This is a genomic window from Enterobacter sp. LU1, from assembly GCF_008271405.2.
Lineage (GTDB): Bacteria > Pseudomonadota > Gammaproteobacteria > Enterobacterales > Enterobacteriaceae > Enterobacter > Enterobacter hormaechei_C.
The window spans coordinates 629,558-685,858 of the sequence record NZ_CP043438.2 but is presented as its reverse complement, the minus strand read 5'-3'; the positions used below and the strand labels follow the sequence as shown (position 1 = coordinate 685,858).

58 protein-coding genes, 3 tRNA genes and 1 other annotated feature (2 of these 62 only partly in view) are annotated in these 56,301 nt (G+C 55.6%); of the genes, 27 read left to right on the top strand and 34 right to left on the bottom strand.

Features of this window, described 5'->3' with window-relative positions; genetic code table 11:
* On the bottom strand, window positions 1-452 hold the 5' end (the start) of the coding sequence (gene tal / locus FZF21_RS03295) for a transaldolase (RefSeq protein WP_047737176.1). 502 nt of this gene lie to the left of the window's left edge; 452 of the gene's 954 nt are visible here — the first part of the coding sequence; the start codon lies at window positions 450-452; the stop codon falls past the left edge of the window.
* A gap of 262 nt (window positions 453-714) precedes the next feature.
* On the opposite strand from tal, the gene FZF21_RS03290 reads away from it, so the two are divergent.
* Together FZF21_RS03290 and yaaA are read left to right on the top strand one after the other, a co-directional pair.
* Window positions 715-2,148 (top strand): sodium:alanine symporter family protein, encoded by a 1,434-nt coding sequence (locus FZF21_RS03290; RefSeq protein ID WP_017383821.1) that lies wholly within the window; start codon window positions 715-717, stop codon window positions 2,146-2,148.
* 66 nt (window positions 2,149-2,214) lie between these two features.
* Window positions 2,215-2,988 carry a peroxide stress protein YaaA gene (gene yaaA, locus FZF21_RS03285; RefSeq protein ID WP_149121074.1) on the top strand — a complete coding sequence of 258 codons (774 nt, stop codon included), beginning with the start codon at window positions 2,215-2,217 and terminating at the stop codon, window positions 2,986-2,988.
* A gap of 32 nt (window positions 2,989-3,020) precedes the next feature.
* Here the strand turns inward: yaaA and FZF21_RS03280 are convergent, their stop codons facing one another.
* The 7 genes from FZF21_RS03280 to yjjY form a co-directional block, all read right to left on the bottom strand.
* Window positions 3,021-3,308: a DUF2502 domain-containing protein gene (locus tag FZF21_RS03280; RefSeq protein WP_015572627.1), complete on the bottom strand. Its 288-nt coding sequence runs from the start codon at window positions 3,306-3,308 to the stop codon at window positions 3,021-3,023.
* 248 nt (window positions 3,309-3,556) lie between these two features.
* On the bottom strand, window positions 3,557-4,843 hold the full coding sequence (gene thrC, locus FZF21_RS03275; RefSeq protein ID WP_015572626.1) for a threonine synthase: 1,287 nt from the start codon (window positions 4,841-4,843) through the stop codon (window positions 3,557-3,559).
* A 3-nt stretch (window positions 4,844-4,846) separates the two neighbouring features.
* Complete coding sequence (thrB, locus tag FZF21_RS03270) at window positions 4,847-5,776, bottom strand: homoserine kinase (protein WP_015572625.1); 930 nt, start codon at window positions 5,774-5,776, stop codon at window positions 4,847-4,849.
* 1 nt (window position 5,777) lies between these two features.
* A complete protein-coding gene (gene thrA / locus FZF21_RS03265) occupies window positions 5,778-8,240 on the bottom strand; it encodes a bifunctional aspartate kinase/homoserine dehydrogenase I (protein WP_032647186.1) in 2,463 nt (820 codons plus the stop codon).
* A gap of 24 nt (window positions 8,241-8,264) precedes the next feature.
* Window positions 8,265-8,382, bottom strand: a sequence feature (Thr leader region).
* Window positions 8,321-8,389, bottom strand: a complete 69-nt coding sequence (gene thrL, locus FZF21_RS03260; protein WP_015572623.1) for a thr operon leader peptide — start codon at window positions 8,387-8,389, stop codon at window positions 8,321-8,323. Its footprint overlaps the feature before it by 62 nt.
* A gap of 211 nt (window positions 8,390-8,600) precedes the next feature.
* Complete coding sequence (locus FZF21_RS03255) at window positions 8,601-9,287, bottom strand: tRNA/rRNA methyltransferase (protein ID WP_023295898.1); 687 nt, start codon at window positions 9,285-9,287, stop codon at window positions 8,601-8,603.
* A 399-nt stretch (window positions 9,288-9,686) separates the two neighbouring features.
* Window positions 9,687-9,827, bottom strand: a complete 141-nt coding sequence (gene yjjY, locus FZF21_RS03250; protein WP_001541509.1) for a protein YjjY — start codon at window positions 9,825-9,827, stop codon at window positions 9,687-9,689.
* 95 nt (window positions 9,828-9,922) lie between these two features.
* On the opposite strand from yjjY, the gene arcA reads away from it, so the two are divergent.
* Complete coding sequence (gene arcA / locus FZF21_RS03245) at window positions 9,923-10,639, top strand: two-component system response regulator ArcA (protein ID WP_003856501.1); 717 nt, start codon at window positions 9,923-9,925, stop codon at window positions 10,637-10,639.
* Between the two features lie 48 nt (window positions 10,640-10,687).
* On the opposite strand, the gene creA is transcribed toward arcA, so the two are convergent.
* Entirely contained in the window at window positions 10,688-11,158 is a 471-nt protein-coding gene (creA, locus tag FZF21_RS03240) for a protein CreA (protein WP_032103047.1), read from the bottom strand.
* Window positions 11,159-11,372: 214 nt separating this feature from the next.
* Between creA and robA the strand changes: the two genes are divergently transcribed.
* Window positions 11,373-12,242: an MDR efflux pump AcrAB transcriptional activator RobA gene (robA, locus tag FZF21_RS03235; RefSeq protein ID WP_015572620.1), complete on the top strand. Its 870-nt coding sequence runs from the start codon at window positions 11,373-11,375 to the stop codon at window positions 12,240-12,242.
* On the opposite strand, the gene gpmB is transcribed toward robA, so the two are convergent.
* Entirely contained in the window at window positions 12,239-12,886 is a 648-nt protein-coding gene (gene gpmB, locus FZF21_RS03230; protein ID WP_006810187.1) for a 2,3-diphosphoglycerate-dependent phosphoglycerate mutase GpmB, read from the bottom strand. The genes robA and gpmB overlap by 4 nt on opposite strands.
* A 48-nt stretch (window positions 12,887-12,934) precedes the next feature.
* Here gpmB and yjjX point away from each other — a divergent pair, with 48 nt between their 5' ends.
* Window positions 12,935-13,450 carry an inosine/xanthosine triphosphatase gene (gene yjjX / locus FZF21_RS03225; protein WP_015572619.1) on the top strand — a complete coding sequence of 172 codons (516 nt, stop codon included), beginning with the start codon at window positions 12,935-12,937 and terminating at the stop codon, window positions 13,448-13,450.
* Between the two features lie 27 nt (window positions 13,451-13,477).
* Here the strand turns inward: yjjX and trpR are convergent, their stop codons facing one another.
* Both trpR and sltY read right to left on the bottom strand, forming a co-directional pair.
* Window positions 13,478-13,807, bottom strand: a complete 330-nt coding sequence (gene trpR / locus FZF21_RS03220; protein ID WP_003856511.1) for a trp operon repressor — start codon at window positions 13,805-13,807, stop codon at window positions 13,478-13,480.
* A 55-nt stretch (window positions 13,808-13,862) separates the two neighbouring features.
* Complete coding sequence (gene sltY, locus FZF21_RS03215; protein ID WP_047737180.1) at window positions 13,863-15,800, bottom strand: murein transglycosylase; 1,938 nt, start codon at window positions 15,798-15,800, stop codon at window positions 13,863-13,865.
* A gap of 226 nt (window positions 15,801-16,026) precedes the next feature.
* On the opposite strand from sltY, the gene ettA reads away from it, so the two are divergent.
* The gene (gene ettA / locus FZF21_RS03210) at window positions 16,027-17,694 is read left to right on the top strand and encodes an energy-dependent translational throttle protein EttA (RefSeq protein WP_006810191.1); all 1,668 of its coding nucleotides are present in this window, start codon (window positions 16,027-16,029) and stop codon (window positions 17,692-17,694) included.
* Window positions 17,695-17,822: 128 nt separating this feature from the next.
* On the opposite strand, the gene FZF21_RS03205 is transcribed toward ettA, so the two are convergent.
* Window positions 17,823-18,722 carry a LysR family transcriptional regulator gene (locus tag FZF21_RS03205; protein WP_017383827.1) on the bottom strand — a complete coding sequence of 300 codons (900 nt, stop codon included), beginning with the start codon at window positions 18,720-18,722 and terminating at the stop codon, window positions 17,823-17,825.
* 108 nt (window positions 18,723-18,830) lie between these two features.
* Between FZF21_RS03205 and FZF21_RS03200 the strand changes: the two genes are divergently transcribed.
* A complete protein-coding gene (locus FZF21_RS03200; protein WP_064489911.1) occupies window positions 18,831-19,832 on the top strand; it encodes a zinc-binding alcohol dehydrogenase family protein in 1,002 nt (333 codons plus the stop codon).
* An 85-nt stretch (window positions 19,833-19,917) separates the two neighbouring features.
* Here the strand turns inward: FZF21_RS03200 and nadR are convergent, their stop codons facing one another.
* The 3 genes from nadR to serB form a co-directional block, all read right to left on the bottom strand.
* Window positions 19,918-21,150 (bottom strand): multifunctional transcriptional regulator/nicotinamide-nucleotide adenylyltransferase/ribosylnicotinamide kinase NadR, encoded by a 1,233-nt coding sequence (gene nadR, locus FZF21_RS03195; protein ID WP_015572616.1) that lies wholly within the window; start codon window positions 21,148-21,150, stop codon window positions 19,918-19,920.
* Between the two features lie 35 nt (window positions 21,151-21,185).
* Window positions 21,186-22,571 (bottom strand): DNA repair protein RadA, encoded by a 1,386-nt coding sequence (gene radA / locus FZF21_RS03190; RefSeq protein ID WP_017383829.1) that lies wholly within the window; start codon window positions 22,569-22,571, stop codon window positions 21,186-21,188.
* A 75-nt stretch (window positions 22,572-22,646) separates the two neighbouring features.
* Complete coding sequence (gene serB, locus FZF21_RS03185; RefSeq protein WP_003856524.1) at window positions 22,647-23,615, bottom strand: phosphoserine phosphatase; 969 nt, start codon at window positions 23,613-23,615, stop codon at window positions 22,647-22,649.
* A 117-nt stretch (window positions 23,616-23,732) separates the two neighbouring features.
* Here serB and FZF21_RS03180 point away from each other — a divergent pair, with 117 nt between their 5' ends.
* Together FZF21_RS03180 and lplA are read left to right on the top strand one after the other, a co-directional pair.
* A complete protein-coding gene (locus tag FZF21_RS03180; protein ID WP_015572615.1) occupies window positions 23,733-24,377 on the top strand; it encodes a YtjB family periplasmic protein in 645 nt (214 codons plus the stop codon).
* A gap of 39 nt (window positions 24,378-24,416) precedes the next feature.
* Window positions 24,417-25,433, top strand: a complete 1,017-nt coding sequence (gene lplA, locus FZF21_RS03175) for a lipoate--protein ligase LplA (RefSeq protein WP_015572614.1) — start codon at window positions 24,417-24,419, stop codon at window positions 25,431-25,433.
* An 85-nt stretch (window positions 25,434-25,518) separates the two neighbouring features.
* On the opposite strand, the gene deoD is transcribed toward lplA, so the two are convergent.
* From deoD to deoC, 4 genes are all read right to left on the bottom strand, one after another.
* Window positions 25,519-26,238 carry a purine-nucleoside phosphorylase gene (deoD, locus tag FZF21_RS03170; protein WP_003856538.1) on the bottom strand — a complete coding sequence of 240 codons (720 nt, stop codon included), beginning with the start codon at window positions 26,236-26,238 and terminating at the stop codon, window positions 25,519-25,521.
* Between the two features lie 125 nt (window positions 26,239-26,363).
* Window positions 26,364-27,587 carry a phosphopentomutase gene (gene deoB / locus FZF21_RS03165; protein WP_003856540.1) on the bottom strand — a complete coding sequence of 408 codons (1,224 nt, stop codon included), beginning with the start codon at window positions 27,585-27,587 and terminating at the stop codon, window positions 26,364-26,366.
* Window positions 27,588-27,640: 53 nt separating this feature from the next.
* Window positions 27,641-28,963: a thymidine phosphorylase gene (gene deoA / locus FZF21_RS03160; protein ID WP_017383831.1), complete on the bottom strand. Its 1,323-nt coding sequence runs from the start codon at window positions 28,961-28,963 to the stop codon at window positions 27,641-27,643.
* A gap of 99 nt (window positions 28,964-29,062) precedes the next feature.
* Window positions 29,063-29,842: a deoxyribose-phosphate aldolase gene (deoC, locus tag FZF21_RS03155; protein WP_023303054.1), complete on the bottom strand. Its 780-nt coding sequence runs from the start codon at window positions 29,840-29,842 to the stop codon at window positions 29,063-29,065.
* 262 nt (window positions 29,843-30,104) lie between these two features.
* Here deoC and FZF21_RS03150 point away from each other — a divergent pair, with 262 nt between their 5' ends.
* The gene (locus FZF21_RS03150) at window positions 30,105-31,640 is read left to right on the top strand and encodes a YjjI family glycine radical enzyme (protein WP_063863094.1); all 1,536 of its coding nucleotides are present in this window, start codon (window positions 30,105-30,107) and stop codon (window positions 31,638-31,640) included.
* A complete protein-coding gene (locus FZF21_RS03145; RefSeq protein WP_017694551.1) occupies window positions 31,615-32,475 on the top strand; it encodes a YjjW family glycine radical enzyme activase in 861 nt (286 codons plus the stop codon). Before FZF21_RS03150 ends, FZF21_RS03145 begins: the two co-directional genes overlap by 26 nt.
* Here the strand turns inward: FZF21_RS03145 and FZF21_RS03140 are convergent.
* From FZF21_RS03140 to FZF21_RS03105, 8 genes are all read right to left on the bottom strand, one after another.
* A complete protein-coding gene (locus FZF21_RS03140; RefSeq protein WP_032652508.1) occupies window positions 32,470-33,252 on the bottom strand; it encodes a TatD family hydrolase in 783 nt (260 codons plus the stop codon). The two genes, FZF21_RS03145 and FZF21_RS03140, sit on opposite strands and share 6 nt — an antisense overlap.
* Window positions 33,249-34,301, bottom strand: a complete 1,053-nt coding sequence (locus FZF21_RS03135; RefSeq protein ID WP_003856550.1) for a patatin family protein — start codon at window positions 34,299-34,301, stop codon at window positions 33,249-33,251. The genes FZF21_RS03140 and FZF21_RS03135 overlap by 4 nt, the downstream gene beginning before the upstream one ends.
* Before the next feature lie 122 nt (window positions 34,302-34,423).
* A complete protein-coding gene (locus FZF21_RS03130; protein WP_003856556.1) occupies window positions 34,424-34,585 on the bottom strand; it encodes a DUF1328 domain-containing protein in 162 nt (53 codons plus the stop codon).
* Between the two features lie 125 nt (window positions 34,586-34,710).
* Window positions 34,711-35,328: a molecular chaperone OsmY gene (osmY, locus tag FZF21_RS03125; RefSeq protein WP_048220383.1), complete on the bottom strand. Its 618-nt coding sequence runs from the start codon at window positions 35,326-35,328 to the stop codon at window positions 34,711-34,713.
* A gap of 303 nt (window positions 35,329-35,631) precedes the next feature.
* On the bottom strand, window positions 35,632-37,221 hold the full coding sequence (prfC, locus tag FZF21_RS03120) for a peptide chain release factor 3 (RefSeq protein ID WP_006810210.1): 1,590 nt from the start codon (window positions 37,219-37,221) through the stop codon (window positions 35,632-35,634).
* Window positions 37,222-37,313: 92 nt separating this feature from the next.
* Window positions 37,314-37,991: a pyrimidine 5'-nucleotidase gene (gene yjjG, locus FZF21_RS03115; RefSeq protein WP_017383835.1), complete on the bottom strand. Its 678-nt coding sequence runs from the start codon at window positions 37,989-37,991 to the stop codon at window positions 37,314-37,316.
* Window positions 37,992-38,010: 19 nt separating this feature from the next.
* Complete coding sequence (gene rimI / locus FZF21_RS03110; RefSeq protein WP_003856565.1) at window positions 38,011-38,454, bottom strand: ribosomal protein S18-alanine N-acetyltransferase; 444 nt, start codon at window positions 38,452-38,454, stop codon at window positions 38,011-38,013.
* Entirely contained in the window at window positions 38,423-38,836 is a 414-nt protein-coding gene (locus tag FZF21_RS03105; protein WP_149121075.1) for a DNA polymerase III subunit psi, read from the bottom strand. Before FZF21_RS03105 ends, rimI begins: the two co-directional genes overlap by 32 nt.
* Window positions 38,837-38,938: 102 nt before the next feature.
* Between FZF21_RS03105 and rsmC the strand changes: the two genes are divergently transcribed.
* The 4 genes from rsmC to FZF21_RS03085 all read left to right on the top strand — a co-directional run bounded on the left by rsmC (window position 38,939) and on the right by FZF21_RS03085 (window position 40,431).
* Window positions 38,939-39,967 (top strand): 16S rRNA (guanine(1207)-N(2))-methyltransferase RsmC, encoded by a 1,029-nt coding sequence (gene rsmC / locus FZF21_RS03100; RefSeq protein ID WP_032103054.1) that lies wholly within the window; start codon window positions 38,939-38,941, stop codon window positions 39,965-39,967.
* Between the two features lie 144 nt (window positions 39,968-40,111).
* A tRNA-Leu gene (locus FZF21_RS03095) sits at window positions 40,112-40,198 on the top strand.
* 28 nt (window positions 40,199-40,226) lie between these two features.
* Window positions 40,227-40,312 (top strand) — tRNA-Leu (locus tag FZF21_RS03090).
* A gap of 32 nt (window positions 40,313-40,344) precedes the next feature.
* Window positions 40,345-40,431, top strand: a tRNA-Leu gene (locus FZF21_RS03085).
* A gap of 42 nt (window positions 40,432-40,473) precedes the next feature.
* On the opposite strand, the gene FZF21_RS03080 is transcribed toward FZF21_RS03085, so the two are convergent.
* Window positions 40,474-40,743 (bottom strand): DUF1435 domain-containing protein, encoded by a 270-nt coding sequence (locus FZF21_RS03080; RefSeq protein WP_026080652.1) that lies wholly within the window; start codon window positions 40,741-40,743, stop codon window positions 40,474-40,476.
* Between the two features lie 216 nt (window positions 40,744-40,959).
* Here FZF21_RS03080 and FZF21_RS03075 point away from each other — a divergent pair, with 216 nt between their 5' ends.
* Window positions 40,960-42,024: a GGDEF domain-containing protein gene (locus tag FZF21_RS03075; RefSeq protein ID WP_149121076.1), complete on the top strand. Its 1,065-nt coding sequence runs from the start codon at window positions 40,960-40,962 to the stop codon at window positions 42,022-42,024.
* A gap of 95 nt (window positions 42,025-42,119) precedes the next feature.
* Window positions 42,120-42,908, top strand: a complete 789-nt coding sequence (fhuF, locus tag FZF21_RS03070; RefSeq protein WP_047737201.1) for a siderophore-iron reductase FhuF — start codon at window positions 42,120-42,122, stop codon at window positions 42,906-42,908.
* 77 nt (window positions 42,909-42,985) lie between these two features.
* Here fhuF and FZF21_RS03065 read toward each other — a convergent pair whose 3' ends face one another.
* Window positions 42,986-44,332, bottom strand: a complete 1,347-nt coding sequence (locus FZF21_RS03065; protein ID WP_003856571.1) for a PTS cellobiose transporter subunit IIC — start codon at window positions 44,330-44,332, stop codon at window positions 42,986-42,988.
* Between the two features lie 328 nt (window positions 44,333-44,660).
* On the opposite strand from FZF21_RS03065, the gene FZF21_RS03060 reads away from it, so the two are divergent.
* Window positions 44,661-45,119 carry a YbaK/EbsC family protein gene (locus FZF21_RS03060; protein ID WP_003856572.1) on the top strand — a complete coding sequence of 153 codons (459 nt, stop codon included), beginning with the start codon at window positions 44,661-44,663 and terminating at the stop codon, window positions 45,117-45,119.
* Window positions 45,120-45,156: 37 nt separating this feature from the next.
* Here FZF21_RS03060 and bglJ read toward each other — a convergent pair whose 3' ends face one another.
* Window positions 45,157-45,792 (bottom strand): DNA-binding transcriptional activator BglJ, encoded by a 636-nt coding sequence (gene bglJ / locus FZF21_RS03055; RefSeq protein ID WP_096204487.1) that lies wholly within the window; start codon window positions 45,790-45,792, stop codon window positions 45,157-45,159.
* Window positions 45,789-46,526, bottom strand: a complete 738-nt coding sequence (locus tag FZF21_RS03050) for a LuxR C-terminal-related transcriptional regulator (protein WP_017383841.1) — start codon at window positions 46,524-46,526, stop codon at window positions 45,789-45,791. Before FZF21_RS03050 ends, bglJ begins: the two co-directional genes overlap by 4 nt.
* Window positions 46,527-46,915: 389 nt before the next feature.
* Here FZF21_RS03050 and FZF21_RS03045 point away from each other — a divergent pair, with 389 nt between their 5' ends.
* The 9 genes from FZF21_RS03045 to FZF21_RS03005 all read left to right on the top strand — a co-directional run bounded on the left by FZF21_RS03045 (window position 46,916) and on the right by FZF21_RS03005 (window position 54,209).
* Window positions 46,916-47,692 (top strand): threonine/serine exporter family protein, encoded by a 777-nt coding sequence (locus FZF21_RS03045; protein ID WP_017383842.1) that lies wholly within the window; start codon window positions 46,916-46,918, stop codon window positions 47,690-47,692.
* On the top strand, window positions 47,683-48,156 hold the full coding sequence (locus FZF21_RS03040; protein ID WP_015572605.1) for a threonine/serine exporter: 474 nt from the start codon (window positions 47,683-47,685) through the stop codon (window positions 48,154-48,156). Before FZF21_RS03045 ends, FZF21_RS03040 begins: the two co-directional genes overlap by 10 nt.
* A gap of 44 nt (window positions 48,157-48,200) precedes the next feature.
* Window positions 48,201-48,653 carry a MarR family transcriptional regulator gene (locus FZF21_RS03035; protein WP_045338421.1) on the top strand — a complete coding sequence of 151 codons (453 nt, stop codon included), beginning with the start codon at window positions 48,201-48,203 and terminating at the stop codon, window positions 48,651-48,653.
* Window positions 48,654-48,737: 84 nt separating this feature from the next.
* Window positions 48,738-49,166 carry an organic hydroperoxide resistance protein gene (locus FZF21_RS03030; RefSeq protein WP_047737207.1) on the top strand — a complete coding sequence of 143 codons (429 nt, stop codon included), beginning with the start codon at window positions 48,738-48,740 and terminating at the stop codon, window positions 49,164-49,166.
* 124 nt (window positions 49,167-49,290) lie between these two features.
* Window positions 49,291-49,836 (top strand): primosomal protein DnaT, encoded by a 546-nt coding sequence (gene dnaT / locus FZF21_RS03025; protein WP_003856579.1) that lies wholly within the window; start codon window positions 49,291-49,293, stop codon window positions 49,834-49,836.
* Complete coding sequence (dnaC, locus tag FZF21_RS03020; protein WP_003856580.1) at window positions 49,833-50,570, top strand: DNA replication protein DnaC; 738 nt, start codon at window positions 49,833-49,835, stop codon at window positions 50,568-50,570. The genes dnaT and dnaC overlap by 4 nt, the downstream gene beginning before the upstream one ends.
* A gap of 84 nt (window positions 50,571-50,654) precedes the next feature.
* On the top strand, window positions 50,655-51,137 hold the full coding sequence (locus tag FZF21_RS03015) for a DUF2501 domain-containing protein (protein WP_015572603.1): 483 nt from the start codon (window positions 50,655-50,657) through the stop codon (window positions 51,135-51,137).
* 271 nt (window positions 51,138-51,408) lie between these two features.
* On the top strand, window positions 51,409-53,700 hold the full coding sequence (opgB, locus tag FZF21_RS03010; protein WP_047737211.1) for a phosphatidylglycerol--membrane-oligosaccharide glycerophosphotransferase: 2,292 nt from the start codon (window positions 51,409-51,411) through the stop codon (window positions 53,698-53,700).
* On the top strand, window positions 53,700-54,209 hold the full coding sequence (locus FZF21_RS03005) for a GNAT family N-acetyltransferase (protein WP_023295882.1): 510 nt from the start codon (window positions 53,700-53,702) through the stop codon (window positions 54,207-54,209). Before opgB ends, FZF21_RS03005 begins: the two co-directional genes overlap by 1 nt.
* A 138-nt stretch (window positions 54,210-54,347) precedes the next feature.
* Here the strand turns inward: FZF21_RS03005 and tsr are convergent, their stop codons facing one another.
* Both tsr and hpaR read right to left on the bottom strand, forming a co-directional pair.
* On the bottom strand, window positions 54,348-56,012 hold the full coding sequence (gene tsr, locus FZF21_RS03000) for a methyl-accepting chemotaxis protein (RefSeq protein ID WP_017383845.1): 1,665 nt from the start codon (window positions 56,010-56,012) through the stop codon (window positions 54,348-54,350).
* 83 nt (window positions 56,013-56,095) lie between these two features.
* Window positions 56,096-56,301, bottom strand: partial view of a homoprotocatechuate degradation operon regulator HpaR gene (hpaR, locus tag FZF21_RS02995; RefSeq protein WP_017383846.1) — the 3' end only. 235 nt of this gene lie beyond the right edge of the window; only the last 206 of its 441 coding nucleotides appear in the window; its start codon lies off the right edge, out of view; it ends in the stop codon at window positions 56,096-56,098.

Here is a 56,301-nt window from a genome sequence, read left to right as displayed (position 1 = left end):
ATGCCTTCTTTTTCCAGCTGCTCAGCAGCGCGGATGCCCTGCCAGGTAGACGCCAGTTTGATCAGGATACGGTCATTGCTGATGCCCGCATCGTTGTACAGTTTGATCAGGCGTTTTGCTTTTGCGATAGACGCTTCGGTGTCGTAGGACAGGCGAGCATCAACTTCGGTAGAGATACGGCCAGGAACGAGCTTCAGGATTTCCAGACCGATGTTCACTGCCAGTTTGTCAGTGGCATCCACAACCTGCTGCGCGCGGTCATTGCTCTGTGCTTTCGCCCAGGTCACTGCGTCGTCAATCAGTTTGCGATACTCAGGGATCTGCGCGGCGTTAAGGATCAGAGAAGGGTTGGTTGTGGCATCCTGCGGCTGGTACAGCTTCATTGCCGCGATATCTCCGGTGTCAGCGACGACAGTGGTGAACTGACGAAGGGAGGTCAATTTATCCGTCATGATAGTGTTTCTCTTTTAACGTGCCCTGGATAATTCACACTACCGACAGCTTGCCAGCAGCGGAAAAATGACAGGTTTACTTGTTAGGGGGATGTAACCGGTCTGCCCTGATGATAACACGAGTGAGAGGCAGCGCAACCGCAGACAGTGCGCTTAGGCAGAGTATGATAAACTCAGAATATTAACAGGCTGCTAAGTAACAGCATGCACAATCAGTGGTAGCGCTTACATATTCACTTTGGCATCAACAAGAGGGACGTTAGTGCCTGATTTCTTTTTCTTTATCAACGAAGTCCTCTGGGGTTCGATCATGATATACCTGCTTTCAGGAGCAGGTATCTGGTTTACGTGGCGCAGCGGTCTGATTCAGTTTCGCTATATCCGCAAATTTGGCAGAAGTCTGAAAAACAGCGTCACCCCACAGCCGGGCGGCCTGACCTCGTTTCAGGCGCTCTGTACCAGCCTGGCCGCGCGCGTCGGCAGCGGTAACCTGGCCGGTGTCGCGCTGGCGATCGGCGCGGGCGGTCCGGGCGCGGTATTCTGGATGTGGGTGACGGCGATTATCGGTATGGCCACCTCCTTTGCTGAATGCTCGCTTGCGCAACTCTACAAAGAAAAAGACGGCAAAGGTCAGTTTCGCGGCGGTCCCGCCTGGTATATGGCTCGCGGGCTGGGAATGCGCTGGATGGGCGTTCTGTTCTCGATCTTTTTGCTGATTGCCTATGGCCTTATTTTCAATACCGTTCAGGCAAATTCCGTCGCCCACGCGCTGCGCTTTGCCTTCAATTGTCCGGAGTGGCTGACAGGCGGCGCGCTTGCCCTTCTCACCCTGCTGACCATTGTGACCGGGCTCAAAGGGGTTGCCCGCCTGATGCAGTGGCTGGTTCCGCTGATGGCGCTGCTGTGGGTGTCCACCAGCCTGATGGTATGCGCGATACATATCGATGAGGTGCCGAACGTCATCGTCACCATTTTCCAAAGCGCGTTCGGCTGGCGCGAAGCGGCTTCCGGCGCGCTGGGTTACACCCTTAGCCAGGCACTCACTGCGGGTTTTCAGCGGGGTATGTTCTCCAACGAAGCGGGAATGGGCTCCACGCCGAATGCCGCCGCAGCGGCCGCATCCTGGCCTCCGCATCCCGCCGCGCAGGGCATTGTACAGATGATTGGCGTCTTCACAGACACCATTGTTATCTGCTCCGCCAGCGCGATGATAATGCTGCTGGCCGGTGCCGCTGAACAACCGTCCGGTAGTACGGCAGGCATTCATTGGGTACAACAGGCGCTGGTCTCCCTCGTCGGCGGCTGGGGCGCGGGCCTTGTCGCACTTGTCGTGGGACTTTTTGCCTTTAGTTCCATTGCGGTGAACTATATCTATGCCGAAAACAACCTTATCTTCCTGAAAGTTGACTCGCGTCTGGCCCGCAACATCCTTCGCGCGGGCGTGCTGGCGATGGTGTTTGTAGGTTGCCTGCTCAGCATGCCGATGATCTGGCAAATAGCGGACGTCATTATGGCGCTGATGGCCATCACGAACCTGACGGCCATTTTGCTGCTTTCACCGGTTGTGGCGCTGATCGCGCGCGATTATCTGCGTCAGCGCAAGCTCGGCGTACAGCCCGTCTTTGACGCCTCACGCTATCCCGAAATCGAGTCACAAATTGCCCCTGGCACCTGGGATGATTTGCCGCGGCAATAACAGCTATCGATCAATTCAGGGCGATTTTTTGTTAAAGTCGCTCTAAATTTCCTGCAAGGACTGGATATGCTGATTCTGATTTCACCTGCCAAAACGCTCGACTACCAGAGCCCGCTCGCCACTGAGCGTTATACCCAGCCGGAATTGCTGGACTACTCGCAACAGCTGACCCACGAGGCGCGTAAGCTTTCGGCTCCGCAAATCGCTTCGCTGATGAGCATCAGCGATAAACTCGCCGACCTGAACGCCACCCGGTTTCATGAGTGGCAGCCTGACTTCACGCCCGCCAACGCCCGCCAGGCGCTGTTGGCCTTCAAAGGTGACGTCTACACTGGCCTGCAAGCAGAAACGTTTAGCGAAGCCGATTTCGATTTTGCCCAGCAGCATCTGCGCATGTTATCCGGCCTGTACGGGGTGCTGCGACCGCTGGATCTGATGCAGCCGTATCGTCTGGAGATGGGTATCCGCCTGGAAAACACCAAAGGTAAAGATCTGTACCAGTTCTGGGGCGATGTCATTACCGACAAGCTTAACGCGGCGCTGCAAGCCCAGGGGGACAACGTGGTGATCAACCTGGCCTCCGATGAGTACTTCAAATCGGTGAAGCCGAAAAAGCTGGATGCGGACATTATCAAGCCGGTATTCCTCGACGAGAAAAACGGCAAATTTAAAGTGATCAGCTTCTACGCCAAAAAAGCGCGCGGTCTGATGAGCCGCTTCATCATTCAAAACCGTCTGACGAAGCCAGAGCAGCTCACTGGCTTTAACAGTGAAGGGTATTTTTTCGACGAGGCATCGTCAGGAAAAAACGAGCTGGTGTTTAAGCGTCACGAGCAATAAAAAGACAACCCCGCCAGCTGGCGGGGTTTGTGTTAATGGTGCTTCCGGTCCGGGCCCGGGCGACGATCGTCATGACGGTGGTGATCGTCACGATCGCGATGTTCATCGTGCGGACGCCAGTGGTTATCGCGCCAGTCATAGTGCGCTTTCCACCAGTCATGGTCGCGCCAGCGGCCGCCATCCCAGTAGTGCCCGTTATTATCCCGATCGCCAATTTGCAGTTTTACCGCTGGCACGAGGGTGATCTCAGCTGCCTGCACCGCCATGGGAGCGACCAGCATCAGTGAAAGCGCGATAAGTGCAGGTTTCAGTGTAGACATAGGTGACTCCTTATTCTTCTTGCCCAACGTGGGCCGATATAAGGAGAGTACGTGATGGGGACGGGGGATGTTATTCTCTGCAATCCTAAACGCTAAGTGACCGCATTTATTGGGAATTTCTGCTTTTTTCCTGCTGTTTTTCTCCTTAATTTCTTCACAAAAAAGCCGGGTGGCGCTGCGCTTACCCGGCCTACGATGAGTTCGCCGTTGTAGGCCCGGTAAGGCGAAGCCGCCACCGGGCAGCACAATCACGCTCGGGTCATCATCAGCTTACGCAGCGCGGCAAAGTCTGCGGGCAGCTCATGAGACAGCAGCGGCAGGTCGGCGCGATCGGCCAGCTCTTTTGGCAGCGGCAGCGTTTCCCCCAGGATCGCTTCCACGCTCTCTTTGAACTTGGCCGGATGGGCGGTGCCGAGGAACAGGCCATACTCACCCGGTTGAAGCTGATCGCGCAGGGCACGATAGGCAATCGCCGCGTGCGGCTCAGAGGTATAGCCCACCGCTTTCAGCTCGCGCATGGTGGCTTTAGTGGTTTCGTCCGTCACCGCTGCGTAACCCAGATCGCCCAGACGCCAGACCTTACGGCGGAACAGCTCTTCCACACGCGGCCAGTTGTTAGGCTGTGACACATCCATCGCATTGGAGAGCGTGGCCTGAGTCGCGTTCGGCGCCCATTTTCCGTCCTTCAGGAAACGCGGCACGGTGTCGTTGGCGTTGGTGGCGGCGATAAAGCGCTTCACCGGCAGGCCGAGTGATTTCGCCAGCAGGCCTGCCGTCAGGTCGCCGAAGTTCCCACTTGGCACGGAAACCACCAGCTGATTGCGCGCGTCCTGCGGCAGCTGCGCCACCGCTTCGAAGTAGTAGCAGATCTGCGCCAGCAGACGGCTGATGTTGATGGAGTTGGCAGAGTTCAGCCCCAGCGCCGCCTTCAGCTCTTCGTCATCGAAGGCCTGCTTCACTAGCGCCTGACAGGCATCGAAATCGCCGTCGATCGCCACGGTTTCAATGTTGCCCCCAAGGGTGCAGAACAGTTTTTCCTGAAGCGGGCTGATTTTGCCTTTCGGATAGAGGATCACCACGCGGACGTTTTTCAGGCCGTAGAACGCATGGGCCACCGCCGCTCCGGTATCGCCTGAAGTCGCGGTAAGAATGGTCACCGGTTTGTCGCCGCTGATGTGGGTCAGCATCTGCGCCATAAAGCGACCGCCGAAATCTTTGAACGCCAGCGTCGGACCGTGGAACAGCTCCAGACAACCAACGTCAGGCTCCACCTGCTTCACCGGCGCCGGGAAAGCAAACGCCGCACGCACGCGCTCTTCGAGCAGCTCCTGCGGGATTTCGTCGCCGATAAAGGCAGACAGAATTTTGGTGCTGCGGGTGACAAAGTCCTGCTTCAGCAGCTCATCGATTTCGGTCAGCTGAAATTCCGGCAGGTCGTGGGGGAAGAAAAGCCCCTGATTTTTGCCAAGCCCCTGCGTTACCGCCTGCGCGAAGCTGACCTGCTCGTTATGATCTTTAAGGTTGTAGAGTTTCATTCGTTATCCCAGTACTCGTGCGCCAGCCGTGTCCAGACGGCAAATATGAACAAAGCCTTCCTGATTTTGCAGGTAGTGTTTAGAGAGCCAGTCCGCCACGCGCTGCGCGGTGTCTGGCTTGTCGCATAAGGCGAACAGCGTCGGGCCGGAGCCGGAGATGCCGCACGCCTGTGCGCCGATATCCATGGATGCCTGTCGCGCTTCGTTAAAGCCCGGCAGCAGCTTCGTGCGATACGGCTCGGCAATGACGTCTTTCATCAGTTTCGCCGCCAGCTGCGGCTGACGGGTGTAGCAGGCGTGAATAAAGCCCGCCAGATGACGCCCGTGGGCGATACAGTCCTGACGACGATACTGCGCCGGCAGGATCGCACGCGCTTCGGCGGTAGACACTTTAATGCCCGGATAGGCCAGCACCCACAGCCACTCATCAAACCCTGGCACCTGCTGGCTGATGATGCCATTTTCTTCAATCATCAGCTGCATGCCGCCAAGGAAGCACGGCGCCACGTTATCATAATGAATGCTGCCGGAGATGCGCCCTTCCAGCTCGCCCATCAGCGCCAGCAGACGGTTGTTGTTCAGCGGCTTGCCGCAATGCTCATTCATCGCCACCAGCGCGGCGACCACCGAGCAGGCGCTCGAGCCCAGCCCCGAACCAATCGGCATGCTCTTTTCCAGCGTCATGGCGACCGGCACGTTTTTGCCGATCTCCTGACAGAAGCGTTCCCAGCACTGATAAACGATATTCTCGCGCGGTTCAGACGGCAGCTTACTGGCGAAGCGGCCGATGTTATTCAGGCTGAAGCGCTCTGCCGCCTCAACCGTAACCGTATCGCCCAGCAGCGAACCGTCCACCGGTGTGACCGCCGCGCCCAGCACGTCAAATCCGACGCTCATATTGGCGCTGGAAGCCGGGGCATATACTTTAACCATCTTAAACTCCTAACTTCCATGACAGGGTACGCAGCAGATCGGCAAACACGCCTGCCGCCGTCACATCATTCCCTGCGCCATAGCCGCGAAGCACCAGCGGCAGTGGCTGATAATAATGGCTGTAGAACGCCAGGGCGTTCTCGCCGTTTTTCACCTTGTACAGCGGATCGTTGCCATCCACTTCGGCAATCTTCACCCGGCAGACGCCGTCTTCTTCAATGTTGCCAACATAGCGCAATACCTTACCTTCATCACGGGCTTTCGCAACGCGTGCGGCAAAGGCGTCGTCAAGCTGCGGCAACCTGGCCATAAAGGCGCTGACGTCACCGCTGTCATCAAATTCTGCTGGCAGCACCGGCTCAATCACGATATCCGAAAGCTCCAGCTCGCGGCCAGTTTCGCGCGCCAGGATCAGCAGCTTACGCGCCACGTCCATGCCGGAGAGGTCGTCGCGCGGATCCGGCTCGGTGTAGCCCAGCTCGCGCGCGGCGCGGGTGGCTTCCGACAAGCTCATCCCTTCGTCCAGCTTGCCGAAGATAAACGACAGGGAGCCGGAGAGGATGCCGGAGAAACGCTGTAGTTCGTCGCCCGCGTTCAGCAGGTTTTGCAGGTTCTCGATGACCGGCAGGCCCGCGCCCACGTTGGTGTCATACAGAAACTTACGGCGCGACTTACTCGCCGCCAGCCGCAGCTGGTGATAGTAATCCATCGACGAGGTGTTGGCCTTTTTGTTTGGCGTCACCACGTGGAACCCTTCGCGCAGGAAGTCGGCGTACTGATCGGCCACCGCCTGGCTGGAGGTACAGTCAACAATCACCGGGTTAAGCAGGTGATATTCTTTCACCAGGCGGATCAGGCGGCCCAGGTTAAATGGCTCTTTCGCCTCTTCCAGCTCCGCCTGCCAGTTTTCCAGATTCAGACCGTGGACGTTAGTCAGCAACGCTTTCGAGTTCGCAATGCCGCAAACGCGCAAATCGATATGTTTCTTCTTAAGCCACTCCTGCTGGCGCTTCACCTGCTCCAGCAGCGCGCCACCGACACCACCGACGCCCACCAGGAACAGCTCAATCACCTGGTCGGTGTTGAACAGCATCTGATGCACCACGCGCACGCCGGTAGTGGCGTCATCGTTATCCACGACAACGGAAATGGAACGCTCTGATGAGCCCTGGGCAATCGCCACGATATTGATATTAGCCCGCGCCAGCGCGGCAAAGAATTTGGCGGAGATACCGCGCAGGGTGCGCATGCCGTCGCCGACCACCGAGATAATCGCCAGACGCTCTTGAATCGAGAGCGGCTCCAGCAGCTCTTCTTTCAGCTCCAGATAGAACTCTTCTTCCAGCGCGCGACGGGCACGCAGGCAATCACCCTGCGGAACGCAGAAGCTGATGCTGTATTCGGAAGAAGACTGCGTGATCAGCACCACGGAGATCCCGTTGCGGGACATAGCGGCAAAGACGCGTGCCGCCATGCCGACCATGCCCTTCATCCCCGGGCCGGAGACGCTGAACATCGCCATGTTATTGAGGTTAGAAATGCCTTTCACCGGCAGTTCATCTTCATCCGCGCTGGCGCCAATCAGCGTGCCCGGCGCCTGAGGGTTACCGGTATTCTTAATCAGGCAAGGGATTTGGAACTGGGCAATCGGGGAGATGGTACGCGGGTGAAGAACTTTAGCGCCGAAGTAGGAAAGCTCCATCGCTTCCTGGTACGACATCGACTTCAGCAGCCTGGCGTCCGGTACCTGGCGCGGATCGCAGGTATAAACGCCGTCGACGTCAGTCCAGATCTCACAACAGTCTGCGCGTAAACAGGCGGCCAGCACGGCGGCGGAGTAGTCAGAGCCGTTACGCCCCAGCACCACCAGTTCGCCCTTCTCGTTACCGGCGGTAAAGCCTGCCATCAGGATCATATGGTCAGACGGGATTTTGCTCGCCGCAATACGACGTGTCGACTCGGCAATGTCGACGGTGGATTCAAGGTAGTGGCCCACAGCCAGCAGTTTTTCAACCGGATCGATGACCGTCACGTGGTGACCGCGCGCTTCCAGCACGCCTGCCATGATGGCGATAGAGAGTTTTTCACCCCGGCAAATCAGCGCCGCGTTGATGCTGTCCGGGCACTGACCAAGCAGGCTGATACCGTGAAGAACGTGTTTAATCTGGGCAAATTCAAGTTCAACGGTGCTTTTCAGCTGCGCCAGCGGGAAACCAGGCTGGGCGTCGGCCAGCCCCTGAAGCAGATCGGCAAAGATACGCTCGGCGTCGCTGATGTTCGGTAGTGCATCCTGACCACCGATGGTTTTTTCAATCATCGCCACCAGGTGGTTCGTGATTTTGGCCGGGGCAGAGAGCACGGTGGCAACCTGCCCCTGCCTGGCGTTGCTTTCCAGGATATCGGCAACACGCAGAAAACGTTCTGCATTTGCCACTGACGTACCGCCGAACTTCAACACTCGCATGGTTCTACCTCATTTCCTTTAGCCGAAAAAAAAGCCCGCACTGTTCAGGTGCGGGCTTTTTTCTGTTTTTCCTGTACGCGTCAGCCCGCATCGTTACCTGTGGTAATGATGATGGTTGTAGTAATGGTGGTGATGCTGATGCGTTTCATGGATGTTGTGTACTCTGTCATTATTATCTGTCTGTGCTCTATTCTTTTAGGGTTAAAGGATCGAGCCCCTTAAGTCAATGAATTTTTAATTCGATCACAATTCGGGACATTCTCACGTCCCGCTGCGGGCAGATTTATTTTCATCGGAATAACCCAGATGCAACCCCAGACATCAGCAGGATCGGCCATAATAAAAACCTATTACACTATTTTACTCGGCTAATTTTTTTTCAATATCATGAAGCAATCGGTGCAGCATTGCCGTATCGCGCTGCTCAAGACGCCCCAGGCGCTGCTGTAACCAGTCCACCATTTTCTGATCGTCAGCGACGCCCAACTGCTCAAGAAGGTTATTTGCACGAACACGCAGTGCCGCCAGCTGGTTTTCATCCGAAACTGTCACCGGTGGCTGAGAAATTTGTATTAAGGATGCTAATTGATAGCAATAGACCATCACCGCCTGCCCCAGATTGAGTGACGGATAATCCGCCACCATCGGCGCGCCCGTCAGCACGTCAGCCAGCTCCAGCTCTTCGTTAGTCAGCCCGGAATCTTCTCGCCCAAACACCAGCGCGGCTTTCTCCAGCCACTGGCTTTTCTCTTCCAGCATCGGCACCAGTTCAGCAGGCGTGGCGTAATAGTGAAACTTCGCCCGGCTGCGCGCGGTCGTCGCGACGGTAAACGAAATATCGTGGAGTGCGTCGGCGAGCGTAGCGTAAGTGGTTATATTATCGAGAATATCACCCGAACCGTGCGCCACCCAGCGCGCAGCAGGCTCCAGATGCGCCGTGCTGTCCACAATACGCAAATCGGTAAAACCCATAGTCTTCATGGCACGCGCCGCAGCGCCAATATTTTCAGCTCTTGCTGGTGCCACCAGCACAATCGACAGATGCATTTACGCTCTCTTTTTAATCAGTTAGCAGGTAAAAATGTGATTCAGTTCAACATATTACGCAGCACGAATTTACAATTTTGCAACACAAATCACCGAAATAGCGTTTCATAACAATTAAAAAAAGCTAAACTATTTTGTGGCTGAACAATCAGTTAGAATGTTAACAGAAGTCCATTATCCTTATGTTTTGTAATGATAATGACCATATGAATACTCTTTTCTGATTGGATTCGTACCGTTTATCAATCAATGTCCGCAACTAGTTGGTTTATTGAAAATTTGTGACAAAGGCTAGCATTCAGCTACGATGATTTCATCAAACTGTTAACGTGCTACAATTGAACTTGATATATGTCAACGAAGCGTAGTTTTATTGGGTGTCCGGTGTCACTTAGCCTGTTATGTTGCTGTTAAAATGGTTAGGATGACAGCCGTTTTTGACACTGTCGGGTCCAAAGGGAAAGTACCCACGACCAAGCTAATGATGTTGTTGACGTTGATGGAAAGTGCATCAAGAACGCAATTACGTACTTTAGTCACGTTAAGCCGATCATGTTAATTTGCGACATGCATCAGGCAGGTCAGGGACTTTTGTACTTCCTGTTTCGATTTAGTTGGCAATTTAGGTAGCAAACATGCAGACCCCGCACATTCTTATCGTTGAAGACGAGTTGGTAACACGCAACACGTTAAAGAGCATTTTCGAAGCAGAAGGCTACGATGTCTTTGAAGCGACCGATGGCGCAGAGATGCATCAGATCCTTTCTGAAAATGATATCAACCTGGTGATTATGGATATCAACCTGCCGGGCAAAAACGGGCTTCTTCTGGCGCGCGAACTGCGTGAACAGGCGAACGTCGCGTTGATGTTCCTGACGGGCCGTGACAACGAGGTTGATAAAATTCTTGGTCTGGAAATCGGCGCGGATGACTACATCACCAAGCCGTTCAACCCTCGCGAGTTAACCATTCGTGCACGCAACCTGCTGTCCCGCACCATGAATCTGGGTACGGTAAGTGAAGAGCGTCGTAGCGTCGACAGCTACAAATTCAACGGCTGGGAACTTGATATCAATAGCCGTTCGCTGATTAGCCCGAACGGTGAGCAGTACAAACTGCCGCGCAGTGAATTCCGCGCGATGCTGCACTTCTGCGAGAACCCGGGCAAGATTCAGTCCCGTGCAGAACTGCTGAAGAAAATGACCGGTCGTGAGTTGAAGCCACACGATCGTACCGTTGACGTAACCATCCGTCGTATTCGTAAGCACTTCGAATCTACGCCGGATACGCCGGAAATCATCGCCACGATCCATGGTGAAGGCTATCGTTTCTGCGGTGACCTCCAGGAGTAATTCTCCCGTCACGCAGTAAAAAACGGCGCATTTGCGCCGTTTTTTTTATCAATGCCACGGCATAATCGGTACCGCGCTTATCGCGTTTTTCGGTGAGCCGTCCACGACTTTGTCGGAATAAGCCAGATAAGCCAGGGTGTTACGCTTCGCGTCATAAAAACGGACCACCTGTAGCTTTTTGAACACCAGCGAGGTCCGTTTCTGGAATACGACGTCGCCCTGCGCTTTGCCGTTTTTGATTTTGTCACTCAATTCCACCGGGCCAACCTGCTGGCAGGAGATGGCCGCGTCAGACGTGTCTTCAGCCAGCCCCAGGCCGCCTTTAATCCCGCCGGTCTTTGCCCGGCTGACATAGCAGGTGACGTTTTTAACGTCCGGATCGTCAAAGGCTTCCACCACAATTTTGTGGTCCGGCCCAAACATTTTAAACACAGTATCCACGGAGCCAATTTGCTCCGCCTGTGCCACGCGCCCTGCCATCAGCGCCAGTGCTGTAAAGACTAAAACCTTGTATTTCATATTGTTACCATTCATAAAAATTACGCTGAGCGATTATTCAACAGGTTAGATAAAAATGTAGCAAGATCACAGGATTAGAATATATCCGCACATAAATCACTACAAAAAGCATTTATGCGCAAAAAAAACACTGAATGCTAAAACGTCAAAAAATGCTATTATCCGCTAACCTGTAAACAGGCACCTGCGGCAGTTTTAAGGATGAGGATAGTATATGGATCAGGCTGGAATTATTCGCGACCTGCTCACCTGGCTGGAAGGTCATCTCGACCAGCCTTTGTCACTGGATAATGTGGCGGCAAAAGCAGGCTATTCCAAGTGGCATCTGCAAAGGATGTTCAAGGATGTCACCGGTCATGCTATCGGTGCCTATATTCGCGCACGTCGTTTATCAAAGTCTGCTGTCGCGTTGCGCCTGACCGCGCGACCAATCCTGGATATTGCCCTGCAATATCGCTTCGATTCACAGCAAACCTTCACCCGCGCCTTTAAAAAACAGTTCTCGTTAACGCCAGCGCTTTATCGCCGCTCGCCGGACTGGAGCTCCTTTGGTATGCGTCCGCCGCTGCGTCTGGGCGAGTTTGCGATGCCAAAATATGAAATCATCACCCTGCCGGAAACGCACCTGGTCGGCACCACGCAGAGCTACTCCTGTTCCCTGGAGCAGATCTCCGAGTTCCGCCATCAGATGCGCGTTCAGTTCTGGCGCGAATTTTTAAGCCATGCTCCGGCGCTCCCGCCGATTCTGTATGGCCTGAACGAAACGCATCCCAGCCAGGAAAAAGACGACGAGCAGGAGGTGTTCTATACCACGGCGCTGACGCCTGACATGGCGAACGGTTACATTCATGGCTCGAAGCCTGTCGTGCTGGAAGGCGGCGAGTATGTGATGTTCTCATACGAAGGTTTAGGAACGGGCGTTCAGGAGTTCATCCTGACCGTTTACGGGACCTGCATGCCGATGCTGAATCTGAATCGCCGTAAAGGTCAGGACATTGAGCGCTACTATCCGGCGCAAGATGCTAAACCGGAAGAAGGCCCTATCAATCTGCGTATGGAATTCCTGATTCCGGTACGTCGTTAACGCTGCAATTCGTCCAGAGCAGGGGCATCAAGATGCGAAATGTCCCCTGCCATCTCAACTACCCACCCCGATGCCAGCCAGGCACTTTCCTGATAGTCGATACGGGAAATGGAACAGTTGCGCAGACGCAAACGGCGTTCGGCGTAAGCCGGCAGTCCCAGAATGGTGCTCACCAGGCAACCCAGCGCGATACCGTGGCTTACCAGCAGCGGTCGGCTACCTGCCGGGAGTTTCAGGCACTCGGCCAGCGCGGCATGCATGCGCACGCTCAGCTCCTGCATGGATTCCCCTTCAGGGATGCGACCATCTTCAGTGCCGTTCACCAGCGTGCGGCGCCAGCCTTCTTCGGTTTCCGTCAGCGTATCGATAGGACGTTTTTCCAGCACGCCCATATCCAGCTCGCGCAGACGCGGTTCGAGGGTCACGTCGCAGCCACAGGCATCGGCGATGATGCGTGCCGTCTGCTGCGTGCGGCCTAAATCACTGGAGATGACGTGAGTGATACCCAGCGTTCTGGCGCGCTCCGCCACCTGCCACGCTTGCTGCACACCTTTGTCGGTGAGAGGACTGTCTGACTGGCCTTGAATACGTCGCTCGGCGTTCCACTGCGTTTCACCGTGGCGAACAAGGTATACCTGTAACATGCTTTTTTTCCGTTATACTGCGATGAATTTTTTAAATCGAGCTTAATTATGCACCATGTTGTCTCTGCTACCACCAATCCTGCCAAAATTCAGGCAATTCTAAGGGCATTTGAAGAGATCTTCGGCGAAGGATCCTGCCATATTGACGCCGTCGGCGTCGAGAGCGGTGTGCCGGAACAGCCGTTTGGCAGCGAGGAAACACGCGCTGGCGCACGAAATCGCGTGGCTAATGCAAAAGCCGCCGCGCCAGACGCTGACTTCTGGGTCGCGATTGAAGCAGGCATCGACGAAGGGGCGACCTTCAGCTGGGTTGTCATCGAAAGCCGTGAGCAGCGCGGCGAAGCGCGTTCTGCCACGCTGCCGCTGCCGGAGGTCATACTGGAGAAAGTCCGCGCGGGTGAGGCGCTGGGGCCGGTAATGTCGCACTACACCGGCATTGATGAAATTGGTCGTAAAGAGGGGGCGATTGGCGTCTTTACGGGTGGCAAGCTTACGCGTTCAGGCGTTTACCACCAGGCCGTTATTCTGGCGTTAAGTCCGTTCCATAACGCGATTTATCGTTAAGTTTGCAGGCCGGATAAGGCGAAGCCGTCATCCGGCGTTTTTCAGCAATACCGCTTCCAGCCACTGACGCAGTTCAACCGGCGCCGACTTCAGGCTGTTTGAACCACGGGTGATGGTCGCGATGCCCGCGCCCAGCTCGTTTTTCAGCTCGCGCTGGCTCATTTCGCCGCGCAGCAGTTCCTCAATAATGCGTACCCGCGTGCCCAGCGCTTCGCGTTCATCGGGCGTCAGCATCAGCTGTAGCAACGGTAAATGCAGATCTTTGTCGTAAGACTGGCGGAGCAACTCCACAAAACGAAGCCACTCCTGATGACGCTGTTCGGCCATGGCCGAGGAATACGGGGAATGCTGGGTCATGTTATGCTGCCTCTTGTACTCATTAGCGAGTACAGCATAACACAACCCGCGCCGATCAGTAACGTCTCTGCCACTCGGCATCGCTCATCAGGGTATCTTTCTGCTCCATGAAGTAGCGATAGTAGGCGTCATAAGCCAGCACATTCTTCACATAGCCGCGCGTTTCCGAGAACGGAATGCTCTCGACAAACGCCACGGCGTCGATGCGCCCTGCGCTGTTGCCAAGCCATGTCCGCACGCGGCCAGGCCCGGCGTTGTACGCCGCTGACGCGAAGATACGGTTATTACCGAACTGCTGATAGACGTACTGCAAGTAGCTGGTACCGATGTTGATGTTAGTCTCCGGATCCAGCAGCTGGGACGGGCTGCTGTAGCCTGGAATATTAAACATCTTCACCGTGTGCGTCGCGGTACCCGGCATAATCTGCATCAGGCCGCTGGCACCCACCGGAGAACGCACTTTCGGGTTCCAGGCGCTCTCCTGACGGGCAATGGCCATCGCGTAGCTTTGCGGAATATCTTTGCCGCTGGTGTAGCGATCGAACAGATCCTTATAAGCCAGCGGGAAACGCTCTTCGAGATGATCCCACAGTTTGCCGGCGATCGTCGCCTGCACGCTCAGATCCCACCAGCGATTATCAAATGCATAGCGGGCAAGCTGCGCTTTCTCATCGGTGGTACGGCTGGTGACCAGATTCGCCCATTCGCTGCGCGCGGTATTATCCAGATTCCAGTACATCAGCTCGCGCACGCGCGCCATTTCCGGCCCCTGCGTCAGCGCCGGGTTCGCGTTGGCTGGCGCTTTGTCGATCTTCAGGGTGTACTCCTCGCCCAGACGCTGCGCCGCCGCCATCGGGTAGAATCCGCGCTGCTGCATCAGGGAGTGGAGGATCTCTTTGGCTTCATCTTCACGACCACGTTCCAGCAGCATGTCCGCCTGCCAGTAACGCCATTCATCTTTCTCTTTGGCATCCATCGGCAGACGCGCCAGCCAGGTATTGAGGCCACGACGATCGCCCGTTCCCAGCGCCATGCGCACGCGACGCTCCACCAGCGAGACAGAGTTTGAACGCATCACCGCATCATCACGCCAGCGCGCCTGTTCGTCGGTGACATCTGTCCCCATCAGTCGCCATGCCACGATATCGCGCAGCTCCTGAGTTTGATCGTCATTAAGCTGCTGGGCCTGCACCAGCTGCGGGATCATCAGCCGGGCGTTTTCCACATCATCACGCGCCACGCTGGCAAAGGCCACCGCCGCCATCTGGCGGGTAAAATCGGTCGCGCCGGTAGTACGCGCAAACGTCAGCACGGTATTGGGATCGTTTGCCAGACTGATAACGGCAGACGCAATAGTCTGATAATCTGCGGGCATCTGGCCCGCCAGCACGGTGACCAGCCGGGTGTTTCCGGCCTTCATCGCCAGGCGAATACGTTCCAGGTAAGAGAGCGGATCCTGCTTGCCCGAGGCGCGCCAGGCGCTGAACAGCGGGTCACAGGCGTTTGGCTGGCTTTTGCCCGTCAGCCACAGCTCTTTCGCGCCGGTCCAGGCTTCCTCCTGCTGACCGGTCGCCCATTTCGCATAATAGTAATTACACTGCGCTTCCGTCGCGCCCGGTTTATCCGGGCTGAAAGCCAGCAGGCCGCGCCAGTCTTCGCGACGGGCCAGCTCGTTCACAAACCGGGACTTCAGGGTGCGCGCAGGCGGCAGGGTCGGGTTCGCCTGAATGAAGTTATTCACGGTGACGGTCGGTTGATTCATGAGATCGTCCGTGATCTGGCGATACTCAAGATACGGATACAGCGGATAATCCTTCAGCGTCGGCATCAGCGCCTGCACGGTATCCATCTGCTTGTTGTCCCATGCCTGTTTAATCTGGGCATAGCGGTTACGTTGTTCATCCAGTGAATCGGCATGCACCGCCTGGCTTACCGCCATTACGCATACGCTGGCAGCCAGCAGACGCCAGACCACCCGTTTGGCTTTTTCCACAAGCTCTTCCTCATTGTTTTTCGTCAGTTGCAGCGTCTTGCCACGTCAAAGTTACATCAACTTATGCTAACCAGGCATCCCACAACGCGCCACGTCATGGACACTTTTTTACCTTTCTTGCGCGTTTTAACACTCCCGACGTTCCTGGCTGGGATTAGGGCGTGAAAAAGGCTACACTTCGAGGCTGAAATTCATTCTCATCACGATAAAAGAGGCGAAGTCCAACGTGGCTCAATTCGTTTATACCATGCATCGTGTCGGCAAAGTTGTCCCGCCGAAACGTCATATTCTTAAAAATATCTCGCTGAGCTTCTTCCCGGGCGCAAAAATCGGTGTTCTGGGTCTCAACGGTGCCGGTAAGTCCACCCTGCTGCGCATCATGGCCGGCATCGATACAGACATCGAAGGTGAAGCCCGTCCGCAGCCTGGCATTAAGATCGGCTACCTGCCGCAGGAACCTCAGCTGAACCCGGAACACACCGTGCGTGAATCCGTTGAAGAAGCGGTATCCGAGGTGGTTAACGCCCTGAAAGGTCTGGATGAAGTGTATGCCAAATACGCCGAGCCGGATGCGGACTTCGACAAACTGGCCGCTCAGCAGGGCAAATATGAGGAAATTATCCAGGCGCACGACGGTCACAACCTGAACGTGCAGCTGGAGCGCGCGGCCGATGCCCTGCGTCTGCCAGACTGGGATGCGAAAATCGCTAACCTGTCCGGTGGTGAACGCCGCCGCGTGGCGCTGTGCCGCCTGCTGCTGGAAAAACCAGACATGCTGCTGCTCGACGAACCTACCAACCACCTGGATGCGGAATCCGTGGCGTGGCTGGAGCGCTTCCTGCACGACTTCGAAGGCACCGTGGTGGCGATTACCCACGACCGTTACTTCCTCGACAACGTTGCGGGCTGGATCCTGGAGCTGGACCGCGGCGAAGGTATTCCGTGGGAAGGCAATTACTCCTCCTGGCTGGAGCAGAAAGATCAGCGTCTGGCGCAGGAAGCATCTCAGGAAGCGGCGCGTCGTAAGTCTATCGAGAAAGAGCTGGAGTGGGTGCGTCAGGGCGCGAAAGGCCGTCAGTCCAAGGGCAAAGCCCGTCTGGCACGCTTCGAAGAGCTGAATAACACTGAATACCAGAAACGTAACGAAACCAACGAACTGTTTATTCCACCTGGCGCACGTCTGGGGGATAAAGTGGTTGAAGTGACCAACCTGCGTAAGTCCTACGGCGACCGTCTGCTGATCGACGACCTGACCTTCTCCGTGCCGAAAGGCGCTATCGTTGGCATCATCGGTCCGAACGGCGCAGGTAAATCAACCCTGTTCCGCATGATGTCCGGTCAGGAACAGCCTGACAGCGGCTCTATCACCCTGGGTGAAACCGTGAAGCTGGCTTCCGTGGACCAGTTCCGCGACGCAATGGACAACAGCAAAACCGTGTGGGAAGAGGTTTCCGGCGGTCTGGATATCATGCGTATCGGCAACACCGAGATGCCAAGCCGCGCTTACGTTGGCCGCTTTAACTTTAAGGGCACTGACCAGGGCAAACGCGTGGGCGAGCTGTCCGGCGGTGAGCGCGGTCGTCTGCACCTGGCGAAGCTGCTCCAGGTTGGCGGCAACGTTCTGCTGCTTGATGAACCTACCAACGACCTGGACATCGAAACCCTGCGCGCGCTGGAAAACGCCCTGCTGGAGTTCCCGGGCTGCGCGATGGTTATCTCGCACGACCGCTGGTTCCTGGACCGCATCGCAACCCACATCCTGGACTACCAGGACGAAGGTAAGGTGGAGTTCTTCGAAGGTAACTTCACCGAATACGAAGAGTACAAGAAACGCACGCTGGGCGCAGACGCGCTGGAGCCGAAGCGTATTAAGTACAAGCGTATTGCGAAATAAAAGCAAAACGGCAACTTCGGTTGCCTTTTTTTATGTTTGTACCCTCTCCCCGTGGGAGAGGGCCAGGGTGAGGGCATCAGGCCGCACAGTGTGTAGGCCGGGTAAGGCGAAGCCGCCACCCGGCTTTTTTATTTGCCCACGTAATACCGCTTCACCTCATCAAACTGCATCGCAAAGTCGATATAGCTCATCAGCGCAGGCGAATTGAGCTTACGGCTCGGGTAGGCCAGCCAGAGATCGTTTCCCTCAACGCTCCACGCCGACAGCACCTTCACCAGCGCGCCCTTTTCGATCTTATCTTCCAGCAGGAATGCGGGTAACAGCGTGATCCCCGCCCCGGCAATGGCGCATTCCCGGGCGTACACCAGGTTATCCGTCATGTGGGCGTTATCCGGCAGGTAGCGGTAATCCTCATTCTCGCTTCGCAGAAGCCACTCTGACCATGCCCGGTGCGTAATGCAGCGGTGATCCACCAGCTGTCGGGGATGAATTAACGGCGCCCGACGCGCCAGGTAGTGGGGCGAGGCCAGCATGTAGCGCGGACAGTGCCCAATCATGCGGCCAATCAGGGATGAATCCTGCGGTTTGCCGGTGCGCAGCGCCACGTCAAAGCCAGACTCGACCAGATCCACCACGTCGTCTGAGATCGACACATCCAGCGACACGTCCGGATAGCGAAGCTGGAACTCGGCATTCATATGCGCCAGCAGCGTCGCGCCAATTCCCGCCGGACAGGTGATCCGCAGCCGCCCGCTGGGGTTTTCGCGCAGCCGCTGAATGGCATACTCCGCGCGCTCGCTGGCCGCCAGCATCTCGCGACAGTGCACCAGATAGTGCTCGCCTGCAAACGTCAGGCTGATCCTGCGCGTGGTGCGATTCAACAGACGGATCCCCACCTGCTGCTCCAGCTGGCTAATCCGCTGGCTGACGCTGGATTTCGGCAGTTCCGCCTTCTGCGCCGCCGCGGTAAAGCTGCCCATCTCGGCCACCAGCGCAAACAGCGCCATATCCTGAAGCTGTTTAAACATGATTGTTCACCCTGTACGAACGCTGAGTTCTGGATTGTCCATCTTATCATGCAGCTGACCACTTAATAGACTAGCCTCAACAAAACGCATGCCATTGAGGAGCACACCATGTCAGTGAAAGCCATTGCCGTTAACCCGGAAAATCCTTCCACCTTCGTTGAAATCACTCCGCCGATGCCGCAGCCCGGTGAACACGATCTGCTGGTGGAGGTAAAAGCCGTCTCCGTAAACCCGGTGGACACCAAGGTACATGCAGGCATTGCCAAAAGCGGACTGAAGGAGCCGCGCATTCTCGGGTGGGATGCCAGCGGGATCGTAAAAGCCGTTGGGGCTGGCGTCACCGGATTCAAACCGGGTGACGAAGTGTGGTACGCGGGGGATATCACCCGTCCGGGCAGTAATACCACGCACCAGCTGATCGATGCGCGCATTGTCGGGCACAAGCCTGCAAGCCTTGACTGGGCCGCCGCGGCTGCATTGCCGCTGACGGCGCTCACCGCGTGGGAAGGCCTGTTTGAACGGCTGAAGATTCAGGATGCCGACGCAGATAAAACGCTGCTGATAATTGGCGGCGCGGGTGGAGTCGGATCGCTGGCGATCCCGTTTGCGAAGCACAACAGCAAGGTGAAGATCGTCGCAACCGCTTCACGAGAAGATTCCGCCAGGTGGTGTCGCGATCGCGGGGCTGACATTGTTGTAAATTACCACGACCTGAAGGGAGAACTGGCGAAACAGGGGCTCACCTTTGTGGATTACATTTTTATCCTCAACGATACCGACGGGCACTGGGATGCGGTCAGCGATCTGATTGCCCCTCAGGGAGACATTTGTTCCATCGTTGAAAACGCGCATCCGCTGAACCAGGACAAGCTGAAGTCCAAATCTGCCGCCCTGCACTGGGAATTTATGTACACCCGTAGCATGTACCAGACCACGGATATGGCGCGTCAGGGTGAGATTTTAGATGAGGTGGCGAAGCTGGTGGATAACGGCGTGGTGGAAAGCTCGCTCAGCGAAACGCTGCACGGGCTAAGCGTGGAAAGCATTACCGAAGCGCACCGCAGGGTGCTGGAGGGGCATATGCGTGGGAAGGTGGTGGTTGAGTATTGAGTGTGGACTGATTCCCTCACCCCGGCCCTCTCCCAAAGGGAGAGGGCGATTAAAGCCCCCTCTCCTGGTGGGAGAGGGGAAGTTATTAACCCTGCTCCCCCATCATCTCCTTCACCAGCTCGACGCAGCGCAGGAAGCGGGAGTCGTAGTCCGACTCTTCCACATGTACAAACTCAACGTTGTTCTCGTTAAGCATCTCCACCAGCATGGTCTGGAACTCCCGCCTGTCCACCGAGCTGCCCAGGCTGCGCATGCCGTCGGCAACCCATGGGGTATTGTTTTCCAGCAGGATCACCAGGTCAAAGCGGTATTCGTCAATCAGCGCCTGCACAAACGGGTGCTCGCGCCCTTCGTACTTTTTGCAGAACGCCTGCGTGGTGACGAAATCGGTATCAATAAAGGCGACTTTATTGGCGTATTTCACCGCAAAATCAATGTACTGGGCATGACCGAGCGCGATTTTATCGTAGTCGGAATACTGCAACGCCATCTCGTCGCCGCCAAGGTGTGAGAAGACGTAATCGCGGCCATACTCCCACGCACTGGTGGTATTGAAGATGTTAGCCAGCTTATTTACCAGCGTCGATTTCCCACTCGACTCGCCGCCGAGGATCGCCACCGTACGCACGAAGAACGGCTTCACCTCGGTCGGGATGTAGTCCCAGTAACGGAACGGGTTCTCGCGGATCTGCGCCCCGCTGATGTTCATGAAGGTGCGTTTAGGATCGATCAGCACCGTCTCGATGCCCAGATGCTCGCGGAACTGCGGCGCGTCGGACTCTTCAGAGGTGTAGATCCAGTTAGGCGCAATGCCCTTCTCTTCCATAAACGCTTTGATGCCGTTGCTCCACACGTCCCAGCCGTGCGGATACGGCTCCATGCCCTCTTCGTTAAAGGCATGAATACGAATATTTTTCTGATATTTAAAGGTCTGAAGCAGCCAGCGCAGGCGGTCCGGCACGGTGGGCTGCTGCGACATGGCGCTGTCTTCAAACAGCTGGCGATCGCGGGTTTCATCATAACCCATGATGATATGCAGTTCGTCGACCTGGCTACAGGCGCGCTGGATCAGATAGATATGCCCGGTATGCAGCGGGTAGAACTTACCGAACACCACGCCAATGTTCTTTTGCATCCGCGGAAATTCAAGCCCCAGAAAACGGTGCAGCGCTTCCAGCTTCTGCGCGCTGGGGCTTTTGATTTTGGCGTTCAGCAGTTGGCTCAGGTAGCCCTTGGTCATGCCGCTGGCGTCCGCCACCTGCTGCAACGTGCAGCCCTTCTGGCGGATAGCGGTCTTGATGTAGTCAAATGATGACATAAATTACGGTGCCTCCTGCAAAATCGAATACGTAATTATAAGTCGTCAAAGACATTTAACGCATCTGCAAGTTTTTTAACGCCAAAAACCTGCATCCCTTCCGGAATTTTTTTCGGCACGTTGGCGGCCGGAACAATCGCGCGGCGGAAGCCATGTTTTGCCGCTTCGGAGATACGCTCCTGACCGCTCGGCACCGGGCGGATCTCGCCGGCCAACCCTACCTCACCAAATACCACCAGATCCTGCGGCAACGGTCTGTCGCGCAGGCTGGAGACCATTGCCAGCAGCAGCGCCAGGTCCGCGCTGGTTTCCGTAACCTTCACCCCACCAACCACGTTGACGAACACATCCTGATCCGCCATTTGCAGACCGCCGTGACGGTGCAGCACCGCCAGCAGGATCGCCAGGCGGTTCTGTTCCAGACCGACCGCCACGCGCCGCGGGTTGCCCATCATCGATTGATCCACCAGCGCCTGAATTTCAACCAGCAGCGGACGCGTCCCCTCCCACAGCACCATCACCGAACTACCGGACGTGATCTCGTCGCCACGGCTCAGGAAGATGGCCGACGGGTTGCTGACTTCGCGAAGCCCCTGCTCGGTCATGGCAAACACGCCCAGCTCATTCACCGCGCCAAAGCGGTTTTTATGGCTGCGCAGGGTACGAAAACGGGAATCCGCATCGCCATCGAGCATCACCGAGCAGTCGATACAGTGTTCAAGCACTTTCGGTCCCGCCAGCGAGCCGTCTTTGGTCACATGACCAACCATTACAATCGCCACGCCGCGCGTTTTGGCAAAGCGCGTCAGGTAGGCCGCGGTTTCACGCACCTGCGCCACGCTTCCCGGTGACGACTGAATGTCAGCCATATGCATCACCTGAATGGAGTCAATCACCATCAGCTTCGGCTGCTCTTCTTCGGCGATCATGCAGATCTGCTCGATGCTGGTTTCCGAAAGCATATTCAGATTGCCGGTCGGCAGGCCGAGGCGGTGCGCGCGCATCGCCACCTGCTGAAGTGATTCTTCCCCCGTGACGTACAGGGTTTTCATCTGTTCGGCTAGCTTGCAGAGCGTTTGCAGCAGCAGGGTCGATTTACCCGCGCCCGGGTTACCGCCGATCAGAATGGCGCTGCCCGGCACTACGCCACCGCCGAGCACGCGGTCAAATTCTTTGAATCCGGTGGAAAAGCGCGGCAGCGCTTCCAGGCTGATATCCGAAAGTTTTTGTACCTTCGACACGCCTGCATTGCCCGCATAGCCGCTCAGCCGTTCATTGCGGGCCACGCTCGGCGAAGCCGCCACACCACGCACTTCGGTGATGGTGTTCCAGGCATGACAGGCGCTGCATTGCCCCTGCCAGCGCGGATAATCCGCACCACATTCATTACAGACAAATGCGCGTTTTGGAGCTTTCGCCACGGTTTACCTCGTTATTTCTGTGCGGTCTGCGCGCCGGGTGGCGCTGACGCTTACCCGGCCTACAAAAGCAAGCCGCTATTTTTGATTAATGCTGCCGGAGAGAATGCAGAACACCCCCATCAGATCAGCATGACGGATAGTGACTTCCGTCTTTTCATTCACTTTCGGCTTGGCATGGTAGGCAATACCCAGCCCGGCAACTTTGATCATCGGCAGATCGTTCGCGCCATCGCCGATGGCAACGGTCTGCTCGACCGGAATGGCATATTTCTCCGCCAGACGCGTCAGCGTATTGGCTTTGTACTGCGCATCCACGATGTCGCCGATGACCTGTCCGGTGAGTTTGCCGTCCATGATCTCCAGCTCGTTTGCCACCACGGTGGTCAGACGCAGCTTGTCACGCAGGTAGTCGGCAAAGAAGGTGAACCCGCCGGAGGCAATCGCCACTTTCCAGCCGAGCGTCTCCAGCTTGAGCACCAGCTGCGTCAGCCCAGGCATCAGGGGCAGTTCATCGCGCACCTGACGCAAAATGTTAGCATCGGCCCCCTTCAGGGTCGCCACGCGCTGTCTCAGGCTGGCGGTGAAATCCAGCTCGCCGCGCATCGCGCGCTCGGTGACTTCCGCCACCAGCTCGCCGCTGCCCGCCAGTTTAGCAATCTCGTCAATACATTCGATCTGAATGGCGGTGGAGTCCATGTCCATTACCAGCAGGCCGGGCGTTTTCAGGTGCGGAATTTTGCCGAGGGGGGCAACGTCCAGCCCGGCGTCGTGCGCCAGACGCGTGGCGCGCTGCGTCAGGGAACCCGCCAGGCGAATAACCTGATAATCTTCCACGCACCAGGCCGCAACGATGACCATCGCTGCGCCCAGTTTGGTTTGATACTGGGTGAGGCGTTGCTTATCCAGGCCGCGTCCGTACAGCAGCCAGCCGCTACGGCCAGCGTGGTAATCGAGAGGCATCACCTCATCGCCACTTAAAGAGAGCGGCAATCCTGGCCATAAAGAGACATCCGTTGGCAGGTCGCACCAGGTAATGTTCGGCATTGAAGCTCCTGTAATTTCGTTCGCGCCGGAAGGTTCCAGAGGGAAAATAACGCATGAGGCTACCCTGTAACCATCACTTCTGGCAACATTAAGCCGTAAATTTTAAGCAGGTGGAATATGGCTCGCGCAAAACTGAAATTCCGGCTTCATCGCGCCGTGATTGTCCTGATCTGTCTCGCACTATTAGTGGCGCTGATGCAGGGGGCATCCTGGTTTAGCCAGAATCACCAACGACAGCGTAACCCGCAGTTTGAGGAGCTGGCCCGGACGCTGGCGCGCCAGGTGACGCTCAACGTTGCGCCGTCTATGCGTACCGAAACGCCGGATGATAAGCGAATAGCCCAGGTATTGCGCCAGCTTACGGAAAACAGCCGCATTCTGGATGCAGGTGTGTACGATGAACAGGGCGACCTGATTGCCCGCGCGGGTGAGCATGTCGACGTGCGTGACAGGCTGGCGCTGGATGGCAAAAAAGCCGGTGGTTATTTCAACCAACAAATCGTCGAACCCATTCAGGGCAAGAATGGTCCGCTCGGCTATTTACGTCTGACACTCGACACCCACACCCTGCCAACCGAAGCCAAACAGGTGGATAACACCACCAATATTTTGCGCCTGATGCTGCTGCTCTCGCTGGCGATTGGCGTGGTACTGGCGCGCACGCTGCTCCAGGGCAAACGCACCCGCTGGCAGCAGTCGCCGTTCCTGTTAACCGCCAGCAAGTCGGTTCCCGAAGAGGAAGAGAGCGAGAAGAAAGAATAGTGATAAAGTAGGCGGATGATTCGGAAAAGGAACTCTGCCATGTCGACGTTACGCCTGCTAATCTCTGACTCTTACGATCCCTGGTTTAACCTGGCGGTGGAAGAGTGCATCTTCCGCCAGATGCCTGCCACCCAGCGCGTCCTGTTTCTCTGGCGCAACGCCGATACGGTCGTTATTGGTCGCGCGCAAAATCCGTGGAAAGAGTGTAACACCCGCCGTATGGAAGAGGACAACGTCCGCCTGGCGCGCCGCAGCAGCGGCGGCGGTGCGGTGTTTCACGATCTGGGCAACACCTGCTTTACCTTTATGGCGGGCAAGCCGGAATACGACAAAACCATCTCGACCTCCATTGTGCTTAACGCGCTCAATTCACTCGGCGTGACGGCTGAAGCCTCGGGACGTAACGATCTGGTCGTGAAAACGCCTGAAGGCGACCGGAAAGTGTCAGGCTCAGCCTACCGCGAAACGATGGATCGCGGATTCCACCACGGCACATTATTGCTGAATGCCGATCTGAGCCGTCTGGCAAACTATCTGAACCCGGACAAGAAAAAGCTCCAGGCTAAGGGAATTACCTCCGTGCGCGGTCGCGTGGCGAATCTGGTGGAGCTCCTGCCGGGGATTACCCATGAACGCATTTGCGATGCGATCCGCGAGGCCTTTTTCAGGCATTACGGTGAACGCGTAGAAGCCGAGGTGATTTCTCCGGATAAAACCCCGGATCTGCCAAACTTCGCGGAAACCTTCGCCCGCCAGAGCAGCTGGGAGTGGAATTTCGGTCAGGCACCGGCGTTTTCACACCTGCTGGATGAGCGATTTACCTGGGGCGGCGTTGAGCTGCACTTTGACGTCGAGAAAGGCCATATCTCTCGTACTCAGGTATTTACGGATAGTCTTAATCCGGCACCGTTAGAAGCGCTGGCTGCACGTTTGCAGGGCTGTCTCTATCGGGCAGATATGCTGCAACAGGAGTGTGACGCGTTACGTGTTGATTTTCCGGAACAGGAACAAGAGTTGCGGGAGTTATCGGCGTGGATTGCGCAGGCAGTACGCTAATAAAAAAGCCCGCTGGCGCTCTGCTTAGCGGGCCTGGAAAACCGCAGGCCGGGTCAGGCGAATCCGCCACCCGGCACAACAGGTATTACTCTTTATCGCCCAGCAGAACGGATTCCAGCGCGATTTTGATCATGTCGTTGAAGGTGGTCTGACGCTCGGCAGCGGTAGTCTGCTCGTGGGTACGGATGTGGTCAGACACGGTGCAGATGGTCAGCGCTTTCGCACCGAATTCAGCCGCCACGCCGTAGATACCGGCAGCTTCCATTTCCACACCCAGAATGCCGTATTTTTCCATCACGTCGAACATGTCGCCTTCTGGCGAGTAGAACAGATCGGCAGAGAACAGGTTGCCCACGCGCGCGTCAACGCCCAGCGCTTTTGCCGCGTCAACCGCGTTACGCACCATGTCAAAGTCAGCGATGGCCGCAAAGTCATGATCTTTAAAACGGATGCGGTTAACTTTAGAGTCGGTGCACGCGCCCATGCCGATCACCACGTCACGCAGCTTAACGTCCATGCGCACCGCGCCGCAGGAGCCAACACGGATGATTTTCTTCACGCCGAAATCGGTGATCAGCTCTTTGGTGTAGATGGAGCAGGATGGGATACCCATGCCGTGACCCATCACGGAGATTTTGCGGCCTTTATAGGTGCCGGTGAAGCCCAGCATGCCGCGCACGTTGTTCACTTCACGCACGTCTTCGAGGAAGGTTTCTGCAATGTGCTTCGCGCGCAGCGGGTCGCCCGGCATCAATACGACGTCAGCGAAATCACCCATTTCTGCATTAATGTGAGGAGTTGCCATCTTCAGTTCCTTTTACATTGTTGTTTTTGCCGGGTGGCGGCTACGCCTTACCCGGCCTACATTCTGTTCTCCCTCTCCCGGTGGGAGAGGGCCGGGGTGAGGGCATCAGGCCGCACCCAATCCGTTTAGAACATAGCCTTGCCATATTCCATGTCAGACGTACCAAAGTATTTCGCAATCGTCTGGCCGATGTCCGCGAAGGTCTCACGGTGACCCAGCGAGCCCGGTTTGACTTTCGGGCCGTACACCAGCACCGGAATGTGCTCACGGGTGTGGTCGGTACCGGTCCAGGTCGGGTCACAGCCATGGTCAGCGGTCAGGATCAGAATGTCATCTTCCCCCACCAGCTCCATCAGCTCTGGCAGACGGCGGTCAAACAGCTCCAGACCCGCAGCATAACCGGCGACGTCGCGACGGTGGCCCCAGGAGGAGTCGAAGTCCACGAAGTTGGTGAAGACAATGGTCTTATCGCCCGCTTCTTTCATCTCTTTGATGGTGGCGTCGAACAGCGCATCCAGACCGGTCGCTTTGACCTTTTTGGTAATGCCGCAGTTGGCGTAAATGTCCGCGATTTTACCCACGGAAACCACGTGGCCGTCTTTCTCGTCGACGAGTTTTTGCAGCACGGTCGGCGCCGGTGGCTCCACGGCCAGATCGTGACGGTTGCCGGTACGCTGGAAGTTACCCGCTTTGTCGCCAATAAACGGACGCGCGATAACGCGGCCAATGTTGTAGCCGCCTTCGGTCAGCTCTTCACGGGCGATCTCGCACAGCTCGTACAGTTTATCCAGGCCAAACGTCTCTTCATGGCAGGCGATCTGGAACACGGAGTCAGCAGAGGTATAGAAAATCGGCTTGCCGGTTTTCATATGCTCTTCGCCGAGCTGATCCAGAATCACGGTACCGGAAGAGTGGCAGTTGCCGAGGTAGCCCGGCAGGTTGGCGCGCTTCACCAGCTTATCGAGCAGCTCCTGCGGGAAGCTGTTCTCGTGATCGGAGAAGTAGCCCCAGTCAAACAGCACCGGCACGCCGGCGATTTCCCAGTGGCCGGACGGAGTATCTTTCCCGGAAGAGAGCTCGTGCGCCCACGCGTAGGCGCCCACCACTTCCGCGTTACCGTCCATACCGGCTGCGATCTTACCGGTAGAGCCTTCATGCGCTTTTACCAGCCCCAGACGGGTCAGGTTTGGCAGGTTCAGAGGGCCTTTACGACCGTTGTCCGCTTCGCCTTTTGCACAGGCTTCCGCGATGTGACCCAGGGTATCGGAACCCACGTCACCAAATCGTTCTGCATCTTCGGTTGCGCCGATGCCGAATGAGTCCAGCACCATAATAAATGCACGTTTCATAATTGTTCTCCGTACTTAGTGCTTCATAAAAATGCGATCAGATCAGTATACCGCTATTCAGTGATACGACGATAGACCGTCGGTGTGGTTTCCGGTGCTTTATCGTCAAGAGATATTGCCGCCTTCACCGCTTTCGCCGCGTCCTGCCAGCTGGCTTCATCTTTCGCGTGGATCACCGCCAGCGGACGTTGGCCGTCAACGCTGTCGCCCAGACGGGCCATATCGGTAAAGCCGACGCTGTAATCAATGGTGTCCGATGCCTGACGACGACCGCCGCCCATAGACACAACAGCCATGCCGAGCGCGCGGGTATCCATAGCCGAGACAAAGCCTTCGCTGTCCGCATAGACCGCTTTGCTGAGCATCGCGGTGGGCAGGTATTTCGCGTAGTTTTCCACGAAGTCGGTCGGGCCTTTCTGCGCCGCCACCATCCGACCAAAGATCTCCGCCGCTTTGCCGTTGTCCAGCACCGCCTGAAGCTTCGCGCGGGCTTCCGCGTCGTCTTTGGCCAACTTGCCGGAGATTAACATCTCAACGCACAGCGCCATGGTGACATCGAACAGGCGCGGGTTACGGTATTCGCCTGTGAGGAACTGCACGGCCTCACGGACTTCAACCGCGTTACCGGCGCTGGAGGCCAGCACCTGGTTCATGTCCGTCAGCAGTGCAGTGGTGCGCACGCCCGCGCCGTTGGAGACGCCAACGATCGCTTCGGCCAGCGCCTCAGAGAGTTCATAGGTTGGCATAAACGCGCCGCTGCCCACTTTCACATCCATCACCAGCGCATCCAGACCTTCCGCCAGTTTTTTGGCAAGGATAGAGGCGGTGATCAGCGGGATGGAGTCTACGGTCGCGGTAATGTCACGCGTCGCGTAGAAACGCTTGTCAGCCGGAGCAAGAGAGCTGGTCTGGCCGATAATCGCCACGCCAACGTCTTTAATAATGTCGCGGAAGCGGTTGTCATCCGGGAAGATATCGAAGCCCGGAATGGCTTCCAGTTTGTCGAGCGTACCGCCGGTATGACCCAGGCCGCGCCCGGAAATCATCGGGATGTAACCGCCACAAGCCGCCACCATTGGGCCGAGCATCAGGGAGGTCACGTCGCCCACGCCGCCGGTGGAGTGTTTGTCCACAATTGGGCCGTTAAGGTTGAGGCTTTTCCAGTCCAGAACGGTTCCTGAATCTCGCATCGCCATGGTCAGCGACACGCGCTCAGGCATCGACATATCGTGGAAGAAAATGGTCATCGCCAGAGCCGCAATCTGCCCTTCAGAGATGGTGTTATCACGAATGCCATTGATAAAAAAGCGGATTTCTTCGTCGCTTAATGCATGACCATCACGTTTTTTACGAATAATTTCTTGTGCGAGAAACACGGTAACCTCCATGCGGAATCGGGTGAATGGCGGCGGATATGTTGACCCGCCCTACGATCCTGTAGGCCGGGTTAGCGTAGCGCCACCCGGCAATTCAACTTAGTAGCTGCTTGCGCTCTTACCGTCACCGTGACCCAGCGCTTTCAGCAAGCTGGCCAGCAGGCTGGACGCGCCGAAGCGGTAGTGGCGGGAATCAGCCCAGTCGGCGCCGAACAGCTCGTCGGCAATCGCCAGGAACTGCTGCGCGTCTTCCGCGGTACGCACGCCGCCCGCCGGTTTGAAGCCAACGGTTTTGGACACGCCCATATCACGGATGACTTCCATCATGATGCGTGCGCTTTCCGGGGTAGCGTTGACCGGCACTTTACCGGTAGAGGTTTTAATGAAATCCGCGCCCGCTTTGATAGAGATTTCAGACGCTTTACGAATCAGCGCCTCTTCTTTCAGCTCGCCGGTTTCGATGATCACTTTAAGCAGCACGTTTGCCGCCGCACACGCGTCTTTACAGGCTTTCACCAGGTCAAAACCGACCTGCTCGTTGCCGGCGATCAGCGCGCGGTACGGGAATACCACGTCAACTTCGTCTGCGCCGTACGCAATCGCCGCGCGGGTTTCTGCCAGCGCGATGTCGATATCGTCATTGCCGTGCGGGAAGTTGGTTACGGTGGCAATGCGCACGTCCGGCGTGCCCTGCTCTTTCAGCGTTTTGCGGGCAATCGGGATGAAGCGCGGATAGATACAGACGGCGGCGGTGTTACCCACTGGCGTTTTCGCCTGATGGCACAGGGCGATGACTTTTTCATTGGTGTCGTCATCGTTCAGGGTGGTCAGGTCCATCAGTTTCAACGCGCGCAGGCTGCTTGCAGTTAAATCGGTCATAACATTCTCCAACGGCAGTGCCGTATAAATTTTACCTTGCGGGTCTGTGAGTATTCTAACATTCACCCGCATCCACACTTCGACATTCATCACAGTTAATGAAAACTGTGTGCAAATTTGCATTACTGTAATGAGATCTTCTTCAAATTTTAGTGCGTTAATTGCTGACTAAATCGGCGATATCCCCTGTCTGATCAAAAGCGCCACCAGGCTGGCTTCCTACAATTCGTTCACTATCCGCAGAACAACCAAGGAAGTGAACATGCCCGACGCCCTGCAACAACGTTGCCAGCACATTGTGACCAGCCCGGTGTTAACCCCGGAACAAAAACGTCATTTTCTGGCGCTGGAAGCAGAGAACAATCTGCCCTATCCCGCTCTGCCAGAGGCGGCCCGGGCCGCGCTGGACGAGGGATTCATCTGCGACATGTTCGAAGGCCATGCGCCTTACAAACCGCGCTACGTGCTGCCGGACTACGCTAAATTTCTGGCTAACGGCTCAGAATGGCTGGAGCTGGAAGGGGCGAAAGATCTGGATGATGCCCTCTCGCTGCTCACTATCCTTTATCACCATGTTCCGTCCGTCACATCGATGCCGGTCTATCTGGGCCAGCTCGATGAGATACTCAGCCCCTATGTTAAAATTCTAACACAGGATGAAATCGATAGCCGAATAAAACGTTTCTGGCGTTACCTGGACAGAACCCTGCCCGATGCGTTTATGCATGCCAATATCGGCCCGGCGGATACGCCTGTCACCCGAGCCATCCTTCGCGCGGATGCCGAACTGAAGCAGGTTGCGCCGAACCTGACCTTTATCTACGACCCGGATGTAACCCCCAGCGATCTGCTGCTGAGCGTGGCGGAAAACATTTGTGAATGCAGTAAACCGCATATTTCTAATGGCCCGGTGAATGATAAAATTTTCACAAAAGGTCGCTATGGCGTGGTGAGCTGTTACAACTCCCTGCCGCTGGCGGGCGGCGGCAGCACGCTGGTGCGCCTTAACCTGAAAGCGATTGCGGAACACAGCCGCTCACCGGAAGACTTTTTCACCCGTACCCTTCCCCACTACTGCCAGCAACAAATCGCGATCATCAATGCGCGCTGCGATTTTCTATATGAACAAGCCGGTTTCTTTGAGAATAGCTTCCTGGTGAAAGAGGGGCTGATTGATGCCGATCGCTTTGTGCCGATGTTTGGCATGTACGGTCTGGCCGAAGCGGTGAATGTGCTGTGCGAGAAAGCAGGCATTACGGGACGTTACGGTAAGAACGAACAGGCCAATGCTCTGGGCTACCGCATCAGTGAACAGCTTGCGGCGTTTGTTGAAAACACGCCGGTGAAACACGGCTGGCAGCACCGCGCGATGCTGCATGCCCAGTCTGGGATCAGTTCCGATTCTGGCACCACGCCGGGCGCACGTCTGCCGTACGGCGACGAACCGGACCCTGTCAGCCACCTGCTGGCCGTGGCGCCGCATCATAAACACTATCATTCGGGGATCAGCGATATTCTCACCCTGGAGGAAACGGTTAAACGCAATCCTCAGGCTGTGGTGCAGCTGTGCCTGGGGGCGTTCAACGCCGGTATGCGTGAGTTCACCGCGAATGTAGCCGGAAACGACCTGGTGCGCGTCACCGGGTATATGGTGCGGCTCTCCGATCTGGAGAAATACCGGGAGGCCGGCTCGCGCACCAACACCACCTGGCTCGGCGAGGAGGCCGCGCGCAATACCCGTATTCTGGAACGTCAGCCGCGCGTGATAAGCCATGAACAGCAGATGCGCTTTAGTTAGTCAGGTCATACCCTTCTCCTGCGTGGACGGGCCGGGCAGCCGCCTGGCGTTGTTCCTCCAGGGCTGTAACCTGCGCTGCAAAACCTGCCACAACCCGTGGACGATAGGGCGCTGCAACGACTGCGGCGACTGTGTTCCCCACTGTCCTCATGATGCGCTGGCAATTCAGGCCGGGCGCGTCTGGTGGCAGGAGAGTCACTGTCAGCAGTGCGACACCTGTCTGCACCTGTGTCAGCAGCAGGCGACGCCGATGGCGCAGCGCTATAGCGTTGAGGAGATCCTCTCCCGGGTTCGCACGTCCGCGCCGTTTATTGAGGGCGTGACCGTCAGCGGGGGTGAGGCCACCACGCAGCTGCCGTTTTTGGTTGCGCTGTTCACCGCGATCAAAGCCGATCCGTCCCTGCGCCATCTGACGTGCCTGGTGGACAGCAACGGCCTGTTAAGCGAAACCGGCTGGCAAAAGCTGTTACCGGTGTTTGACGGCGCGATGGTGGATCTGAAAGCCTGGGGCAATGAACATCACCGTTTTCTGACCGGGCGCGAAAACACGCAGATCAAGCAGAGCATCCGCTGGCTGGCCGATCGTCATCGCCTGACGGAGCTGCGCCTGCTGGTGATCCCCGCTCGGTGTGATTATCTGCACCATCTGCCATCGCTGACCGCTTTTATCCACGCGTTGGGGAACGTTCCTGTGCGGATCAACGCGTTTCATGCTCATGGGGTTTACGGGGAGGCGGCGCGATGGCGGAGCGCCACGCCGGAGGACATCGAGCCGCTGGCGCAGGCCCTGGAACGGCAGCAGATCACGGTGATCCGCCCGGCCCTTTATTTATAGCGTGATGCCGAAGACCGCGCGGGTGTTTTCCAGCAGCGCGCTGGCAATCACATCTTCAGGCTCCTGACGCAGCTCACACAGCACATCAAAAACGCGCGCCGCCTGCTCCGGGCGGTTGGGCTGGCCCTGAAAACCATTCAGCGGCATGTCAGGCGCATCCGTTTCCAGCAGGAGCGAGGTCAGCGGGAGCTGCGCCATCACATCACGGGTTTTGCTGGCACGCGGATAGGTAATGGTGCCACCGACGCCAATCTTATAGCCCAGCTCAATAAAACGCTGCGCCTGCTGAAGGCTTCCAGCGAAACCATGGACCACGCCCCTGCGCGGCACGTCGATACGCTTCAGGTGCATCGCCAGTTTGTCATGGGTACGTCTGGAGTGGAGGATCACCGGCAGATCGTGGCGCTTTGCCAGCCGGAGCTGCGCATCCAGGATCGTCTGCTGGCGCTCAAACTGCGGATCTTCACGATAGAGATCGAGGCCGATCTCACCGATGGCAACCAGCTTTGTATCCGCATTTTGCAGCGTGGCATCCAGCCTGTCGAGATGGTCATCAAGATGGTGCTCAATAACGATCGGATGCAGACCCAGCGCGGCATACAGCGCATCGTGCTCCCGGGCAAGCGCCAGAACTTTGTCGAATCTCGCCGCTTCAATAGCGGGCACAATAATGGCTCTCACACCGGCCTCAGCCGCGCGCGCAATACTTGATGTTTCCTCCCCGCTAAACGGCGGGAAATCAAAGTGGCAATGGGTATCGATAAAGCAGTGCGTCACGCCAGATCCTCGTTATCGAGTAAGCCATCGTTGGCCTGCGGCGCGTCCACCAGCGGCATCGCCACCGCGTCATTGGCCACAACGGCAGGCGGCAAAATGATGCTTTTATGCCGATGAAGAGGCGGTTGCTCCGCCAGCATTTTCCCGACGGTCGCCAGGAAGTAACGCCCGCACAGCCGCCCCGTTTTGTAATCCATACGCAACGCAGGCAGCCGACTGCCCAGCGCCATGCTCAACAGCGGCTTAGGCGGATAAATTTCAAAGATGCGCAGCTTGCCCGGTGGTTTTTCAATAAAACGCTGCATCGCGCCGTAGGTGGTTTCATGCTGCTTCGCGATATTCACCAGCGGTTGCAGGCTGCTGTCGCCCAGCCAGCGTTCCATCCGCTTAAACCACTGTGGGGTGTAATACATCTGCGAAGGCACCGTGCGGATCACCACAATGGTTTTTGCCCCGCGCCGCGCCGCCTCCTGTACCGGCACCGCGTCGCTGATACCGCCGTCAAGATAGCTTATCCCCTCCAGCAGGGCGCCGGTGCGGTAGAATCCCGGGATCGCGCTGGACGCGCGGATGATATCCAGCCAGTTCTCTTTCTGCGGCGAAAAGTAACCCGGCGAATAGTCATCGCCACGGCTGGCGCACATCCAGAACTCTTTGCCGGTATCGAACAGACGTGACGCGGTATCCATGGCCAGCGGCATCTGGCTGGAGGTAGCATCCAGTAACCAGTCGAGATCGATCAGGTTCCCGCCGCGTACGAAGCGTACCGGATTGAAGAATTCTTTGGAGGTGGTGTAGCGCATAATCACTTTGCGCGCATAGCCGGGCTGGTTGCAGACATAGGCGGAGAGGTTCTGCGCCCCGGCAGAGGTGCCGAAATAGAGATCGAACGGGTTGAATTGCGCGCGCATAAATTCGTCGAGCACGCCAGCAGTGAAAATACCGCGCTGCCCTCCCCCTTCACAGACCAGCGCAAGCTGGCCTGCATGAAACGGTTTTAACGTCAGCGGCGCAATATTGCCGAGCGTAACGGGAATTCGTTGCCCCACCTCTGCCTTCCTGTTTTCATTATTTTGATAAGACACAGTAACGCACTTCCCCGGTGGTTCTCAAACGAGAAAAAGCCAGTCACGAGGACTGGCTTGAGTTTGTTTAGTAAATATTGCGTTTGCTACGGGCGACGTCGACCCGTAAACAGGCTGACCAGGAACAGAATAATACCGACGACGAAGACAATTTTCGCTGCCCATGCCGCGGTACCCGCCAGTCCACCAAAGCCCAATGCGGCGGCAATTAACGCGATAACCAGAAATATAATGCCCCAACGAAACATAAGCCTCTCCTTTACCATAGTTAATGTCGGCCGCTAAACGTGAGCGCTCAGGTCACTCACCGGCTTTTCCAGAATCGTTTTTATTTCGCCCGCGGTTTTCAGCCTGACGGGCGAATGGTACTGCTTTACTTCGTTTTCAGATCGTTTTTGACGCTTTTCACACCATCAATAGCTTTCGCAATTGACTCGGCACGATCGCTTTGTGCCTGATTCTCAACCGTACCGGACAGCTGGACCACACCATCGGTGGTTTCAACTTTCACCATACGGGATGGCACGATGTCGTCAGCTAACAGTTTAGCTTTGATTTCGCTGGTAGTTGCTGCATCTCCGGCATAGCCCTTCACCGACGATTCTTTGCTGTCACGTACGTGCAGTTTGTCGCTGACGGAGCTTACGCCCTCAACGCCTTTTGCCACTTTAACGGCTTCTTCAGCCTGGGTCTGGCTTTCAACGAAACCGCTCAGGGTGACAACCTTGTTGTCGGTTTTAACAGAAATATCGGTGCTCTTGATGGATTCGTGATCCACCAGTGCGGCTTTCACTTTTGCTGTGATTGAGCTGTCATCCATGAAATTACCGACTTTATTCATAGAGCTATCGATTTTTTCCCCTGCGGTATTGGCGGAATTTTGCGCTTTATCCATGGTGCTGGTATCCGCCAGAGCAGAACCGCTTACCAGGACACTACCCAATGTTACAGCCAGCAGAGTTTTAGAAATCTTCAGTCTTGTCATATTCATCGATTTATTCCTGTGTTTTTCCCATTATTTGGGCGACATACTTCCCTAATCTTGGTTTTATATATTGCGAATTAACACCGGGGCAAAATGGAGAACCAATGGACATGCATTGAACAGTTAATTCATCCACGCCCGGTGCTAAACACTGAGTTAAATATAGATCACAATCAGAGGGGTGCATTCAGAATTGGGGAAAAAACGAACGAATAGCGAAAAATTGCGGTGAATTAAGAACATTCCGCAAGGGTTTAATAACACAGGAATTAAAGAAGAGCACGGCGGCTGCCGTGCTCTGAGAGGGAATTAATGCTCGCGCGTTTTGCGGAACTGAACATCAGGATAACGTTCCTGCGTCAGGTTCAGGTTTACCATGGTTGGGGCGATATAGGTCAGGTTATCGCCACCGTCCAGCGCCAGCTGAACTTCGTTCTTACGTTTAAATTCTTCGAATTTCTTCACGTCTGAACATTCAACCCAGCGGGCGGTCGCCACGTTCACCGATTCGTAAATCGCTTCCACGTTGTACTCGCTCTTAAGACGGGCAACCACCACGTCGAACTGGAGCACACCCACCGCGCCCACGATCAGATCGTTGTTGGCGATTGGGCGGAACACCTGTACCGCGCCCTCTTCGGAAAGCTGGACCAGGCCTTTCAGCAGCTGCTTCTGCTTCAGCGGATCGCGCAGGCGAATGCGGCGGAACAGTTCTGGCGCGAAGTTCGGGATACCGGTGAACTTCATCATCTCGCCCTGCGTGAAGGTATCGCCAATCTGAATGGTACCGTGGTTGTGTAAACCAATGATGTCACCCGGATAGGCTTCTTCTACATGCGAACGGTCGCCCGCCATGAAGGTCAGCGCGTCGGAGATTACTACGTCTTTACCGATACGGACCTGACGCAGCTTCATGCCCTTTTCGTACTTACCGGAAACCACGCGCATAAAGGCGACGCGGTCACGGTGTTTCGGGTCCATGTTGGCCTGAATTTTAAAGACGAAGCCGGAGAACTTCTCTTCCTTCGCTTCTACTTCGCGGGTGTCGGTTTTACGCGGCATCGGCTGCGGGGCCCACTCAACCAGACCGTCGAGCATATGGTCAACGCCGAAGTTGCCGAGTGCGGTACCGAAGAAGACCGGGGTAATTTCACCGCTCAGGAACAGCTCTCTGTCGAACTCATGCGACGCGCCTTTAACCAGCTCCAGCTCATCGCGCAGCTGGGCGGCCAGCTCTTCACCGACAGCGGCGTCCAGCTCCGGGTTGTCCAGACCTTTCACAATGCGGACTTCCTGAATGGTGTGGCCCTTACCGGTCTGGTACAGGTAGGTTTCGTCTTTATAGAGGTGGTAAACCCCTTTGAACAGCTTGCCGCAGCCAATCGGCCAGGTGATTGGCGCGCAGGCAATCTTCAGCTCGTTTTCCACTTCATCCATCAGCTCCATCGGATCACGGATGTCACGGTCGAGTTTGTTCATAAAGGTGAGGATCGGCGTATCGCGCAGACGGGTGACTTCCATCAGCTTGCGGGTACGATCTTCAACACCTTTCGCAGCGTCGATCACCATCAGGCAGCAGTCCACCGCCGTCAGCGTACGGTAGGTATCTTCGGAGAAGTCTTCGTGCCCCGGGGTGTCCAGCAGGTTCACCAGGCAGTCGTGATACGGGAACTGCATCACGGAGGTGGTAATCGAAATACCACGCTGCTTTTCCATCTCCATCCAGTCGGATTTAGCATGCTGGCTGGAGCCACGGCCTTTAACGGTACCCGCGGTCTGGATCGCCTGTCCGAACAGCAACACCTTCTCGGTGATGGTCGTTTTACCGGCATCCGGGTGCGAGATAATGGCAAAAGTGCGGCGTTTGGCCACCTCTTGCAGATAAGGAGACAACGTCATAATCAATTCTTCTTAGGTAAGCGCGGCAGCAGGCCGCGCATCATGGAATACGAAAAATGCGGCTATTTTACCCATCAACAGGGGGCAGGCAATCATTGTTTACACAGGAGCTGCTCCAGTTCGTTCAATGACGTAACGGTCCAGGTCGGCTCGATGCCTTCCGGCAGCGTGCGACCATGCGCATTCAGCCAGACGGTCGACAGGCCCGATCTCATACCTCCCAGAATATCAGATTCTGCCGTATCCCCCACCATCAGCACGCGATCGCGGTCAGGATTGCCCGCTTGCGCCAGCGCATAATCGAAAATACGCGGATCCGGCTTCGGTACGCCCACCTCTTCGGAGATCACCAGCGCGTCGAAATGATCGCGCAGGCCGGTGCGTTCAAGGCGGATCTGCTGAAGCGCGGTAAAGCCGTTGGTAATGATCCCAAGCTTCACCTTCCCTTTCAGCGAATCCAGCAGAGAAACGGCGCCGGGCAGCGGCGCGCAGATATCCGCCATCGCATTCAGGAAGGCCTCGTTTAGCGCCCCAGGACTGACGTTTAACCGTTCAGCCCACACGTCAAAACGCTGATGCTGAAGCTGTAACGCGGTGATGGCTCCGTTCTGGTAATCCACCCACAGCGGTTTGTTCACCGCCTGATAGTCCTGAAAATCTTCCGCGGTGAACGTCACGCTATAGTCGAGAAACATCCGCTGTAGGCCGCCGAACGAGTCAAACGTAAACAGCGTTTCGTCGGCATCAAAGAAAATCCAGTCCCATTTCATCGTTACAACCTTATTTTCGTTATCCAATCGGCAGAGCCATGATAATGGCGTCTTCACGTCCCTCTGCGGTGGGGTAGTAGTTACGGCGGATAGTCGCCTCGTTGAAGCCTAAGCTTTCATAGAGCGCGATGGCGGCGACATTGGACGCGCGCACCTCCAGCCACAGGGTGAAAACGTCACGGGTTTCCAGCTCACGAATGAGGTGCTCAAGCAGTTCCCTGCCCAGCCCGCGGCGCTGGTAAGCGGGATCGACCGCAATATTAAACAGCGTCGCCTCGTCCAGAACGACCTGCGTGATGGCGAACGCAGCCATCGCACCGTCAACGTCCAGGCGGAGATTTAAATAGCGTTCGCCCTGATTGCTGGCAAACGTCTTTTCGCTCCACGGAAAGGCATGGGCGCGGGTTTCAATCGCGAACGCGGTGGTCAGGTCAGCCGTCGTGAGGGAAGAAATCGTGTTCATATTCGCAAATTTGTTGCCATAGCGCGCTACGCGCTTTTGGGTTGGCTTTCAGTTCGTCCAGCGCTGGCGAACTGATCTGGCTTCCTTCAAGAGGTAGCTCGTCCACCGCCCCGATTCGCCAGCTGTTACAGCAGCTGTCAGGGGGAAGCATCGCGACGCTTTCAGGCGCCAGCTGTAATACCTGATCGCGGGTCACCTTCAGGGTGCGAAGGACATCCTCAATCAGGGGCTCGTTCAGGGCAGGCGGCGCTTCTGCCACCATCACCAGGCGGACATGCGCAGGTATGGAGATGGCTATTTCGCCCCGCAACGCCGTCGGGCGACGCAAAGCCCACTGGGTAATGCCCAGCTGCTGCAACTGCCAGTCTCGTCGGGATGTCATAGCGAAAACTCCTGTCTCTCAGGCGCGCAAATATAGCAAATGTGTCGAAACTGCGCCATCTACCTACTATAATCCCCACCTGAGTTTATTGAGGAACAATTCATGTCTGCATTTACCCCGGCAAGTGAAGTCTTGCTGCGTCACAGTGATGATTTCGAAGAAAGCCGTATTCTGTTTGCCGGAGATATGCAGGATGACCTGCCCGCGCGTTTCGACTGTGCTGAAAGCCGTGCCCACACCCAGTACTATCACCACTGGCAGGTGCTGAGCCGCCAGATGGGCGAGCGCGCGCGCTTTAGCCTGGCGGCGGAGCAGAGCGATATTGCTGACTGCGATACGCTCATTTACTACTGGCCGAAAAACAAGCCGGAAGCCCAGTTCCAGCTGATGAACCTGCTTTCTCTGCTGCCGGTCGGCTGCGATATTTTTGTTGTCGGTGAGAACCGCAGCGGGGTGCGTAGCGCAGAGCAGATGCTCGAAGCCTGGGCGCCGCTGACGAAAATCGACAGCGCCCGTCGCTGCGGCCTGTACCATGGTCGTCTGGAAAAACAGACCACCTTCGATGCCGACGCCTTCTGGGACGAGTACCAGCTTGACGGCCTGACCATTAAAACCCTGCCGGGCGTGTTCAGCCGTGATGCGCTCGATACGGGCAGCAAGCTGCTGCTGTCCACCCTGACGCCTCATACCAAGGGCAAGGTGCTGGACGTCGGCTGTGGTGCGGGCGTGCTGTCAACGGTTCTCGCCAGCCACTCACCAAAAGTGCGTTTAACCCTGTGTGACGTGAGCGCCCCGGCAGTAGAAGCCAGCCGCGCCACGCTTGCTGCGAATGGCATTGAAGGTGACGTGTTTGCCAGCAACGTTTTCTCCGACGTGTCCGGTCGCTTTGACATGATCATCTCTAACCCGCCGTTCCACGACGGAATGGAGACCAGCCTTGAAGCGGCGCAAACGCTGATCCGTGGCGCAACCCGTCACCTCAACAGCGGCGGTGAGCTGCGTATCGTAGCGAACGCCTTCCTCGCGTACCCGAAAGTGCTGGATGAAACCTTTGGCTTCCACGAAGTGATCGCCCAGACGGGCCGCTTTAAGGTCTATCGCACCGTGATGACGCGCCAGGCGAAAAAGTAAACCCCCGGTCCGGCGATGGCTGACGCTGCCATCGCCCATTTTTGCAGCAATCAAAACAACGTGCGCAATTTTCTGTTGACGTAAAGCTGAAAACATCTAGAATGCGCCTCCGTGGTTACGATACTTTTACAGTGTCGATGGTATGCGAAGGTGGCGGAATTGGTAGACGCGCTAGCTTCAGGTGTTAGTGTCCTTACGGACGTGGGGGTTCAAGTCCCCCCCCTCGCACCATAAATCACGTTGATATTGCTCGCACTGGGCGAAGGTGGCGGAATTGGTAGACGCGCTAGCTTCAGGTGTTAGTGTCCTTAGGATGTGGGGGTTCGAGTCCCCCCCCTCGCACCAACGAGGCGATATCAAACCAGTAAGATGACTGTGCGAAGGTGGCGGAATTGGTAGACGCGCTAGCTTCAGGTGTTAGTGTCCTTACGGACGTGGGGGTTCAAGTCCCCCCCCTCGCACCAATTATCTTACATCCCCTCAGCAGTGCCTCCTGTTTTTCCCTTTTATTTCAAACTCATCAGAATCACCAGCAGTCCACTGATTAGCGCAACGCATGATGGCAGCAGCACGTAATGCCGTAACTGTTTGTGCCAGATCATTGCGGATGTCACCAGCAAGCCTGAAACAATCATTGCTTTCCAGACATCAATGGGGAGATCGGCAAACATTAGCCCACCGATAATGGAACCAGGCAGTAATATTCCCCACCCACTTCCCAGCGCTTTGCTCAACATGGTTTCACCTCTCGCACTGATAATGATAACCAGTATCATATGATAGTAATTATCACTTGTCAGCATGCGACGTAAGAAATTGCGTCAGCAATTGCTTTCCCATAATGACAGAGAATGTGTAAGGTGATAAATTGCCCACCTGTTAACTTCCGATAAAGTTTTTCTGATAATAAAAATTCAATTTTGTAGCGCCCAATATTACACAACAACACCTTGCTCATTGTTTTAATTGAGTTTTAATAAAAACGCACGCATATGACATCACAATCCTGGCTGTCTTTAGTCAACAAGAAATATCAGCTATCTTTACGTTTGTTTTTATTTCTGAACGCCGCGTCAGCATTGTTCTCGGTAACAAACCCTCTCTATTCCGTGCGTGTGTTATCTGTCCCGCTCTTTGCCGTACTGACTATCAGCACAGGCTTACTTATCTGGCACTGGAAAAACAGCACGCGAAAAATAAATATCCCTGTTGTTTCAGCTATTTTTGGTCTTTTATGGGCCTGGCAGATCGTCTCTAAATTTCTGTTAATCACGCACGATCACGCGACCTATTTAATGATGGCGCTATTAACAGTGCTTTTTATAGGGTCTCTGGCGTTCGCAAGTAATATTAAAGCCTTTACGTTACATTCATTTCCCGCTTTTATATCCTGCCTGTGGCTTAGTCCGTCCGAAAACTGGCTGAGAATGGCCTATTTTTTCGCGCTGCCGGTGGTCGCCATTGGTATCCATCATGTTCTTCAGCGGCGCAATGACCGTTTCGCCCAGGAGCTGCTTTCCGAACTGCTGGAGGAGCGCGAAACCCTGGCCGATCTCAGCATGATGGACCCGCTCACCGGCCTATATAACCGTCGCGGGCTGCAAAGCCGGCTGGAGAATCTTCCCAGGCCTGACGCTGGCGAGCACTTCGTGCTGCTGATGGATATCGACCACTTCAAAGCCTACAACGACCATTATGGCCATATGATGGGCGATCAGGCCTTGATCAGGGTCTCGGCTGCGATACGCGACGCCGTGCGCTCACGCGATGTTGTCGCCCGGTTTGGCGGGGAAGAATTTATGGTGCTGTTGAGTAACATCCCGCTGGAGCAAGCGCGACAGACGGCTGAACGCATACGTCAGAAGGTTTACGATCTTAAAATCCCCCATATGTTTAACGAAAGCGTCGCCACTAACGTGACCATCAGCATCGGCATCGCCATTTTCGAAGGTGACGACGTTGAGGGCGCGCTGGCGAAAGCCGATAAAGCCCTCTATGAAGCCAAGCATATGGGACGTAACAGCATTCTGCTGAGCGAAGAGCTTCATACCGCCTGAAACCGCCTTCACAGCGCCAGGATAAAACGCTTGCGCTCGGTTTTATCTATAGTTAGGATTGGCAATCATTATCATTTAGATTTGTAATCCACACTATGGCGACTCGTACCGCACACATCGTTGAGCCCCTGCTCTGGCGAGCTCCACTCTCCGCCGGGGAAACGACGCTTGCGGATGCCATTCGGGAAAAAATTGCCGTAACGCGCGCTCATCTGCTGGATTTCATCAAACTGGATGAAGCACCGCCGCATCATGCTCTGACGCTGACTGAGTGGCAACGCCCTGCGGAGCTGCGGTCACTGCTGGCAACCTATTCCGACCATATTTATCGTAACCAACCTACCCTGACGCGGGAAAACAAACCGCTGTTATCCCTCTGGGCACAGTGGTATATCGGGCTGATGGTGCCGCCTGTCATGCTGGCCCTGTTGACCCAGGAAACGATGCTCGATCTCTCGTCAGAACATTTCCATGTTGAGTTTCATGAAACCGGGCGTGCTGCCTGTTTCTGGATTGATGTACATGAAGATCCGAGCGCGAGACACCTGTCAGCGCAGGCGCGTATGGAACGGCTGATTACAAGAGCGCTGGTTCCGGTCATTGATGCGCTGGAAGCGACGGGAGAGATTAACGGCAAACTGATCTGGAGTAATACCGGGTATCTTATCCACTGGTATTTAACGGAGATGAAGCCGCTGCTCGGCGACGAGAAAGTGGATGCACTGCGTCAGAGCTGTTTCTTTGCCAGACAGCTGTCGGATGGACGGGATAACCCTCTTTACCGCACCGTGGTTCCGCGTGAGGGACTTCTGGTACGTCGTACCTGCTGTCAGCGCTACCGTTTGCCGGACGTCAAGCAGTGTGGCGATTGCACGCTTAAGTAGTCTGGCCCGGCCTGAAACCCGCAGAGAGAGGGAACAAACACTAAAAACGGCAACCTGCGTTGCCGTTTTGCTTTTACCTAAGCGACCTGCTGATTTTCCTCTTCTCCATTACGCTGTGCTTCTTCCGCTTCCTGCTGAAGCAACTGTTTCTCGTACACCTTGAAGAACGGGAAATAGATAATGGCGGAAACGCAGGCCAAAACCAGCACCAGAATGGCTGCACGGAAATCCCAGCCCAGCGCCCAGGCGGCACCAACCGGAGCCGGTGCCGTCCACGGCACAACGGAAATCACGCGGCCAATCAGATCAAACTTCATCGCTGCCCATGCCAGCACGGCATTAACCATCGGCGCCAGCAGGAAAGGAATAAAGAACACCGGGTTCATCACAATCGGCGTACCGAAAATCACCGGTTCATTGATATTGAAAATGCTTGGTACCACGCTCAGACGTCCAATGGAGCGCAGGTGCGCGGAGCGGCTACGCAGATAGCAGAACACCAGCCCCATCGTCGCCCCCGATCCGCCGATAACGATAAAGAACGTCCAGAAGGCTTCCATAAAGATGTGTGGCAAAGGCTGGCTCGCCGCCAGCGCGGTCTGGTTCGCCCCCAGGTTTGTCAGCCAGAACATTTGCAGCATCCCGGAGACAATCGCCGCGCCGTGGATCCCGGCAAACCACAGCAGGTGGCCAATCAGCACCGCCAGCAGGATCGCAGGCAGCGAGTCAGCCGCAGAGACCAGCGGTTTGAATATCGACATGATGGCCTGTGGGATCAGCATACCGAACTGCGACTGGATCAGCAGGCTCAGCGGGTATAGCGTGAGCACCACCACCAGCACCGGGATCAGCAGGTCAAACGAGTTTTTGATCATCGGTGGAACCTGGTCTGGCAGGCGGATCCCGATATTGTGTGCTTTCAGGAAACGCATCATCTCAACGCAATAGATCGCCACCAGAATCGCGGTGAAAATACCGGTCCCTCCCAGGCTATCCACCGGTAAAGCGCCTTTGGTTTTAGGGGCGGCGACCAGCAGGAACGCCATCAGCGACAGCATCGCGCACATGAACGGATCCAGCTGATGCGTTTTAACGTAATGTTTGCCCAGGTTGTAGGCGATAGCCGCACAGATATAAAGGGACATCACCCCCATCGTCATATCAAACGGCGTCAGAATTTGACCTTCAAACTGCTTCGCCATATCCAGCCAGGCGCGAGCAAAACCCCAGGTGGTATCAGGCGAAAAAGGCGGGTAAGCGAACACTAATAAAAATGAGCCCACAATCATAAACGGCATCGCTGAGATAAATCCGTCACGAATAGCCATAACGTGGCGCTGGGAAGAGATGCGCCCGGCAATAGGGCTGACATAATTTTCAACGAAGCGGAAAATCAGATTAAATGCAGCGTGGTTGGCAGACATAGCAGATCTCCTGTCAGACGTTCGTTTTGGACGCTCTCACGTCACACGTTGTTCCATACATCAGCGTCACAACCTTGCCGGATCGTGTACCTGCGGTACTGCTCAAACGGAATGGTTTCATAATTAGCTCTTATTATTAGATACAGGGGAAGTTACACACTTAGTATTAATCTCTGCATCACGCTCTGCAACCGGTTACTGTAACCGGTTTCTGTGAATGTGAAGGCGATCCAGAAATCGTCCCTGACGGATATTTGTTACTTAAGGGATATTTACAGCGACTAAATTCTTATGACAGATTACGCAGGATATTTGTCAGGAGGAATCAATGAGTTTGCAGTCTGTACAACAGTTTTTTGCCGAACACGCTCCGGATATAGAGATCATTGAGCTTAACCAAAGCACAGCGACTGTTGCCCTTGCTGCTGCCGCGCACAACGTTGAACCCGGCCAAATTGCCAAAACGCTGTCACTGAAAATTAAAAATGACGTGATTCTGGTGGTTGCAAAAGGCGATGCGCGTCTGGATAACAAAAAGCTTAAAGAGACATTCGGCGCGAAAGCCCGCATGCTCAGCAGCGATGAGGTCGTCACCCTGACGGGTCATCCTGTTGGCGGCGTCTGTCCTTTCGGACTGGAAAATCCGCTCTCTGTTTACTGTGACATCACATTAAAACAATACGCGGAAGTGTTACCCGCAGCGGGTGCCATCCACAGTGCGGTGCGTATATCGCCCGACAGAATGGCGGAGCTGACCGCAGCAAAATGGGTCGATGTCTGCATCTAAACGTTGCGCCAGAAGAACTCTGGCGCACCACTTAACGCTAAGAGAATGAAGGAACGGTGAGAGCGGAACGACGAACTTCCCGGGCAGGGAGATGCGCCAGGATATCCGCCGCATCCAGTAATCCCACGTCAGAATTGACGCCCAGCTTTACCATTGCGTTAAACTTATGCGCCCGGATGGTTTTAATATTGCGTTCAAGCTGCGCCGCAATTTCAGGGATTGAAAATCCCGATGACATATAACGCAGTATTGCCCTTTCGGTTGGGCTTAACATACGATTCTGGCTCACACACCAGTGATTGTACATGTTGTCATTCACCTGATGCGTTTCGCTGAGTAATGTCTCCAGCCCCTCCATTAGCTGCTTTAGCGGAACCGATTTACTGATTATCCCATGCAAGCGAGAAGGCGAAAGATGGCTGACCAGCCTCGCCTCCATTTCGTCAGAGGCCAGCACGATACGCTGGACGTCGCTGTGGGTGAAGGTGAGATCCCGTAAACAGGCCAGACAGTTTCTCCGCTCTTCACGCTCATCAGACAGTGAATAGATAACCGCATAGAATGAGATATCCACGAGCGCCGCTTTAAAGCTGGCGAATCTGCTAAACAGGTGCACCTGGTAATGGCTCAGGGCGGGCATCGCAAAGAGATGCTTCAGCCCTACAGCGCTCATTGAGCAGCTTTCGATGACGGCGATATGTCTTGTTGCAGTGGTCTTTTCCATTCCTCAAACTCTCCATAAGCCGACATTAAACTGAGTTCTCGCATTCCCTGGGTACTGCTTATCCACGCGTACATATCGGCATTACTGCGAAGTGATAAGCGGCGCATTGCACTGTTTTTTTGTGCACTGATCGTTTTATTACTTTTATTCAGCAGCGTGGCTATTTGGTTGATTCCCCAACCTTTACCTAATAAACGCAACACCTTGCGTTCAGAGTGGGTGAGCGCAATCATTTGCTCACTCTCTTCTTCAATATCGGACGTTTCCGGTATTAATAACGTCTGGCTTATTCGCTCGGCACGTTCACTGCCCGCGCGAATAGCGTTAATAACGCCTTCGATCGGTTCCATATCCGAAAGCAGCGTGCTTTCCGGACGCATAAGAAGCTCTACTGCAAGTGGATAAAGGGGACGCGAGACAAGGAATATCCAGTGAATGTCCCGATACTGATTCATTAATCCATAATACTGCTCAAGCGTGCCGCGAGGATTACGATACTCACCTGAAATATCGGCAATAACGACCCCAGCGCGACGCAATTGTAGTAGCGTCAACTCCTGCATCGAACGGCAGTACGTTATTTCAAAATCAGGAAAATGACGCGTCATGACGCCACCTAGCCCATTTTGCATAACCGGCACTCTACTAATCACCACTCCGTGTTTACCATTCAATGGCAACATAGACCCTCCCTGTCATAAATTCATTATTTAAGAACGAACTAACCCTACGAGTTTAAACACGCTTGCATCCCTCAGTACAAAACGGCTTAATACTCGCAAATCAGAAGAAATGTCACATGGGTTAAGAAACGCCCAATACTCGCTTAATATCGCATAAAGACCACAAAACTTTAATTAAGATTGCGTGAAAAGATTGAAAATATGAAATTAGAAATACTTAATATATTGTCTTTATAAATCTCTATTTTTATATTCATTAAATAAATAGAAAGTGCGGTTTTCTCCCCCTGCTCACGCGACTGATTGCACAAATGTTGATCTGGCCCAGCGCAAAGGGCCCGGCCCTTTGTGTTAAAAGTAAGCAATCTCTCTTCTCTTCAGGGCGTTTCATGCAGGCAGATCGGTCTACGCAACGTGCTACCACGCGGCTATGTATTCAGTGCGGGCTTTTTCTCTTACAACACGGGGCAGAAAGCGCCCTCGTGGAAGAACTTTCCACACGCCTTGGGCTGGCGCTGGGGATGGACAGCGTTGAGAGCTCCATCTCGTCAAATGCCATTGTGCTGACCACCATTAAAGACGGACAGTGCCTGACCTCCACCCGTAAAAATCATGACCGCGGCATTAACATGCACGTCGTGACGGAAGTGCAGCACATCGTGATCCTTGCTGAACACAAGCTGCTCGATCTGAGGGAGATAGAGAAACGCTTCAACCAGATCAAACCTCTCCGGTATCCACGCTGGCTGGTTGTGCTGATGGTGGGACTCTCCTGCGCCTGCTTCTGCAAGCTCAACGCGGGCGGCTGGGACGGCGCTGTCGTGACCTTCTTTGCCAGCAGCATCGCGATGTATGTCCGCCAGTTGTTGACGCACAGGCAACTGCATCCGCAAATTAACTTCTGCATCACGGCGTTCGTGGCGACAACCGTATCCGGCCTGCTTTTGCGCCAGCCTTACTTCGCCAGCACGCCTACTGTTGCGATGGCCGCCAGCGTATTGCTGCTGGTGCCGGGTTTTCCCTTAATCAACGCCGTCGCTGATATGTTCAAAGGCCACATCAACACCGGTCTGGCGCGCTGGGCGATAGCCAGCCTGCTGACGCTGGCGACCTGTATCGGGGTGGTAATGGCCATGACACTCTGGGGGTTACGCGGATGGGCGTGATGGATTTTCTGCTCGCACTGGCGCAGGACATGCTCCTGGCAGCCCTTCCCGCCGTTGGCTTTGCGATGGTGTTTAACGTCCCACAGCGTGCATTACCCTGGTGTGCGCTGCTGGGTGCCATTGGCCACGGCTCACGTATGATCATGATGACCTCGGGCTTTAATATCGAATGGTCGACGTTTATCGCCTCCATGCTGGTCGGCAGCATCGGTATTCAGTGGTCCCGCTGGTATCTGGCGCACCCGAAAGTGTTCACCGTGGCGGCAGTCATTCCTATGTTCCCGGGCATTTCAGCCTATACGGCGATGATCTCCGCCGTCAAAATCAGCCACTTTGGCTACAGCGAACCGCAGATGATCCTGCTTCTGAGCAATTTCCTTAAAGCCTCGTCGATTGTGGGCGCGCTCTCCATCGGCCTGTCGATCCCCGGATTATGGCTTTACCGCAAACGTCCACGCGTATAATAAAATCGCTTGCAATTGTATCGTGCGCTATCTATATTCATTTCATGGACGCAAAAACGAACGACACCACCAACGCGCTTCTGCTGGATAACCAGCTCTGTTTTGCCCTCTATTCGGCAAATCTGGCGCTTAACAAGCTGTACCGGCAACTGCTGGCGCCGCTTAACCTGACCTACCCGCAATACCTGGTGATGCTGGTGCTGTGGGAGCAGGATGATATTACGGTGTCAGACATTGGCGAGCGGCTGTTCCTGGATTCCGCCACGCTGACTCCCCTGCTGAAACGCCTGGAAAGCGCAGGATTAATCTTCCGCCAGCGTTCCCGTCAGGATGAGCGTCAGGTCGCCGTCACCCTGAGCGACACGGGTCGGGCGCTGCAACAGCAGGCCGTGACGATACCCCACGCCGTGGGCTGTGCAGCGCAGTGTGATACCGACACCATGCTGGCGCTCAAGCAACAGCTCGAACTTTTGCGCCAACAGCTTCATCGCGCGTAAGGCTATACTTTACGCGTCTGATTCTAACTTAATACATCGCGCGCTATTTAATAGTGCATATAAACGTAAGATGAGGAACCTGCCATGTCTTTAGAAAAAGTTGTCTACACTGCCAAAGCCAAAGCAACCGGAGGCCGTGATGGCCGCGCAACGTCTTCCGATGGCGTTCTGGATGTCAAACTGGGTGTGCCAAAAGAGATGGGCGGCATGGGGGGTGAAGTAACCAACCCTGAACAGCTGTTCGCTGCGGGCTACTCCGCCTGCTTCCTGGGCGCAATGAAGTTCGTTGCGGCACGCGACAAATTCGCTCTGCCAAAAGACGCCTTTATTGAAGGCGAAGTGGGGATTGGCCCGCTGTCAACCGGTTTTGGTATCGAAGCGAAGCTGAACATCCACGTTGAAGGGATGGACGCAGCGGAAGCCAAAAAACTGGTGGATGCAGCGCATATCGTCTGTCCGTACTCTAACGCGACGCGCGGCAATATCGACGTGACGCTGAACATCATCGCGTAAACAGCCCTTGTGATTTTAGCCCCGGTAAGCGTAACGCCGCCGGGGAAATCCTCTCCTTTCCTCTCCTCTCTCTGTGCTACCATAACCCTCAATCACGCCCGTAGTAATCAGTTGAGAAAGTGTTATGTCCTCCAGAATCCTGACCACCAGCATTGCTGGCATCGATGCCTTTATGCGCGATCCTCGCGGTGTGTTGACGCACGCCGAAGGCGGCACGCTCGCGGTATTTGCCGACAACGCCCCGGCGTTTTATGCGGTCACGCCGGAACGTCTGGCGCAGCTTCTGGAAATTGAAGCGAAGCTGTCGCGTCCGGCGAGCGATGTCATGCTGGATAATCAGTTTTTTGACGAACCCGCCAGCGCCCCGGTGGCCGTTCCAATGGGGAAATTTCCCATGTACGCCGGTTGGCAGCCGGACGCCGATTTTCAGCGGCAGGCGGCCTTATGGGGAATAGCCCTCGCGCAGCCCGCGACGCCAGAAGAGCTGGCGGCCTTTACCGCTTACTGGCAGGCTGAAGGAAAAGTCTTCCACCATGTTCAGTGGCAGCAAAAGTTCGCGCGCAGTCTGCAAATCAACCGCGCCAGCAACAATGGCCAGCCAAAACGTGATATCAATGCCTTTTCAGAACCGGACAAAAAAATCCCTGATGGATTCCGAGGTGCGAAATGAAAAACGTCGGCGACCTGATGAAACGTTTGCAGAAGATGATGCCCGCCAACGTGAAGCCCGCCTTCACCACCGGTGAAGAGCTGCTGGCATGGCAAAAAGAGCAAGGTAAAATTCGCGCGGCTGCCCTCGCCCGCGAAAACCGCGCGATGAAAATGCAGCGCACCTTTAACCGCTCGGGCATTCGCCCTCTGCACCAGAACTGTTCCTTCGAGAATTATAAGGTCGAGTCACAGGGGCAGATGAACGCCCTCAACCAGGCGCGCCAGTACGTGGATGAATTTGACGGCAACATTGCCAGCTTCATCTTTAGCGGAAAACCCGGCACGGGGAAAAATCACCTTGCGGCCGCTATCTGCAACGAGCTGCTGCTGCGCGGGAAGTCAGTGCTGATTATCACCGTGGCCGATATTATGTCCGCCATGAAGGACACCTTCAGTAACCGCGAAACCAGCGAAGAACAGCTGCTGAATGATTTGAGTAACGTGGATTTGCTGGTCATCGACGAGATCGGCGTCCAGACGGAGTCCCGCTACGAAAAAGTGATCATCAATCAGATTGTCGATCGCCGTTCGTCGTCAAAACGCCCGACCGGTATGCTGACGAACCACAATATCGACGAGATGACCCGACTTCTTGGCGAGCGGGTGATGGATCGCATGAAGCTGGGTAACAGCCTGTACGTCATCTTCGACTGGGACAGCTATCGCAGCCGCGTCACCGGCAAAGAGTATTAAGATATTTCCAGGGAGCACCGGAAGAGCAGAGGTATATACTGAACCCACTTTTGGCCCAAAACGGACCTTGTTGAGTAAATCATTATGAAAAAACAGTTTCTTATCAGCATCCTTACTGGCGCCCTGCTGGTGACTGGCGCAGCGCAGGCCGCATCATGGCAGGAGTCGCTCTCCAGCGCAGCAAGTGAGTTAACCAAAGAGAGCGGCACTTCCCAGGGCGGGCTGTCAGCCTCGTCCCTCACCGGCCTGCTGAGTAACAGCTCCCAAAGCCTGAGCGCCGGAACGATGAACAACGCGGCGGGCATTCTGGAATACTGCGCGAAGCAGAAACTGGCTTCCGTTACCGATACCGAAAACATCAAAAACCAGGTGCTTGGTAAACTGGGTCTGGACACCCAGGAGCAGAAAGCGGACACCAACTATATGGACGGTATTCAGGGTCTGCTGAACGCGCAAAATGGCCAGCAGCTGAACCTCAGCACCCTTGGAAATTCATCTCTGGCGAAACAGGTGAAAACGAAAGCCTGCGATCTGGTGCTGAAACAAGGCGTTAATTTCCTCTCCTGATCGCCTCCCATTTTCTGCCACAACACGCCGGGTTTATTACGTTAGTCTTACACCGCGGCGTGAAGTGCGTTTTTTTACCCCCTGCCACCACCTCAGCCTCCGTGTGCCACGATGCGACTGTATTCAAAAATCCGATTTTATAAACCAAATCCTAACAACAGCACACTTTCGTGACACTAAAATTGCAGCTAAGCGACATCGCAATTACATTGTATTACCCAAAAAATAAGCAATTAGCCGGCTAATCGTCCGGCATGATGAGGATCTGCTGTTGTCAGAGTTAATGTCCCTTGTCCTTTTCCTGGCTTCCATCGGCGTTTATGCCTGGAAAGCCGGTCGTCACACCTGGTGGTTTGTGGCCACCCTGGTGGTGCTCGGCATTTTTATTGTTTTAAACATTACGTTATATGCCAGCGATTACTTTACCGGCGACGGTATTAACGACGCGGTGCTCTACACGTTGACCAACAGCCTGACCGGCGCTGGTGTGGGTAAGTACATCCTTCCGGGTCTGGGGCTGGTGGTCGCCCTGGTGGGCATCTTCGCCGCGCTGGCCTGGGTTCTGCGCCGTCGCCGTCACCGTCCGCATCATCATGGCTACAGCCTGCTGGCGCTGTGCCTGGCGCTGGCCTCCGTGGATGCCAGCCCGGCATTCCATCAAATTACCGAGCTGGTAAAATCCCAGTCGCGCGATGGCGATCCGGACTTTGCGGCCTATTACAAAGAACCCTCGAAGAAGATCGACAATCCCAGACTCAACCTGGTCTATATCTACGGCGAAAGTCTGGAACGCACCTATTTTGATAACGATGCTTTCCCGAACCTGACGCCAGAGCTTGGCGCGCTGAAAGACCAGGGCCTCGACTTCAGCCACACCATGCAGCTGCCCGGTACGGATTACACCATCGCCGGGATGGTGGCCTCTCAGTGCGGCATTCCGCTGTTCGCTCCGTTTGAAGGCAACGCCTCCGCCTCAATGTCGAGCTTCTTCCCGCAGAATATTTGCCTCGGCGATATCCTGAAAAACTCGGGCTATGAAAACTACTTTATGCAGGGCGCTAACCTGCGCTTTGCCGGGAAAGATGTGTTCCTGAAATCCCACGGTTTCGATCACTTGTATGGTTCCGAAGAGCTGAAAACCACGGTGGCCGATCCGGCCTACCGCAACGACTGGGGCTTTTACGACGATACCGTTCTTGATGAAACCTGGAAGAAATTCGAGGAGCTTTCCCGCGCCGGTAAACGCTTCTCGCTGTTTGCGTTGACCGTTGACACGCATCATCCGGATGGTTTCGTCTCACGCACCTGTAAACGTCAGGGCTATGACATTGACGGTAAAAACAACAAGTCGTTCAGCGCCGTGACCTGTAGCCAGGAGCATATCGCGGCGTTAATCGAGAAAATCAAAGCGTCGCCGTATTTCAAAAATACGGTCATCGTCGTCTCATCTGACCATCTGGCGATGAAAAACAGCGCCTGGGATGAGCTGAATAAGCTGGATCGCAGCAACCTGTTCTTTGTGCTGCGCGGCGATAAACCGCAGCAGGAGATCATTGCCGCTAAACGTAACTCGATGGATAACGGCGCTACCGTGCTGGATATTCTGGGTGGCGATAACTTCATTGGCCTGGGCCGCAGTACGCTGTCGGTCCAGTCCCTGTCGGAAATCTTCCTCAACATGAAGGAAAAAATCCTCGCCTGGAAGCCGGATATCATTCGTCTGTGGAACTTCCCGAAAGAGATAAAAGACTTCACCATCGATCAGGATAAAAAAATGATCGCGTTCTCCGGCAGCCATTTCCGCCTGCCGCTGCTGCTGCGCGTGTCGGATAACCGCGTCGAGCCGCTGCCGGAAAGCGAATACTCCGCGCCACTGCGCTTCCAGCTGGCGGAATTTGCCCCGCGCGATAATTTCGTCTGGGTCGACAAATGCTACAAAATGGGCCAGCTCTGGTCGCAACAGCTGTCGCTGTCCACCGACTGGTGCGTCTCTCAGGGGCAACTCGGCGGCGAGCAGACCGTGCAACACGTTGACAAACCGCAGTGGCAGGGAAAAACCGCGTTTAAAGATACGATTATTGATACCGCACGCTATCAGCGCAACGTAGACCTGCTGAAAATCGTCGACAACGACATTCGTTATAAAGCAGACAGCTTCATCTTTAATGTTGCCGGCGCGCCGGAAGAGGTGAAGCAGTTCAGCGGTATTTCACGGCCGGAATCCTGGGGGCGCTGGTCTAACGCGCAGTTGGGCGATGAGGTGAAAATTGAATATACCCATCCGCTGCCGGAGAAATTCGATCTGGTGATCACCGCCAGGGCATTTGGTCCCAACGCAAACCGTCCTATACCGGTGCGCGTCGGCGATAAAGAACAGACGCTGACGCTGAGCAACGATGTCACCACCAGCACGCTGCATTTCGATAACCCAACGCGCAGCAATACGCTGGTCATTGTGCCACCCGATCCGCAGTCCACTAACGAAGGGAATATTCTCGGTCACTCTCCGCGCAAGCTGGGGATCGGCATGGTGGAGATTAAAATTGTGAGCAGCGCTGGCTGATGACGGCGTTCACTCTTCGCCCGACGCGCATCGACGACGTCGCTGCCCTGCCCGCCATTGAACGCGCGGCGGGGCAGCGGTTTCGCGACGTTCCTGAGCTGGCCTGGCTGGCAGACAATGAGGTTATTTCTGTTGAAGATCACCTCGGTTACGCCGGACGCGGATTAAGCTGGCTGGCGCTGGCTGACGACAGGCCCGTGGGTTTTATTCTCGCCGAAGCTCATCCATCGTCGCTGTTTATTGTGGAACTGTCGGTTCACCTGGACTGGCAGGGACGAGGTCTTGGACGCCAGTTAATCGCCCGTGCCGCCGCGCATGCCCGCAGTCTGGGGCTGAACTCGCTGACGTTAACGACGTTTCGTGATGTCCCGTGGAATGCGCCCTTCTACAGGCGATTAGGGTTTGAAATGATGACGACGCAGACGCCGGAACTGCGCCAGAAACGCGAGGAAGAGACGGCGCACGGTTTAGCGTATGGTTCCCGCTGCGCCATGCGCCTGCCTCTGTAAAATCGCCCGGTGGCGCTGCGCTTACCGGGCCTACAAAACCCAATTCCGCCGGCCGGGTAAGGCGTAGCCGCCACCCGGCAAATTGCACAATCCGTAGGCCGGGTAAGGCGTAGCCGCCACCCGGCGAAACGCACAGCGTCAGAACGTTTCCCAGTTATCGCCCGCGTCTGCGGTCGCCGGTTTACGCGCCACTACCGGTGCGGCAACGCTTTTCGCCGAGGCGAACTCGCGCGCCTTCATCTGTTCCTGCTGAATACGGAACACCGCAACGGCCTGCGTCAGACGGCTCGCCTGCTCTTCCAGTGCCGCGGCCGCCGCCGCAGACTCTTCCACCAGCGAGGCGTTCTGCTGGGTCACGCGATCCATCTCAGCCACCGCCAGCCCAACCTGGTCGATACCGCGGCTCTGCTCGTCAGACGCAGACGCGATTTCGCCCATGATATCCGTCACGCGCGTTACCGCATTCACGATCTCACCCATGGTTTCACCCGCGCTTTCAACAAGCGTTGAACCAATTTCCACGCGCCCCACGGAGTCTTCAATCAGGCTCTTGATCTCGCGAGCCGCCTGGGCGCTGCGCTGCGCCAGGTTTCGGACTTCACCTGCAACCACCGCAAAACCACGCCCCTGCTCGCCCGCACGCGCCGCTTCTACCGCCGCGTTCAGCGCCAGAATATTGGTCTGGAAGGCAATCCCGTCGATCACGCTGATGATATCGGCGATTTTCTGCGAACTGCCGGCGATGTCACGCATGGTCTGCACCACGTTATCCACCACCTTGCCGCCTTTCTGCGCGGTTTCAGACGCGCTCAGCGCCAGGTTGCTCGCCTGACGGGCGTTCTCGGCGTTCTGCTTCACGGTGGCAGTCAGCTGTTCCATGCTGGCGGCGGTCTCTTCCAGAGAGGCAGCCTGCTGTTCGGTACGGGATGAGAGATCGTTATTGCCCATCGAGATTTCGCTCGCACCGCTGTAAATAGCGTTGGCGCCGTTACGCACGTCACCCACGGTACGCACCAGCTCGCCCTGCATATGGCGCAGGGAGTCAGCCAGTACACCCATCTCGTTGGAGCCTTCCACGTCGATGCGCTTCACCAGGTCGCCGCTGGCGATATGACGAATGCTGTCAATCAGACGGTTCAGCGGCGAAATTAGCGCCTGACGAATACCCAGCCAGACGGCAACAATCACCACCAGCACCGCAGCCAGCACGCTAATCAGCACCCAGATAGCCTGGCGGTAAGAGCTGTTGCTGTCTTCAACCGCGGTCTGATACAGCGCGTCGTTCTGTTGCAGGTAGTTGACGTACTGCTTCTCAAAGCCATCCTGATAGCTCTGGGTCGGCTGGTCGAAGAACTCATTGATTTTGCCCGCCCCCAGCAGCTGGATCAGCTCAGCCAGCGCGCCATGGTAAATATCGTAATTACGTTTGATTTCCAGTGCCGCAGCGTCGCTCTGACGCGGGTCGCGCGGCAGCGCTTCGTAATCCGCCCAGTTTTTTTCCGCCTGTTTCAGAGACGCAGAGGCAATCTGCATCAGCTCGGCGACGGTTGAGCCGCTGCCGATATTGTTCTGATCCATCATATAGCGGATACCCGCGCGGTTCAGGGTGTTACGGGTTTGCAGCAGCGCCACCCAGCTACCGTTCAGGGTGGATTGTTGCTGGCGAATGGTTTGCAGGATGGTGAAATTCTCTTTGTCATGCTTCAGGGCATTGAAGAAAAGACCACCAGACGTGAGTTGTAAAAGGCCAAATATCGCTAAAACCAGCAGTAAGCTGGTGACAATCTTGATTCGGTTTAACATGTTTTCTCTTTCCTCAGGCAGATACAGAATATTCGGCCTGGCATGAGAAAACTTTACGAAAATCATCCTGGAATTTAGGGTTTTTACGCTTCGTCCCTCGCGGCGATATGTCGGTTTCCAAGTTCAATAAACTCTTCCAGCAGCGCCGTGAGCTGCTTCATCTTCTCAGGCGTATATTCCGCCTCTATCTGCTGGTACGCCTCTTCCACCTGAGCCTGAGCACGCTGGTACAGCGCGTTGCCTTCTTTCGTCAGCGACACGTACAGCTTGCGCTGGTCAGTCACCGGTT

Coding starts and splice junctions, on each gene's coding strand:
- yaaA (WP_149121074.1), top strand. CDS start 2,215: ATGCTGATTCTGATTTCACCTGCCAAAACGCTCGACTACCAGAGCCCG.
- FZF21_RS03280 (WP_015572627.1), bottom strand. CDS start 3,308: ATGTCTACACTGAAACCTGCACTTATCGCGCTTTCACTGATGCTGGTC.
- thrC (WP_015572626.1), bottom strand. CDS start 4,843: ATGAAACTCTACAACCTTAAAGATCATAACGAGCAGGTCAGCTTCGCG.
- thrB (WP_015572625.1), bottom strand. CDS start 5,776: ATGGTTAAAGTATATGCCCCGGCTTCCAGCGCCAATATGAGCGTCGGA.
- thrA (WP_032647186.1), bottom strand. CDS start 8,240: ATGCGAGTGTTGAAGTTCGGCGGTACGTCAGTGGCAAATGCAGAACGT.
- FZF21_RS03255 (WP_023295898.1), bottom strand. CDS start 9,287: ATGCATCTGTCGATTGTGCTGGTGGCACCAGCAAGAGCTGAAAATATT.
- arcA (WP_003856501.1), top strand. CDS start 9,923: ATGCAGACCCCGCACATTCTTATCGTTGAAGACGAGTTGGTAACACGC.
- creA (WP_032103047.1), bottom strand. CDS start 11,158: ATGAAATACAAGGTTTTAGTCTTTACAGCACTGGCGCTGATGGCAGGG.
- robA (WP_015572620.1), top strand. CDS start 11,373: ATGGATCAGGCTGGAATTATTCGCGACCTGCTCACCTGGCTGGAAGGT.
- gpmB (WP_006810187.1), bottom strand. CDS start 12,886: ATGTTACAGGTATACCTTGTTCGCCACGGTGAAACGCAGTGGAACGCC.
- yjjX (WP_015572619.1), top strand. CDS start 12,935: ATGCACCATGTTGTCTCTGCTACCACCAATCCTGCCAAAATTCAGGCA.
- trpR (WP_003856511.1), bottom strand. CDS start 13,807: ATGACCCAGCATTCCCCGTATTCCTCGGCCATGGCCGAACAGCGTCAT.
- FZF21_RS03205 (WP_017383827.1), bottom strand. CDS start 18,722: ATGTTTAAACAGCTTCAGGATATGGCGCTGTTTGCGCTGGTGGCCGAG.
- FZF21_RS03200 (WP_064489911.1), top strand. CDS start 18,831: ATGTCAGTGAAAGCCATTGCCGTTAACCCGGAAAATCCTTCCACCTTC.
- nadR (WP_015572616.1), bottom strand. CDS start 21,150: ATGTCATCATTTGACTACATCAAGACCGCTATCCGCCAGAAGGGCTGC.
- serB (WP_003856524.1), bottom strand. CDS start 23,615: ATGCCGAACATTACCTGGTGCGACCTGCCAACGGATGTCTCTTTATGG.
- FZF21_RS03180 (WP_015572615.1), top strand. CDS start 23,733: ATGGCTCGCGCAAAACTGAAATTCCGGCTTCATCGCGCCGTGATTGTC.
- lplA (WP_015572614.1), top strand. CDS start 24,417: ATGTCGACGTTACGCCTGCTAATCTCTGACTCTTACGATCCCTGGTTT.
- deoD (WP_003856538.1), bottom strand. CDS start 26,238: ATGGCAACTCCTCACATTAATGCAGAAATGGGTGATTTCGCTGACGTC.
- deoB (WP_003856540.1), bottom strand. CDS start 27,587: ATGAAACGTGCATTTATTATGGTGCTGGACTCATTCGGCATCGGCGCA.
- deoC (WP_023303054.1), bottom strand. CDS start 29,842: ATGACCGATTTAACTGCAAGCAGCCTGCGCGCGTTGAAACTGATGGAC.
- FZF21_RS03150 (WP_063863094.1), top strand. CDS start 30,105: ATGCCCGACGCCCTGCAACAACGTTGCCAGCACATTGTGACCAGCCCG.
- FZF21_RS03145 (WP_017694551.1), top strand. CDS start 31,615: ATGAACAGCAGATGCGCTTTAGTTAGTCAGGTCATACCCTTCTCCTGC.
- FZF21_RS03130 (WP_003856556.1), bottom strand. CDS start 34,585: ATGTTTCGTTGGGGCATTATATTTCTGGTTATCGCGTTAATTGCCGCC.
- osmY (WP_048220383.1), bottom strand. CDS start 35,328: ATGAATATGACAAGACTGAAGATTTCTAAAACTCTGCTGGCTGTAACA.
- prfC (WP_006810210.1), bottom strand. CDS start 37,221: ATGACGTTGTCTCCTTATCTGCAAGAGGTGGCCAAACGCCGCACTTTT.
- yjjG (WP_017383835.1), bottom strand. CDS start 37,991: ATGAAATGGGACTGGATTTTCTTTGATGCCGACGAAACGCTGTTTACG.
- rimI (WP_003856565.1), bottom strand. CDS start 38,454: ATGAACACGATTTCTTCCCTCACGACGGCTGACCTGACCACCGCGTTC.
- FZF21_RS03105 (WP_149121075.1), bottom strand. CDS start 38,836: ATGACATCCCGACGAGACTGGCAGTTGCAGCAGCTGGGCATTACCCAG.
- rsmC (WP_032103054.1), top strand. CDS start 38,939: ATGTCTGCATTTACCCCGGCAAGTGAAGTCTTGCTGCGTCACAGTGAT.
- FZF21_RS03080 (WP_026080652.1), bottom strand. CDS start 40,743: ATGATACTGGTTATCATTATCAGTGCGAGAGGTGAAACCATGTTGAGC.
- FZF21_RS03075 (WP_149121076.1), top strand. CDS start 40,960: ATGACATCACAATCCTGGCTGTCTTTAGTCAACAAGAAATATCAGCTA.
- fhuF (WP_047737201.1), top strand. CDS start 42,120: ATGGCGACTCGTACCGCACACATCGTTGAGCCCCTGCTCTGGCGAGCT.
- FZF21_RS03065 (WP_003856571.1), bottom strand. CDS start 44,332: ATGTCTGCCAACCACGCTGCATTTAATCTGATTTTCCGCTTCGTTGAA.
- FZF21_RS03060 (WP_003856572.1), top strand. CDS start 44,661: ATGAGTTTGCAGTCTGTACAACAGTTTTTTGCCGAACACGCTCCGGAT.
- bglJ (WP_096204487.1), bottom strand. CDS start 45,792: ATGAGCGCTGTAGGGCTGAAGCATCTCTTTGCGATGCCCGCCCTGAGC.
- FZF21_RS03050 (WP_017383841.1), bottom strand. CDS start 46,526: ATGTTGCCATTGAATGGTAAACACGGAGTGGTGATTAGTAGAGTGCCG.
- FZF21_RS03045 (WP_017383842.1), top strand. CDS start 46,916: ATGCAGGCAGATCGGTCTACGCAACGTGCTACCACGCGGCTATGTATT.
- FZF21_RS03040 (WP_015572605.1), top strand. CDS start 47,683: ATGGGCGTGATGGATTTTCTGCTCGCACTGGCGCAGGACATGCTCCTG.
- FZF21_RS03035 (WP_045338421.1), top strand. CDS start 48,201: ATGGACGCAAAAACGAACGACACCACCAACGCGCTTCTGCTGGATAAC.
- FZF21_RS03030 (WP_047737207.1), top strand. CDS start 48,738: ATGTCTTTAGAAAAAGTTGTCTACACTGCCAAAGCCAAAGCAACCGGA.
- dnaT (WP_003856579.1), top strand. CDS start 49,291: ATGTCCTCCAGAATCCTGACCACCAGCATTGCTGGCATCGATGCCTTT.
- dnaC (WP_003856580.1), top strand. CDS start 49,833: ATGAAAAACGTCGGCGACCTGATGAAACGTTTGCAGAAGATGATGCCC.
- FZF21_RS03015 (WP_015572603.1), top strand. CDS start 50,655: ATGAAAAAACAGTTTCTTATCAGCATCCTTACTGGCGCCCTGCTGGTG.
- FZF21_RS03005 (WP_023295882.1), top strand. CDS start 53,700: ATGACGGCGTTCACTCTTCGCCCGACGCGCATCGACGACGTCGCTGCC.
- tsr (WP_017383845.1), bottom strand. CDS start 56,012: ATGTTAAACCGAATCAAGATTGTCACCAGCTTACTGCTGGTTTTAGCG.